This is a genomic window from Clostridioides sp. ES-W-0016-02 (assembly GCF_020641035.1).
In the GTDB taxonomy this organism is placed as follows: Bacteria; Bacillota; Clostridia; order Peptostreptococcales; family Peptostreptococcaceae; genus Clostridioides.
The window spans coordinates 1,170,926-1,228,596 of sequence record NZ_CP061361.1 but is presented as its reverse complement, the minus strand read 5'-3'; the positions used below and the strand labels follow the sequence as shown (position 1 = coordinate 1,228,596).

Below are 57,671 nucleotides of genomic sequence, written 5' to 3'. Positions count from 1 at the left end.
TTTTAGGTCTTGCTTCTTTTAAATATTTCTCTAAATAAAGTTTTGTAATATCACAAAGAGGTATCACTCTTTGGCTTTTACAGCATGAACTACAATATATATAGTCAATATCCAAGTCAACATCGTCTACATTCATATCTACTAGCTCTGATACTTTTATACCTGTACCATATAATACTTCAAAAATAGCCTTGTCCCTAATTAATTTAGGTGTTGTTAACTTAGGAAAATTTAATAATCTTTCAATTTCTTCTTCTGTAAGTATATTTATATTTTCTTTTTTTACCTTAGGTTTTTTTATATCCTTTGCAGGATTATTTGTACATACATGATTTAAAAATAAATAATCATGAAAAGATTTTATAGATGATATCATCCTTGCTATTGTAGCTATTGATACATTATCTTTTTCCAACTTTATTAAATAACTTATAATATCATTTTCTACTATATCTACTAGTTTAATGCTTTTTTGATTTATATATTCCATATATTTTTTTATATCCATAAAGTATGATGCCACTGTGTTCTCTGATAATTTTTTTTTATCTTTTATGTAATCTATATATCCCTCTATAATATCCATTATAAACTCCTTTATTTAACTAGGAACTTAATAATACCAATACTTACAGTATTTAATATTAATTGCAACCCCAATGATAGTGCTATTATAATTATAATATTTAGTATGTACCTCTTAATTAAAAACTGCATATTTCTTCTATTTTTCTTTTTAAATTCATAAACCATCTCTTTAAAATAGCTTAAACTAATTAATGTTAATATGATTGCACATGGAATAATAATCAAATTTTTAAATAATATTATCAAAATCATTTTTGCACTCTTAAATTTTAATGCCAATATAAAACTATTTATTGTATATCCAATTGACATTCCCTTTAATACAAAAATTACTAATACTGCTGGAATTGTTACTACAAATAGACTTAATAGAGCTATCGAGCCCATAAAGATTGTATCTGACTTTAAATTTTGTAGAACGGTATCTTTTACATTTATATTCAGATTATAATACTCTACAGCAGGATTTATATTGTTTAATATATTATCATTAGAACCTGGTAATATTTTATTTATATAGGACCCAATAACAATAGACATCATAAACAACAATCCTATAATAATTATTTGTCTATTTAATTCTCTAAAATCATTTTTTCTATATGTTTTTCTCAATTTTATTCCCCCTTGTCCTTTATAAAATAATATGCTGTAGGACAAGGGGTTATTCATTTTTATAAATATTAATTTTTAAACATATCTTTTACTAATAATAATCCAATAGAAGTTTTTGCATCTTCAACATCATTTTTTAATACCATATTATAGGCTTCTTCAAGTTCAACTTCGTAAACATCTAAAAATTCATCTGCATCTAGATTATTTTCTCCTGGAGTAAGACCTGTTGCCAAATATACAAACATTATCTCATTAGAAAAACCTGCTGAAGTGAAAAATTTATGTATTAGCTTAATATTTTTTGCACTATAACCAGTTTCTTCTTTTAGCTCCCTCTCAGCACATTCTTTAGGACTTTCATTTTTTTCTAGCTTACCAGCTGGAATTTCAAAAATTGGTTTTTCTATAGGTTTTCTAAATTGCTTCACTAATACAACTTTATTATCATCTGTAATTGCAACTATTCCTACTGCACCACCAACTTCTACTAATTCCCTCTTTTGATATCCTTGTCCTGGAATTTCAACAGTATCGACCTTTAAAGTAATTACCTTACCTGTATAAACTCTATCACTACTAATAGTTTTTTCTTCTAATACCATCTTAAACCTCCATTAAGTAATATGCTGCTGTACTTGCAGCTTTGAAAAATGCCTCATCTTGCTCATAATTTCTTCCCATACTTTTTACTTTTAGATTAAAATAGTCTAAATCCTCTTTCGTTTTATTATTATCTATATAAATTATATTATGCTTTTTATCTAAACCACTAGTTTTAACTTGTTCTTTTATAAATTTTAATTTTTCATCATCATATATAGTTATTGGTATATCTATATTTACATTTACAATTTCTTCAAATACAGTCATACTGTGATGTGAAATACCTTGATGCCTTTCTCGTTTGTCAGCAAAACTAATTCTTGGAATTGCTATTGCTTGTCCTCCAAGCTTTATTACAGCATCAAGAATTGGACCTTGTTCAATTCCTGTAAATCCATATTTAGTACCTGTACCAGCAATTCCTGGTCCCATACTTACAAATACTACATCGGCTTTTAATATTTCTTTTGCTGTAATCAATGCAGTGTATATATTTATACACTCATAGTCTCCCCCAAATGCATTTCCTATAGTTATTGTACTATCTATTAATTTTTTTTCTTTTAAAGTATCTACATTTTTACTTAAATAAATTGGAAGAGATGCTCCATCAGTCATTATATATACTAGTTTCTTATTAGGGTTATTTCTTTTAAATGAAGCTACAAATGGAGTTAACATACTATGAAGAGTTCCTACTACAACAGGAAGGCCTTCTAACTCTGTAAAATCATCAAATTTATCATGATAAATGCTTTCTTGTTCCTCAACAGCGTCTACCTTTATTTGAAGTGGTGTATATCTAAGTTTCATTATATGACCACCTTCAATTAAACTAGATTCCAAATTATTTAAATTAGTTATTACAAAATGGTATCCACCAGTTCCTAGACTTAGTTCTACTGCTGTTGTATTTAAAACTACTTCATCCCCTATATCTACTACTCCAGACAGTTTTGGATAATTGTATGCTCTTTGTATTTCTCCATTTATATTTACTCTTATATCATCCAACGTTTCAGTTTGACTTACAATTGACTCAACAATCCCCACTCTTTTGCTTATCATAATGCTACCTTCCCAACTTATCTATAAAATTTAATAATTTATTTTTTTCTATTATTTTAGTCAATGAGTATTTTTCGGTAAATATATGCATAATAACTACAAATATTAACCATCCCAGTCTGATATTAAATGGATATCCAAAAGAAATTAGAATTCCAATAGACATTCCAAGAACATTTGAACCAGTATCTCCCATCATTGCTCTTGCCTTTAAATCATAATTAAAGTATGCAAGTACATTTGGAACTATAAGCAGTGGAAGAACTTGAACAAATCCTGTCAATGTTAAAAATACAATCACCATTATAAATAAATATGCTTTTATTGCTCTTCCTGGTCTTAAATCTAAAAGATTCATTAAATTGGTTGATAGAGCTATTATTAATGTATTTACTATTATATCTATTATGTCTTTTGATATAGACACAGAAACTATAAGTCCTACAAATCCACCAAACAACGCCTTAAAGCCTCCAGTTGTAAGACTTCCTTTAAATAAACTTTTAAAGTGACCTTTTAGACCACTTACATTTCTATTTCCAATAATATCGTCTAGTATTCCTGCAAAAAACATGGATATCATACCAAACATAAACATAAATATATATGCTAAATCTCTATATTCTGTAGTAAAAAATGCAAGTATTATTCCATTAATCACAAGCATAGGTAAAAATACAATTCCCATACTTACTGGTATCATATCTTTTTTGTAGTTTGGTCTAAGTATATTTCCATTTATCAATAAATTTTTAAATAGTGGTATTGCAGCATAGGTTCCAAATAATCCTGTTAATAATAAAATGGTATAAAGTATATAATCTTTCACTAAGATACTACCTCCATTCTTTCTTTTTTTGTCCTAAAACCTTTTTTATATGATAATACTGCTTGCCTCTATGAATAAATCCTTTTAAATTTCTGCCAGTTTCATTATGAGTCATGTTTACTAATACTTCTTTAATTTTAAAACCATACTTTAGTATATCAATCGTCATTCCAACTTCAACACCATATCCAAAAGGTATTTCATCAAATTTTTCTAAAACTTCTCTTTTAAATATTCTTTGACCTGACAGAGTTGCATCTAGTTCAACTCCTGTCATCTCAAAAACAGAATTTTTAGCTAAACCTTTTACAAATCCCAGACCTCCTTTTTTCTTTGCAGGAGGAAACTTTGCTATAGTAACATCAGCTTCACCATTTAATATTGGTACAATTAATTTTTCAATTTCTTTAGCCGAACTACCTAGATCTCCATCCAAAAATCCTATAATATTTGCGCTTTTCATTGATACTTTAAGCCCATAGTTTAAAGCATATCCTTTACCTCTGTTTTTATCTAACTTAAAAAATTTAATTTTTTCATTCTTTAATTCAGATACAACCTTAGCAGTATTATCTGTTGAACCATCATCTACAACTACTATTTCATTTATTTCTTTAATTCCAACTATACTTTCTAATGTATAGTTTATTCTACTTTCTTCATTATAAGCTGGTATTATTATACTTATATAAGAATCCATTTTTTCTCTCCTTAAAATTATTTCTATTTTATAGATGGCAACAATGAAGTTGCAGTATCTAATCTACCAAAATTACCAACTATATTACCTTGTTGTAAAAGCATAGCTAGAGATACACTTCCTACACCTTCATCAATATTATCTATAGTTGCAACTTTATTTTTAGAATATAATTCTACATAAGAAGTTTTAACTCCTGTATTTTGAACTTCTACTAAATATTTATTTTCTGATTTTATTTTTGAAACTACAAATTTTTCTATTTTGTCAAATTGTTTTGTATTATCTTTTGCATCATTTCCACCAGCTATTACAACAGATTCATATTTTAGATATGTGTCACCAATAGAGTTAAATTTTATTACATCTAGTTCTTGAAGATATGTCAAAATGTCACTTGCATCTTCCTTTTTCAAGGTATCAATTATATAATTAACTGCATCATTTGTATTTTTAATTTCTGTACCTAATTTACTTGAGATTTCTTTTAATTTTTCTGGATTTGTTATATTTTCTTTTAACACTATGTTAAATGCAACACTACCATTAGATTTGTTTATTATATCTTCTATATTTTTTGTATAATCATCATTTTCATTAGCTGATATTATTCCTATACTTTTTCCACTTAATGAACCAATTAAAACCTTGTCCACATTTTTATTTATAAAATTAATTGCTTCTTCATAATCTTTATTTACCTTTGCTAAATCTACATCAAGTTTATCATTTTTTTCTTTTAAAATATTAAATTTATCATCCAAGTCATTTATTATATTTGCTTGCTGCTCGCTTAATTGTTGATTATTATTTAAATTAAATCCTACTAACATGCCTATACCCAAAGCTATAAATATAGCCCCAATAGTGACTATATAATATTTCATATTAATATGCATATTTATCCTCCTAAAATTTACATCTGTAATAATACCTTAAATTTCAATTGCATTAACTGTATAAATTGTTGAACTCCTGGTGACAATGATGCAACTACCAACACAGGAAATAATGCTGTTGCTATTAACGCCCATATGTACTTTATCTTTAGCTTACTTCTATATAACAAGTTAACTCCTTTAGCATCTATAAGCTTAGAACCTATCTTTAGTCTAACTAAAAAAGTACTTGCCATTCCCTTTCTTCCTTTTTCAAGGAAATCAATCATATTTGAATGTGTCCCCACTGCTACTATTAACTCTGCTTTATACTCATACGCAATAAGCATAGCTATATCTTCACTAGTTCCTGGTGCAGGAAATACAACTGCATCCAAACCTAGTTCTTGAACTCTCTTAAGACCTGGTGCTCTACCATCTGTATAAGCATGTACTACTATTTCACTAGCTTTTTTTAAAGCTTCATCGCTTACACTATCCATATCTCCCACAATTACATCTGGAGTATATCCAAACTCAATTAAAGCATCTGCGCCTCCATCAACACCAACTAGAACAGGTTTTACCTCTTCTATGTATGAAAGCATTGTACTTAAATCCTCTTTATAGTCCTGACCTCTTACAACTATTAATACATGCTTATTTGCATAATTAGTTTGTACTTTTGGAATTTCTACTTCACCAAGTATAAATCCTTTTTCTTTTTTAGCATAATCTATAGTATTGTCTATAAATCTATCTAATTCTACGGCTAAGTTTTCATAAGCAGCCTTTATTTGATATGAAACTTCATACTTATCTAAAACTTCACCTGCACCTAAAAATTCTCCTTCTCTATATATCTTTCCATCTATAACTTCTATAGTCTGTCCTTCTTTTAATTCTTCAAATAATTCTTCTCCAATATTATCAATTATCAAGATATTATTCTCAGTCAATATTCCTGGACCTTTATTAGGATATCTACCACTTATAGAAGGAGCCGCATTTATGACAAGTTTTATTTTGGCTTCTACCAAAGAGTTTGCAGCAACTTCATCTATGTCTATATGATTTATAACTGCTATTTCCCCACTTTCAACTCTTTTAGCAAGCTTTTTAGTTTTTCGATCTACTTTTATAGGGGCCTCGACTCTCATTTTTAAACCTCCACTATCATTATTAAAATCACATTATATTATAGCATTACTTAAGAATAAAATAAATGTTTTAAGTTGGTCTTACATCTTTAATCATTATAACACTATATTTTATGATTTTTTTATTTAATACTTTTTGTAATATACTTTAAAAATTAATGTTTCGACTTGTTAAAGTATATTTTTATATTAAAAAACAAATCAACATTAATCTACAACTGACAAAGGTACATAATATGGCCATATTATAATAAAATTATATTAAATAAATAATAAAGAAAAAATAAAGCTTTTATTATATATTAAAACAGCAAAACGGTATAACCCTATTGGTTATACCGTTTTGCTGTTTGTAATGCATATTTATTGCCAATACCTTCATTAAAAGGTCTTACTTTTTCTGTCTATTTATTTAACCATACTATGTTCTAATCTTAATTTATCAGCAATCATTGCTATAAATTCTGAATTAGTTGGTTTTCCTTTAGTATTGTGTACCGTATATCCAAATAATTGATTTATTGTGTCAACTTTGCCTCTACTCCATGCAACTTCTATGGCATGTCTTATTGCTCTCTCAACTCTACTTGGTGTTGTATTGAATTTTTTAGCTATACTTGGATATAACTCTTTTGTTACTGCACCTAAAAGTTCAACATTATCAATGACCATTTTTATAGCTTCTCTTAGATATAAATACCCTTTTATATGAGCTGGTACTCCTATTTCGTGTATTATATTTGTGATTTCTGTTTCTATATTACCTACATTTTTAACGAAATCACTTCTTGTCATTTGAGTTTCTTGAACTGGTCTAGGCTTTGGCTCTACTTGAGTAACTCTATTAGAAACTAGTTCTCTAATTCTGTTTATAAACACAACAAAATCAAACGGCTTTACTATGTAGTAATCTGCTCCTAGATTTATTGCGCTTTGAGTTATCTTATCTTGACCTACTGCTGATAGTACTATTATTTTTGGCATTTTAGGTATATCCATAGTATTTAATTTTTCAATTACACCTAATCCATCCAGATGTGGCATTATTACGTCTAATATTAATAAATCTGGTTGTGTCTTTTTTACTAAATCTAATGCTTCAATCCCATCTTTAGCTATGCCTAATATATCGATATCATCCTCATTAGACAAATACTCTTTTAATACCTGACAAAAATCCTTATTGTCATCTGCTAAAACTATTTTGATTTTTTCCACTAAAAATCCCCCCATTAAAAAACATCTTCTTATTACAGAAAACTAAACTTTTTACACAAATTGTTCCTAATTATCTACTCTAAAGCATATTCGACACTTCAAAATTATATTCCTCCTAGATAAGTGATAAAATAATAAATTTTTTTAATGCCTCACCTACAATTTTATCATTTCATCTATAAAAATACCATATCCTTTTTTCGGATTATCTCTAAAAACATGAGTTATTGCACCAATAATTTTATTATTTTGTATTATTGGAGCCCCACTCATCCCTTGTACAATCCCCCCTGTGTATTCCAATAACTTATCATCTACAACTTTTATTACCATATCTCTATAATTTCCTTTATCATATACTATACTTTCTATTTTTATATCATAGCTTGTTATATTTTTGTTTTTGTCTTCAAAAAGAATTATTGCATCCCCTATTTTTACATCTTGAGGTCTTCCAACTTCGATTAATTGTAATTCTTTATTTGCTAAATTAAATTCTTTATTTTGTTTTTCTGTAATATTACCACTTATACCTAATTTTGAGTTATTCGAAAAATTTCCCATCAGATTACTATCATTAAAATCACCTTTTATTCTGCCTACTTTTTCATTACTAGCTTTTAATATTTTTAGTTTTTCTGGTTTATATATATACCCTTGCTTAATCTTTAATAGTTCATTAGTGTCCGAATCTTTTATAGCATGACCAATTGCTTTAAATTTTTCCATATTAGGGTCATAAAAAGTCATAGTTCCAATTCCAGATATCTTATCTCTCACCCATAATCCAAGTTTATAATTACCATTTTCTTTTTTAGTTTCTATTGTCTCTGTTTTATATTTATTTTTTCTTTCAAAAGTCACTTCTACTTTACTTTTTTTAGCTTCATTTAAAATTTTTGATACATCCTGACTATCTTTTATTTTTTTATTATCTATTTTTACTATATTGTCGCCAATCTGTATGCCTCCAATATAATCTACATCCTCTTCCTCATATCCTAAAACCAATACACCATCTGTATTTGCTTTCACTCCAATTATATTTCCAAGTGGATATACATATTTTTTATCATGATTCTTAATTGTAAAAGTTTCTATTGGGGTCTCCTTATTCATATTACAATTTTTATTTTGAAAAATTATAACCATCATAAAAATCGATACAGCTCCTAATATTATCCAAATATTTTTGAAATTCTTATTTATTTTGTTCATATATTCATCTACTCCTATGCTGTATTATTATGTATTTATAATTCCTTTTTCGTAAAAATTTATTCATTTAAAAACCTCGTTGTATATCTTACTAAGTGCTTTTTATCCTATAATATGGTAGTATTATATTGTGGTAAAAAGTTTGAAGGGCGGTAATATTTTGAAATTAAATGTAAGAATTGCAGATATAAATAATTGGCATGATTTAGTTAATTTGTCTGTAGATAAAAATCAATTAGATTATATAGAAAGCAATGCACTTTCTATTGCTGAGTCTAAGTTTATAACAGCTTGGATACCTGTTGGAATATATGATGACAATATACTGATAGGATTTGCTATGTACGGTCGCCTAGAAGATGACAGAGTTTGGCTTGATAGATTCATGATTGACTCAAAGTATCAAGGTAAAGGATATGGAAAAGCATCCTTAGATTTCCTTATAAATCATCTTAAAAATGAATATAATTGCAATGAGTTATACCTTAGTATATTCGATAACAACAAAATGGCTATTGGACTTTACAAAAGCTTTGGATTTGAGTTTAATGGAGAACTTGACTATGGTGGAGAAAAGGTCATGGTATTAAAATCTAATTGATATTAATAAAAATATATATCTATCAAGGAGGTGAAATCATTATATAAATATATTTATATAATGATAAATAAAATGACTCAAAATGTAATTTTAAAATTTGTTGAAGCAAATGATTTAGAAAATCTTGAAAATGTAAAGATTTTATTCACTGAATACTCAAATTCATTGAATATAGATTTATGTTTCCAGGACTTTAATAATGAATTAAAAACACTTCCAGGAAAGTATAAAAAACCTTCAGGCTCATTAATACTAGCATTTGTTGATGAAAATTTAGCAGGTTGTGTTGCATTAAAAAAACTTGAAGATGATGTATGTGAATTAAAAAGGTTATATGTAAGAGATAAATTTAGAGGACTTAAAATAGGAAAAATATTATTAGAAGAAATCGTAAAAGAAGCCAAAAAGATTGGATATACATATATGAGACTAGATACTCTTCCAAGCATGAAAAGCGCTCAAGGTTTATACGAAAAAATTGGTTTTTATGATATAAATCCTTATACTTATAATCCAATTGAAGGGGCTAGATATATGGAGCTAAAATTATAAATAAAAAAATAGAGTATAAATAAAATTATAGATGTTTTATTTATACTCTATTTTATTGATTAAATTATTTTAAATATATTTATTTCTCTAAATCTTCCAAACCAACACTTATATCTTCAGTTATATCTTTTATATATTCTATTCCATTATTGTATGTAAGCTTTGCTTTGATATAAATTATATCATTAATATCCTTTTTAGGAAAATTAGCCTCATAATTTACTTGCTCTCTATCTATATTATCATCTTTACTACCATTTGATAATTTAGCAGACTTAGCTTTATATACAGTATCACCTTTACCTTCATTTACAATAATATCTACATTTTCTAACTTTATATCATCATAAACTTTATTTTTTGATTTTTCACTTTCATGATTAAATAAATTGCTGTTTTCCAATATTTCAATAAAGTATTCCTTATTGTCCCTTATTCCATAATTAAATACAGGTGGTTCAGGCATATAATCAGACTTAGTCAATTTTTGAACATCTGAACTTTCAGATATTGTACCACTTGTAACTACTTTATAATCATATTCACTACCTGTAGTTATTTTTATTTCACAAGTATATGATAATTCCCCATGCTTTGTCATCTCAGTCTCATTCCATTTATCACTATCTGCTTTATACATAAAGATTACTTTTCCATCCTTGCCAAGTTTGCTCAATTGTGTATCTACATCAATTACACATTCGTCTTTTTCTAATTTTTTAACTTTTAAATCAATACTTTTTGTTATATAACTTTTTGACATTTCTTCATTAATTATATTGCTAATATCTGACTTAGTATTCATAATTTCTTGTGATAAATAATCTAATTTATCATTAGAAGTGTCAAGATTATTCTTGATACTATTAATAGTTAATAAAATATACCCTAATACTATAATAACTATGATTATAAAAATTAAGTGCATAGTATTTTTTTTATTCATTTAATACCCCCCCACTACTACTTTAATACATAATATTATACTCAAAAACTTAAATTTTTTACAGTTACAAGTCTATACAAGATTTATTTAAATTATAATTTTTATTTATTTTTGATATCCAGATAAAATATTTTAAAATATTTTCATCATAAAAAATAGATGTAAAGTATCTAGATTAAATATTCTCTACATCTATTTAAAATAAGCTCTTTCACTAACACTTTTTAGCCATTTCAATAATTTCGCTTGCATGTTCTATAGTTTTTTCTGTTATATTATTACCTGCTATAAGTCTTGCAATTTCATTTTTTCTTTGAGATTGATTTAATTTCTTAACATTTGTAAATGTTCTATTATTTGAAGTATCTTTTTCTATACAATAATGGGTATCTGCATTTGCAGCAATTTGAGGTAAATGAGTTATACATATTATTTGTTTTTTCTTTGCTATATCACTCAATTTCTCACCAACAATTTGTGCAGCTATGCCACTTATCCCTGTATCTATTTCATCAAATACTAAAGTATCTATATCATCTATATCAGCTAATATAGTCTTAAATGCCAACATAAATCTAGACATTTCACCACCTGATGCAACTTTATATATAGGTTTGATATCTTCTCCTAAATTAAAAGATATCATAAATTCAATATCATCTATTCCATTTAAAGTAAATGAACTTTCTTCAAAATTGACTTTGAACATTACATTTTTCATATTTAGACTCTTTAATTCATCAAGAAGTACTTCCTCTAATTGAATTGCCACTTTATTTCTTGCTTTAGTCAGTTTGCTAGCTTTTACTTTTAGCTCTTCTTCTATTTTTATTAATTGATTTTTTAATTGTTCAACTCTTTCATCTCTATTTAATATCTCATCTAGTCTATCTTTTGTCTTTTCATAATATTCAAATATAGCTTCTATACTATCTCCATATTTTCTTCTTAAGTTATTAATCTCATCAATTCTAAGTTCAATCTGTTCTAATTCATAAGGTTCAAAATCTATATTATCTTTGTAATTTCTTATATCACTAGATATATCTTGTAGTTCATACATTATTCTTTCTATAGTTTCACTATATTCACTTAAAACACTGTCATATTTAGATATATCATTAAGCTCTTTAGATGCAATACCTATCAAGTCAATAACATTATATTCACCATTATGTAATTTACTGTAACTTAAGTTTAAATTATTATATATCTTTTCACTATTTCTATAGACATCTCTTTGTTTTAATAAATCTTCATATTCATTTTTATTTAAATTTGCAGCCTCAATTTCATTTATTTGAAACCTTAATAAATCTATTTCTCGTTGAATCTGCATATCATCTTTATTTTCTGTTAAAGAGTTCAAAGCTCTCTTTACTTCGCTGTATTTGTAATAAATTTTTCTATAATCATCTTTAAACTTATCTAGTTCATTTTCTCCAAATAAGTCTAAAAATTTTAAGTGTGTATCCTTATTGAATAAAGCTTGATTTTGATGTTGACCATGTATATCTATAAGTGTAGATGCAATTTCCTTTAGAAAAGATACTTTAACAGTCCTTCCATTTACTCTAGCAGTACTTTTCCCATCTGAATATATCAATCTAGTTATAACCAATAAATTATCATCTTCTATACTTATATCATTTTCATCTAATATCTTTTTTAGATACACGTTATCTGAGAAAAATATAGCTTCAACAAGTCCCTTATCTGTACCTTTTCTTAGAAAAGACCTGTCATATTTCTCACCTAGACAAAGTCCAAGCGCATCTATTATTATAGATTTTCCTGAACCAGTTTCTCCCGTAAGTATATTTAAGTTTTTATCAATACCCAGCCTTAGTTCTTCAACTAAGGCACAATTTTTCATATATAATTCGAGGATCAAGTCTAAGCCCCCTTTTATTCTATTTATCTAAATTATGAGAAGCCTCAACGACTTCCACTATTTTTTTGTCATACATATCACTATCAAATTCATATCCTTCATTTCCATTCTTTAAATGAATTAGATATTCTATATTTCCTTCTGGACCCTTAATTGGAGAAAAATCTAATCCTAAAATTTCAAATCCATTTTGCACTGAAAAATCAGAAATCATTTTTATAACTTCTATATGTGTAGATTTTTCTCTAACTACACCTTTTTTACCTACCTTTTCTCTTCCTGCTTCAAATTGAGGTTTTATCAAGGCTACAATTTCTCCATTATTAATAACTAATTCTTTTGCTTTTGGAAGTACTAGTTTCAATGATATAAAAGATACATCAATTGATGCAAAATCTGCAAATTGCTTTGTATCTTCTATTGTTACATTCCTTATGTTTGTTCTTTCCATACACACAACTCTATCATCTTGTCTCAATTTCCACGCAAGCTGACCATAACCAACATCTATGGAAAATACTTTTATAGCTCCATTTTTTAGCATACAGTCTGTAAAACCACCCGTAGATGCTCCTATATCCATACATACTTTTCCATCAATAGTTAAGTCGAAGTTCTTCATTGCTTTTTCAAGCTTTAATCCACCCCTACTAACATATGGTATTGGGTTTCCTTTTACTTCTATAGCACAATCCTCTTTTACTTCTGTACCTGCCTTATCACATCTTTGATTATCAACAAAAACTAATCCAGCCATTATTGCTTTTTTAGCTCTTTCTCTACTTTCAAAATGCCCTTGCTCTACTAACAATAAATCTATTCTTTTCTTCATAAAATTACCTTTCTGTTAAAAGCTACTTTAATATTGACTAAAGTAGCTTGAAGTAACACACTCGATATTTATTCTAAGTGACAAATTTTAAATTTTATATTAAATCTAATCCATATTATTTATATTAACTCTCTTACTTTATCAGCAATGCACTTTGGCGATAATCCTACAAAATTATATAGTTCATCTGCATTGCCATGTTTTATAAACTCTTCTGGTATTGCTATATTAAGTATATTTACTTTATATCCATTATCTATAATAAATTTACTTATTCTACTTCCAAATCCGCCAGTAATAACATTATCTTCTACTGTAACTACATTTTTATGATTCTTAAATAAAGTATGCAACATATCTTCATCCATAGGCTTTAAAAATCTAGCATTAACTATTGTTGGATTTATACCTTCTTCTAACAATATTTCTTTAGCTTCTAGAGCATGTTTCACCATATTCCCAATAGAAAGTATGACTGTATCTTGTCCATCATCTAATATCTCATATTTTCCTAACTTAATTTCTTTGTATTCTCCTTTATTTAGGTAATAACTATTTCCTCTTGGATATCTAATTGCCAATGGAGAATCCAATTTTAATGATAAATCCATCATAAGTTCCATTTCTCTTGTATCTTTTGGAGCCATCACTACAATATTTGGAATAGAATTTAAGTAACTTAAATCAAACATACCATGATGAGTTTCACCATCATTTCCAACTAGACCAGCTCTATCTATAAGAAAAGTAACTGGTTTTTTTGTTATACATACATCATGAATAACTTGGTCATATGCTCTTTGTAAAAATGATGAATATACAGCAAAATAAGGCTTCATACCATTTTTTGCAAGACCTGCCGCAAACCCTGTTGCATGTTGTTCAGCTATACCAACATCATAATATCTTTTTGGGTAAGCACTTTCAAATAAGTTTAATCCTGTTCCAGATGGCATTGCAGCTGTTATAGCTACTATTTCTTCGTTTTTGCTAGCCATCTCAACCAATTTTTCACCAACACTAACCGACATAGACTTAACTTTAGAAGATGTTACACCTGTCTTTATATCAAACTTTGATACTCCATGATATTTATCAGGTTGTTCCTCTGCAAATTTATATCCTTTTCCTTTTTTTGTAATAACATGTAAAAGCACAGGGCCTTTTTTATGTTTAGCTTTTCTAAGTGTTTCTATTAATTCTTTAGTATTATGACCATCTATAGGACCATAATATTTTATACCTAATGAATCAAAAAATGAACAATCTTGAGGAGAAAAACTATATATTAATTTGTCCTTAAATCTATGTGCAGTCTTAGATAAAATTTCACCTGTTGATGTAACATTTAAAATCTTATCAACTTCATCTGTCATTTTAACAACTGTTGAATTTCTTATAATACTTGATAGATATTTAGACATTCCGCCAACATTTTTATCTATAGACATCTCATTATCATTAAGAATTACTATCATATTAGTATTTATATATCCCAATTGATTTAAAGCTTCAAGTGCCATACCTCCAGTTATAGAACCATCTCCAATTACAGATATAACACTATAGCTTTCTTTTTTTATATCTCTAGCACAGGCAATACCTGTTGCCACAGAAATAGATGTACTGCTATGTCCTGTGTCGAAAATATCATGAGGACTTTCACTCTCCTTTGGAAAACCACTTAGTCCGTTGAATTGTCTTAAAGATACAAAACAATCTTTTCTTCCAGTAACCATTTTGTGAACATAAGACTGATGTCCTACATCCCATACAAATTTATCTTTAGGGCTGTCAAACACTTTATGAAGTGCTAATGTTAACTCAACTACACCTAAGTTAGAAGCTAAGTGTCCTCCTGTCTTGGAAACAGATTTTACTAAAAACTTTCTTATATCCTTTGCAAGTAAATCCATTTCTTCTATGCTCATATTTTTTATATCTTTTGGAGAATTTACTTTATCTAAATATTTATACATATTATCCTCACCTTTTATTTTGTAAATTTTAAATTTACATCAATATTAAAGCTGTTACTATACCAAGTAAAGCTCCAAACCAAACCTCTAGTGGTGTGTGACCTATTAATTCTTTTAATTTCTTCTGCTCTATATGCTTTCCATGTTGAAGGTCTGCTACCATCTGATTCAATATAGTAGCTTGTTTCCCAACAGCACGTCTAACACCTGCTGCATCATACATTATAATCAGTGCAAGCACAGTAATTATAGCAAAATCAGTAGAATTAAACCCTTTTTCAATGCCTACCACTGTAGCTAAACTTGTAACAAAAGAACTATGAGAACTAGGCATACCTCCTGAAATGAGTATTCTTGAAAACTCAATTCTCTTTCCCTTCCCAGTAAATATCTTTATAAATTGTGCTAAGAAACAAGCAATAAGACTTATTCCCAAAGCCCCATTGTTAAAAATCTCCGAAAAAAAGTTCATTTTTCCCTCCTCGATTTTAGCTGTATATTTTAATATTCTCTATCTATTATATATTCAGCCAATCCCTTTAAAAAATCTACATTGTCAGATAATTTTTCTATACTCTTCTTTGCCTCATCTATTAAATTATGTGCAATTTCTTTAGATTTATCTAATCCTAAAAGAGATGGATATGTTGATTTATGATTCTCTATATCACTGCCAACTTTTTTCCCTAATTTTATTTCATCTCCCACTATATCTAGTATATCATCTACTATCTGGAATGATAATCCGATATTTTTTGCATATTTAGTTATTTCTTCCATTTGTTCTGAATTTGCTCCACCTATAGTTGCTCCTGCTCTCATACATCCAACCATCATTGCAGCAGTTTTATTCATATGTATATAATCTAATTTTTCTTTTTCAATTTGTTTATTTTCACTTTCTACATCTACCACTTGCCCACCTATCATTCCATATATTCCAGCACCTTTAGCAATTTCATTTATAGCTTTTAGATATTTTTCTGGATTTTCTTTATTTATTGAACCTGCAAGCATAACTTCAAAAGCATAGTTCAGTAAAGCATCTCCTGCTAAAATTCCCATTGCCTCTCCATATACTTTATGGTTTGTTGGTCTTCCTCTTCTTAAATCATCATTGTCAAGAGCTGGTAAGTCATCATGTATAAGTGAGTATGTATGTATCATTTCAATTGCAATAGCAAAAGGTATAGCTTCTTCTTCATTTCCTCCAACTACCTTACAGGCTTCTAGTGTAAGTATTGGTCTTAATCTCTTACCTCCAGCGCTCAAGCTGTAGTTCATAGCCTCAATAACAGTTTTTTGATAACCTTCTTCTTTTGGCATATATTCTTTAAGTATATCTTCTATAAAACTTGCTTTTTCTTTTAAATGTTGTTTAAATTCCACTTTTATTCCTCCTCTATTCTAAAATCCTCTTCTATTCCTAATTGATTAAATTTACTTATTTTTAATTTTGCATCATCCAAAAGCTTATTACAATGTTTATAAAGACTAATTCCTTCTTCATATAAGCTTAAAGATTCATCTAAGCTAGCATTTTTAGATTCTAACTCATTTAAAATGCTCTCCAATCTTTTGTAAGCTTCTTCATAGGTTAAGTTCATATTATACCTCTTTATTTTCAATTTTATCTATTATACATTCTAAATTTCCATCTTTTAATACTATATCTATGTTATCTTCAGTTTTCAATCTTTTTATACTATTTATTACTTTTCCGTTTTTTTGAACTATACTATAACCTCTGTCCATAGTGGCTAATGGACTTAGGTTATGAAGTAATGCTCCAACCTTTATTAATTTTTCATCTTCTAATTTTAAATTATTTTCTATTCCAAAAATTATTTTATCATATATTTTATCCAATTGTATAACTTTATCTTTTATTATGTAAGAATCTAAATAGTTATTTATTTTATTAAACACTGATTCTAACTTGTATTGGTCTAATTCAACTTGGTTTATAAGAGACTTGTTAAGTCTGCTTTTTATATTCCCAAGTTTATATTTTATGTCATCTAATGATGGAGTTGCAATCTCAGCTGCTGCTGATGGTGTTGGTGCTCTCATATCAGACACAAAATCACAAATAGTAAAATCAGTTTCATGACCAACTGCTGATATTATTGGAATTTGAGAGTTAAAAACTTCTCTTGCTACCATTTCATCATTAAAAGACCAAAGTTCTTCTATTGAACCCCCACCTCTACCAACTATAATTGTATCCACATTCTTCATATGATTAAAAAATCTAATTGCTTCACATATTTCTTCTGCTGACCTATCTCCTTGAACAGTTACTGGATAAAGCTTTATATTGACCTTTGGATATCTTCTTTTTATTACATTTATTATATCTCTTATAACAGCTCCTGTTGGAGATGTTATAACTCCAATTGAATTTGGCATTCTAGGGATAGATATTTTGTATTTGGAATCAAACAAACCTTCTTTATTAAGTTTTTCTTTTAATTTGTTAAATTCTATGTGTAAATTCCCAATTCCCTCTATTTCAATTTCATTAATATATAATTGATATGCACCATCTCTTTCATAAACTGATATATATCCACTAGCTACAACCTTTACTCCATTGTCTAATTTTAGATTACGATTAAAATTACTTTTAAAAATTACACAGTTTAGCTTTGAAGTTTCATCCTTTAACGATAAATAAACATTTCCACTGCTATGTATTTTAAAATTAGAAATTTCTCCCTTAACTTTAAGATTAGAAAGTATTGGGTCATTTATTAAAATTCTTTTAATATATGAATTTGCTTCACTTATATCTAAAGCTCTTAGTTTCATATTTTTTCTCCTAAAAAGTTATTCAATCCTATTATAGCACACCCAACAGCATTATCAGTTGAATATTGTGGCTCTGTAAAATGAGCTTTTATACAATTTTTACTTAGTTTTAAACTTAATTCTTTGAGGATATACTTACTTGCAGAAACTCCACCTGCAAAAACTACTTCTTCTACATTGTAAGCTTCACATAAATATATTAAAGATTTAAACATGTTTCTAACTACTGAATCCAGTACTAATTTAGATATATATTCTTTTTTATTTTTACTAATATTATCTCTATTGTCATCTATAATTTTATTCACCTGATTTTCTAATCCAGATAAATTCATATATCCCTCTCTTACAGAAGTTTTTAGACCACTTTCTATTTTAAGATTACAATTTAAAGCATTTTCATCTAGATATTTTCCTGAAGGAAATTTATATCCTAGCTTGACACCTATTCTATCTATAAGTTGCCCAAAGCTAATATCTTTACTTCCTCCAATTATATCTATATTATATCCAAAATTATTGTATAACTTACTTTTATCATCTTTTTTAGTATTTATTTTAGCTATTGCATCTAAGTTTTTTTTATTGCTTATTTTAGTTATTACATCTAAATCTTTGTTATTTGCATCATAATTATTATCATGCTTAGTTATTAAAAGTATCTCTGTAGTGCCACCTGACATATGAACAGAAATAAATTTGTTATTATTTTTTAATTTACTATTTAATAAACTAGCCTCAATATGATTTTCCTGATGAGTCGTTTCATAAAATTTACATCCATGTATACTTGATAATAACTTTCCAAAATTGTACCCAACATTAAATACAGGCATGTATGAATTTTCAACTGGTCTAGGCTTAATAGATGAACAAACTCCCTCTATGACAAATTTGTCCCCAAATGATTTTATCCTATCACTAAGTAATCCTAAATTATTTATGTGTTGAAACACAGCTTCACTTTGTCTCAATCCTTTTGAATTTTCCTTTACTTCTAGCATTATTTTTTCATTAAAAATAACTTTTTTATCTAAAGAGATAGCTGCTATAGAAGTAGTATAGCAGCTAGTATCAATTCCAATTATTATATTATTGTTCAATTTCATCAACAACACTTCCTAATATTCCATTTATAAATTTAGGAGATTTATCATCACAATATATCTTTGCAAGTTCCACAGCTTCATTTATTGATACTTTATTAGGAGTCTCTAAATAAACTATTTCACACACGGATAATCTAAGTATAGACACATCTACCTTTGGCATTCTATCTACTGTCCAATTTTTAGCATGCTTATTTATTAATTCATCTATCTCATCATGATTCTCTCTTAGTGCTTTACATACTGTATTTATATATTCTCTATCTACTATATCTTCAAGTTTAGTATCTTCTAATTTTAATTTTGCATTATTTGAGTACTTAAGTGTAAGTTCTTCATATCTATTTATAATATGTTCTGAATTATCTTTTAAGAAAGAATCCACTTTATAGTCTAAACCTTCAAACTCCTCTTTATTAATATTTATTTGGTATATAAGTTTCATTATATATTCCCTTGTTGTACTTTTTTGTGCCCTATCTTTTTTCATCAATTAAAATTCTCCTTTAAGTTTAATTATCTATATAAAATCAAATGCCAACAAAAAACCCTCTGACTTTTCAGAGGGCTAATATTAATTTTTCTTAGTTGCTTTTACTTCTTCTTTATCAACTTTATCTTTCTTAAAGCTGATTCCTTGAATGTGTATATTTACTTGAGAAACCTTCAGTCCTGTCATTGTCTCAACAGTATTTTTTACATTTTCTTGAACTTTAAAAGCTGTATCTGGTATTGACATGCCATATTTTATCATAACCATTACGTCTAAATTAACATCCTCTTCTTCTATTTGTATCTTTACTCCATTATTTTTTAACAACTTATCTGTTAATGTTGCTGTAGTTTCTATGCCCTCAACTTCTAATGCTGCTAAACCAGCTATTGTAGCTATTACATCATTAGATATTTTTACTTGTCCAAATTTATTATCTTCCATATTAAAACTTACCTCCTGATTTTAAGGAACTATTTTTATAAGTATAATAATACCAAATACAACTCTACTTTGCAAGAAAATAACCTCAGTTAATTCTGAGGTTTATATTTTACTTAGTATTATTATTTGTAAGTTTAATATTTTCATACTTTACATTAGCCTGTTCTGCAACCAAATCAAATATTTTTGCTGCATCTTTCTTATCTAATTTAGCTTCATTTACAACAACATTGACTTTGCTATCACTTATATAAACTAATGCTTCTTCATATCCCTTTGTACTCAAAAGATTTTCTATTTGAAGCTCCTTTTCTTGAGTTTTAACTATATTTAATTTCATATTAGAAGCTTCTTTTCTAGATTCCTCTGTTGTAGATGGATTATTTATCATTTCATTTAAATCCTGAACTAATTCATTTCTTTGTTTTTCTCTGTTCATTTTCATATCTAAAATATAAGATGCTTTTTTCATATTCTTTTCAGATGATAATTGAGCTTTTATTTCTTTACTTGTTTCAGTTACTTTTTCCTTAACCTTACTAGCCTTACTATCAACTATATCAATGTCAGCACTCTCTTTGCTATTTTGTTTATCTGTAGCATCTGAGTCTTCTTTATTGCTACTATCACTATCATCAGTAGTATTCTTCTGTAATTGAGCTTCTTCATATGCTTTAAATTCTTTTGATGTTTCTAGTAAAGATTTCTTACTAAGTTGATAATTTACTGTTCCTACTATTACTAACATTGCAGTTAAAGTTATTATTACAAATCCTCTTCCCTTATAATTAAACTTCATTCATTTATCCCCCCGGTTATATGTATTTATTTAGAATATATTTCTACTTGATGACCTGCTACTTGTAATGATGTTTGAACTGCACTATAAAGTGTTTCTTTGACATTTGGATTACTAGCTCCACTTGCTACTACTATCACTCCTTTTATCTTTGGCTCTGTAGTTTTTATAACTACAGGGTCACTTGAATTTGAAGTTATCATTGTTTTATTTTCACTTGAAGTTGTAACTGTTCTTTCTCCACCTTGTGCATCTTTCTCCTCTGTTGTTTCTGTTGTTTGGTTTGAGTTAAAAGCAGGTTGTATTTCTTCACTTGACTCAAATGTAATCATTACATCAACATCTCCTGCTCCATCAATTTTAGATAGTATTGTTGTTAATTTTGATTCTAAATCGTCTTTTTCATGTTCCTTAGCAACTTGTTTTTCAGTCTTTTTGTCAGCATCTGTTTTTCCAACTTTTTCATCAGTTTTGCTACTTGGAAAACAAGATAATAGTACTAATGATACCACACATATTCCAGCTATAGTTATTAGTGAATATACCTTTCTCTTATCTTTGTCGTTTAAGTTTTTAAACATTCTTCCAACTCCTATTTATCAATTTGTATAGTTTCTATAGAAACATCAAGCACTTTTATTAGGTCATTTTTTAGTTTGTCTTCATTTAGATTCAGTCCATACTCTGTACCTTTTTTAAAAACTTGTTTAGAATTTTCTTTGTCATTAGAGTTTATGCTATCTTCATCTCCTTTAGTACTATTATTTTCATTTTCTTCATCACTATTGCTCTTTGACATATTATTTTTTTCTTTTATTTTTATATTATTTATATTTGCACCATTAAGCTCTATATCTTCTAAATCATAACCATATTCATCAAGCTTTAGCTTAAGCACTTCTTTCAAACCATCTTCATAGCCCTTAGATAAGCTAGTATTTCCAGTCTCTTCTGCTAAAGCATTTGTACTATCTACATATTCCTTATTGTAATTTCCCATAGATTTTAAAATTCTATCTTCTAAGCTCATGTCTTTTGAAAAAAATCCTACCACTGGAGTTATTACAATAAATACGAATATAAAATTTAACACCAAGTTCACATACGGCTTTATCTTGGAACTAGGTAAAATCATATCAACTATATTTACTATAAATGCTCCTATTAAAATACTAACTATCCATGCCTTTATGCCCTCTAACATAGCATCCTCCTCTCTAAAATATTTAGATTAAAAGTAATTACTCTTTATTAATCTATACATTATCCTTGACTTACAACACTTATCGAGGTCAAAATAGCTACAGTCACAAAGAACATTATTGTTATAGCAATTACTGATGCTAACATTATTATCATTAGATTTGCAACTTCATTTAAAAAATTTGATATTCCATCTTCTCCAACAGGCTCTACAATTATTGCTGCCAATTTATATACCACTATGACGGATAAAATTTTTATCACTGGAAGCAAACAAATCCCAATGAGTAAGATAAGCCCTATTCCACCAAATATATTTTTTATAAGTTGAGATGAAGATAGTAAAATATCCACAGAATCTGATACAAATCCACCAACAACTGGTATAAAGTTACCTATAGCAAACTTCGCAGTTTTTACACTGAATTTATCAAAACTAGTTACATATAAGCCTTGTATAGATACAAGTCCTAAATATACAGTAAACATAGCCCCAATAGAAACATAATTTATTTGTTTGACAAAAGAAAAAAATCTTTTTAGCCTTATGTTTTTTGATAAATTGTTTATTATTAGAATTCCAAATGCAACAGTTACTGATACAAATAAAAATTTCTTGAAAAATACATTTATAAATGTCACTCCTCCTATAAAAATAGGATTCAAAGTAGTAGATGTTATTGGAAATCCAATTAAAAGTAAAAATGTTATTAGTATTGGCATTATAACTTGCATAAGACCTACAGTATGGTCTATTGCATCATAACAAATTTGTAGTACATCTTTAAATCCAATTAAAGTGAGCGATACCATTGTAATAAATATTATATACGTTGCTATTTGACTAACTGCACCTGATGAAAAAGAATTCTCTAAACTTTTTAAAATAGATGACAATAAAGCTAATACTAAAATTACTGCTACTACCTTTAAACTTGCTTTAAACTCATCAAACATCAATATCTTCAGTCCATCTTTATTAAATAAATCTAAAATATTTTTTTCTCCACTAATTAGGTCTTTTACAAACGATTTTAAATTAACATCATTAATAACTATTTCTTTATTTATATAATCTTGAATTTCATTTATATCTAACTTGTCTAACTGACCATCAATATATTTATCTATGCTACTCTTAGCTTCACCATATTCTTTATCTTCGCTACTTGGAACCTCATTAGCAAATATTATAATGGCAAAGATATTTACAAAAAAGAAAGTCAATACAAATCCCATAATCATTGGTAAAAATCTTTTTTTCATAAGCAACCATGCCTCTCTTCACTCTATAAACCTCAATACAACAAAATATCCTTTAAATAACAACTAATATATCTATAGCTATCTACCTTAATATAAATAACTATGGAATTATATTCACCACCATTTCTACAATGGATAAAAGTATAGGGAAAGACATTGACATAACTATTATTTTTCCTCCAAACTCTAGTTTTGAAGCAATGTTTCCTTCCCCACAATCTTTACAAAGTTGTATTGCAAATTCCATTAAATATGCTATTCCTATTAATTTTATTATTAAAGATATATACATAGTTGGAATATTAGCTTTATTAGCTAAATCTTGTATACTATCTATTATAAAATTTAGCTTAAACATAACTGATAATAATATTGTTACTCCAGTTATTATTGCTATGAAATTTGCTATTTCTGGTCTATCTTTTTTTATTACTAAACAGAGTGTAGTTGAAATGATTGCAATTCCTATTAATTGCATTATTTCCAAATTACTCCCTCCTCTTTAGTAAAGTTGAAACATTGTTCTTACAGTATTGAATAAATCACTTATTTCTGTTATTACCATCCCCAACACGATTATTACACCTGCCAAAGTAGTAAGCCCTGCCCAATCTTTTCTGTCTGTTTTTTCCAATATCATATTTAATACTGATATTAGAATACCTACACCTGCAACCTTTAATATCAATGATATCTCCATAATAAACCTCCCCATATTAAATCAATATAATACATATACCTATGCCTATAAAGGTTACTAATTTTTTATATAGCAACCCTTTTTTACTTATGTCTTCTTTTGTTTCATAGGTTTGTTTTTTCAGATTTTCTATAGATAAATCTATCATTCTTTGTTGGGACTCTATATCACTTTTTCCCAATGTAAGAATTAGATTTTTTAATTCCTCAATTTCTTTACTTCCAAGATAAGTTTCTTTAACTAAAATTTCAGTATTCTCTGATATTATTTCTTCTAAAGTTTTGCTTTGTTCATTGTGAAGTTCTTCTGAAATTTGATAGAAAAAATTCCAAAAACAAAAGTCTTTATTGCATCCTATCCTTCTAAAAATTTCTTCTAATGTATAAAGCCCAAAAGATAAATCCATCCTTAATATTTCTAAAACTCTTATTAAATCATTTAGTTGTTTGTGTCTTCGTGTATAGGTTTTGTATATATGTTCACCTATCAAATAACTACTTCCTATTAGGAGTGCTATAATAATTATCTTAATTTGCAAAGTACCATCTCTTTTCTTCTAAATCATAAATTTTTTCAATTGTCCCTGCACCTTTCTTAGCAGAAAGAATTATAACTTTTTTAAACAATTCTTTGTCTAAGAGTCTGTTTAACTCTTTTCTATTTTGTATATCTTCCATTGAATCTCCATGTACAGTAGTTATTAATCCAATACCTCCATTTAATGCTGTATATAATGCCTTTATTTCTTTCTCACTTCCAATTTCATCTGTCACAATAACATTTGGCGACATTGACCTTAAAAGCATTGTAATACCCAACTCTTTTGGGCAAGTTTCTATTATATCAGTCCTTATTCCAACATCCATCTGTGGAGCACCTAAGTAAGCTCCTGCTATCTCATTACGTTCATCTACTAGTGCTACCTTCAATCCTTTAAATCCATATTCTTCATTACCATTACTTAAATTTCTTACTATATCTCTAATTAAAGTTGTCTTTCCACATTGAGGTGGCGATATTATCAAAGTATTATTAATTTGATTTTTACCTTTTATGATATGACTTAAAATCTTATTTGAACATCCTATGACTTCTCTTGATACTCTTATATTTAAAGATGATATGTGTTTTATATTTTTGACTTGTCCATCTTCTACTATTACTTTTCCAACTAACCCTACTCTATGGCCTCCTCTCAAAGTTATAAACCCTTTTTTTATATCATCCATAAATGAATGTATTGAGTATTTACATATTATTTGAAAAGTTTGCTCTATATCTTCCCTTGTCACTATATATGAATTGTGCTGATTTAAATCAAGTTCCATAGTTTTTTGATTATAAAAATAATCTTTAGAGTTTGCATTTAGTATCAATGGTTTTTGTGAACGTAATCTAATTTCTTCTATGTTTAGATTATTGTCTGAGATTTTTTCTACCTTCTCTCTTATGTTTGTAGAAAGAGAGTTTATTATTTCATCTGAAAGTTTATTCATTTCTTGTCCTCCTCCTTTGTTTATATAATTCTATTTATAAAGGACAAGGAATATTACCAAAACCTATATAATTTTTTTAATAATATTTATCTATAAAAAAATGAATCCTATTGTTTAGGATTCACTTAATAAGTAAATTATTATAAAAATAAAAACTAAGACCACTCTCAAGTATAGAGTTATCTTAGTTTTTTATTATCTACATTTCTTTTATTAGCCCTTTTTTATAGGCCATTAAAAGCAATTTTAAGTCTTCTATTTCTTCTTGTATTTTTACACCCTCATCAGTATCTCTCACCATTTTTCTCTTTGCCTTATGCTCTACTACAACAGTTGTCGATAAGATATCGCTTTCATTTGCAATAGCCTCTTCAGCAGAATTAAAGGGTTCATGTGATACTAGTTGTAAAGTTCTTGAATTATATATCAAAGTGTATCCAGCTATACCAGTAGTTTTTTGATAGGCTCTAGAAAAACCACCATCTATAACAAGAATTTTTCCATTAGCTTTTATTGGACTCTCTCCATTTTTACTTTCTACAGGAACATGCCCATTTATTATATGTGATTCATCAAGTTCTAAATCAAATTCTTCAAATATTCTTTCACAAGCAACATCACTTTCTCTAAGCTTAAAATATGGATTCTTATTTTCTTTATGAGTCTCTTTTTCTGCTATAAAATATCTTTCAAATGTAGTCATATCGTCTTTTCCAAATAATGATGAACATTTTCCAGTCCACAAATACCACATAATATCCATACCATATAATTTTTCTTCTGCTTTATCTTTAAAGAAAAAACCTTCTCTTGCTAGAGATTCCATCTTATCCATAAGGATTTTACCTTTATACTCTTTTCCCATTATATTCATAGACATAAAGCTTCCATCTTCATTCAATGGGACACATCCATGAATTAATAAATTTGAGTTTGCCTTTAAATATATACTTCCTTTAGAAAATAAAAATGAAACATGCTTTTGTAATTTTTCGCTACCTCTAAATGAAGACACTAATTTTTCAATAACATTTTTTTCTTCAATACTCAATTTATATGGGTCTTTTTTGTCTATTGTAGGCAAATAAGTATCTTTTAGTTTATATGTTTTTCCTTTTAAAGTAATTATTCCTTCTTCATAATTTATCATGTTAAGCAAAAGCCTATGCTCCATTTCAAACTCAGGTCTTCTCTTTATCACTTCACCTTCAAGTTTAAATTGAATTATACTTATTGCCTTATGCATTTTTGCCATTAAAGACTTTTCTGTTGTTGTCACACTTTGGTCATTAATCTTAGGAATAAATTCTTTACATGGGTCATCTTTATACATTTCTATTGCAAAAGTAGCTAAAGGTAATAGATTTATCCCATATATATCTTCTACGATATCTAGGTTTGCATATCTAGCCGAAATTCTAAGTGCATTTGCTATACAAGTTTTTTCACCTGATGCTGCACCCATCCATAGTATGTCATGATTTCCCCATTGAATATCTACACAATGATGTTCAATAAGCTTATCTACAATTATATCTGGTCTTGGACCTCTATCATAAATATCACCTATTACATGTAGTCTGTCAACAACTAACTTTTGTATAACCGTGGAAATTGCAATTATAAACTCTTTAGCTATACCTATATCAACTATTGTCTCAACTATACTTTTATAGTATTCTTCTTTATGTTCACTTTTAATATGTTCATGTAAAAGTTCTTCTATTATGTATTTAAAATTTTCTGGTAAAAGTTTTCTAACTTTTGACCTAGTGTATTTGCTGGAAGCATACTTACAAAGTTCTATAAGTCTATAGATATTTATTCTATAAAAATCATCTATATTTTCCTCTTGTTTAATTATTAAGTCTAGTTTTTGTTCAGGATAGTATACAAGAGTTGCTAGCATCTTTTTTTCACTATCTCTTATTGTATTTGAAAATAATTCTTCTATTTTTCTCTTTATTACACCAGAACCATTTTTTAAAACATGTACAAATGGCTCATATTCGCCATGTACATCTGTTATAAAATGTTCAGTTCCCTTTGGAAGATTTAATATAGCCTCTAAATTTATTATTTCTGTACTTGCTTTCGATATGCTTGGATATTGTTTTGATAATAACTTTAAATATTTAAGTTTACTATTTAAATATTCATCTGATATTTTACACAGATTTTTCATAATTCGTCCTCCAAAATTATATTAAGTTATATTCTTTTTTTAATTATACCATACTTAATATGATTTTTTCGAGATAAAATGTACACTAATTATATTCCTAATAAAAGTGACATCCCTATCAAATCAGTATAAACACCATTGTAATAACATTCTTTCTTTAATATACTTTCTACTTCAAATCCGACTCTTTTGTATAATTCTATAGCATTATGATTTTCTTCATTAGTAACAAGAGTTATTTTCTTAGTTATTCCATTTGATTTACACCATTCTATAAGGTCTAACATAAGTCTTTTACCTAATCCAGCTCCCCAGTATTTTTCTTTAACAACAATTCCTAAAACTCCAACATGCTTTCCTTTTGCTTTTTGATTGGAATCAATTGTAGCAATACCAGCTATCTCTCTATCTATAAATGCAATTAATTTTATTGAGTTATCAGATGCTTTTGCTGACTCTATAGAATTTTCTTGGTCTTCTAAAGATATTTTATATTCATCTTTCCCAAATGAAAGAAAATGAGTTTCCCCACCTACTTCATTATAAAAATCTATAATAGCTTGGGCATCTTCTTTTACGCCTTCTCTAATAGATACTTCTATACCATTCTTTAAAGTTATTTCTGACATAAATTTACCTCCTAACAAGTTTTTTATCTAATAAACATAATACTATTATTTTACATCTATTACAATATTTTTCATGTATTAATAACAATATAAGGTTATACTAAAATAAAAATTTAATAATATTTTAATATAACCTTATATATATTTATTTATATTCAATTTTTTGATAATATTCCTCTGCTAGTTAAATAGTATTTACAATATAATTTAAACAACTTTCTTTAAATCTTCTCCATAAACTTTTCTGTTATAAGACTTCATTATAAAGTATAGTGGTACTCCAACTGCTAATGCTCCTAATCCCATAACTAATTGGTGCATAGACGCCTGGAATAATAACCATGTACCAACACACACTGCAATTAAAGGAATTACTGCTCCAAATGGAGTTCTAAAAGTCCCTACTAATTCTGGTCTTTTCTTTCTAAATACTAACACTGATAGAGAAGTAGGTATATATTGTATAAATCTAGCAACTGCACTTATTGCTGCTAATTCAGCAAAACTTCCAGACAAAGCTATTGGTATAGTAATTATCATAGTTGCTATTATTGCTACATATGGTGTACCATTTTTATCTTTCCTTGCAAACATTCTTGGTAACATTTTGTCATCAGCTAAAGCTACACAGCTTCTTGGATTTACAAAAGCACCACACATACAAATTCCACCAACAGAAACTAATGTCCCAAAAGTAACTAATCCTGCACCCATATTTCCAAAACATATTCTCGCCGCATCTGCAACAGGAGTAGCTGTACTGGATAATTTATCTCCTAAAATACCAACACACACAACTTGATTTAATATATATATTATTGATGCAATTACTATTACACTTATAATTGCTATAGGTATATTTTTTTGAGGATTCTCCATATCTTCTGCTGCTACTGCTATAGATTCAAACCCTGTAAATGAATAAAACATTAAAAGTGCTGCTGCTCCAAATTCTGTAACTCCTGCTCCTGGTGGTACCATCGTTGAATTAGTAAAATTAGCTCCTTTTATAAAAAATACACCTATTACTATAAATAATACTAATGGAATTAGCTTACCTACTGTTATAACATTTTGTACAATTTTTGATAAAGATACTCCTAATAAATTTATAATTGTAAGTCCAACTATCATAGCTACTATTATAATTTTTTGTATATGTGGGTCACCTGCAGGAGCCCATACTGCTGATAAAGATGTAGGAAAACCTACTATTAACGCTCCCCAAGAAATACATCCTATTACCCATTTCATAAGACCTACTTCAAATCCAAAAAAATCTCCAAATGCTTCTTTGGTGTACACATATGCAGCACCATTTTTATTAAATTTACCTGCCACTTCAGCAAAACAAAACGCCATAGATAAAACTAATAGCATATCAAACATATATACAAATATACTCGCAACACCAAATGCCTTCATTGCGTTTCCTGGTAATAGGAAAACTCCTGCTCCTACAACCGCATTAATACCTAAAAGTATAATACTTATTAATCCCATTTTATTTTTTTCGTTCATGTTTAATCCCCCCAAGGTATATTATAAAGTTGAACAAATATTTACGAAATATTTAAATAACTTTTCCATTTTATTACAATAATCTACCATCATTTCTGGATGCCACTGTATTCCTACTACAAAATTTTCATCCTCTTTTTCAATAGCTTCTATTATACCATCTTTTGAGTATGCTATGGCTTTTAATCCTTCACCAAGTTGTTTAATACTTTGATGATGATAACTATTTGTAAGTAATTGTTTTCCTAAAATACCTTCTAAAATACTCCCGTCTTGAACATCTACCTTATGAGTAGCTACATGTCTTTTAGAAGATTGTGTATGTTTTATGTAACTTCCTTTAACAAGACTATTATCTTGATATAAAGTTCCACCTAGGCTTACATTTAATATTTGTAGCCCTCTGCATATACCTAGTATTGGCTTTTTAAGTTCTAAAGCTATACTTATAGCAATTAAATCAAATTCATCTACTTCGGGATATATAAACGTTGTTTCTTCTCTTGTTTCTTCACCATATAATTGAGGATTAACATCCCATCCTCCAGATATTAAAACTCCATCAACCATCTCAATCTGTCTCTTTATAACTTCTCTATCTGTATTTACTGGAATAATAACTGGGCTACCTCCTCCCTTCAATACTGCGTTTATATAATCATTATTTACATAGGATCTTTCAAGCCCAGGAAACATTCCATTTTCCATTATTATCAGATTTCCTAAAATACCTATTATTGGTTTCATAATTAAACTCCTAACTAGTTGATTGTTTTATGTACTTATTTTTTATTTATATAATTCTCTAATGCTAGAGAAAGTTGGTCTGGACAAGATGTTGGTTTTGTTTTACACTCTATTCCTTTTAGTTTTTGAATTACATTTTCTATATTCATACCTTCAACCAATACTTTTAATCCTTTTAAATTTCCATCACATCCACCAACAAAATTTACATTTGTAACTTTGTCATCTTTTACCTCAAATTCAATTTCTGTAGCACAAGTCCCTGTTGTTTTGTATTTCATAATTAAACCTCCCAATTATTTTGTTGTCTTATCTATATAGTTAGCAATATATATGCCAAAATTTATACTTTACGTTTATTTATTATTTATCAAGTATTCACAATGCTTCCATCAAATATTTTTTTATTTTTAGATATAAATACAAATTTTTTTGCAAATAAAAATAGGTAATGGGTTATTTACTTATAACCTATTACCTATCTAAACCTATTGTCTAAACCTATTTATATTTAATTTATTTTTATATGCTTTTAATATATAGTATTAAATGTTAATTTGAGCATAAGATGGTTTAACTTTTATATATATCTTTCCAAGTTCTAAGATATTTCTATTTAGAATCTTTTACTTTAATATACCTAATTCATATTATTGTAAAACTTTATACCTTCTTGTGTTATTTGACTTCCACATCTTCCAGATTTAGATGATATGTATCCACACTCACTCAAATAAGACAATACTTTTCTTACTTTACTTTCAGATATTTCAATACCCTCCTCTGTAAGTTTTTCTATTATAAAACCTCTTCCAACTCCAGAAGTTAAATCTTTTCTTTCATATAGTATTCTAAGTATATACTCAAATTCTTTTTTTGTATAACTAACCCCATCATCAAAGCTACTAATATATTCTGTCTTTATATAAGGTGGAAGGTCATCTTTAAAAACCATACTTTCACACATTAAACTTACATAAGAAGCAACATTTTGCAACTCTCTTATATTTCCTGGCCAATTGTATTTTTCTAAAATAACCTCAACTTCAGGAGAAATTTTTATGTCCTTTTCCAAAAAGAAATTCATGAGAGTTATTATATCTTCTTTTCTCTCCCTCAATGATGGTATGTCTATTGGTAGTACATTCAATCTATAATACAAATCTTCTCTAAATTTACCTTCTCTAATCATTTTAGGTAAATTTTTATTTGTCGCAGCTATAATTCTAACATCTATATTTATAACATTGTGGGAGCCTATAGGCATAACTTGTTTTTCTTGAAGTACTCTAAGTAATTTTGTCTGTAATAATGGAGGCATATCTCCAATCTCATCTAAAAATATAGTTCCATTGTTTGCAAGTTCAAATAGACCTTTTTTCCCTTCTCTTAATGCTCCTGTAAAAGAGCCTTTTTCATAGCCAAATAACTGACTTTCTAATAAGCTATCTGGAACTGCAGCGCAATTAACTGCTATAAAAGGCTGATTACTTCTATTAGAGTTATTGTGAATTGATTGGGATAATAATTCTTTACCAGTTCCACTCTCTCCTATTATTAAAACAGAAAGGTCTGATTTAGATATTTTTTTAGCTAACTCTATACACTTTGTCATCCTCTTATTCTTAGTTTTTATATCTTTGAATGTGTACTTTGCTATTTGACCTTGCTCTCTTAATTTATTGGTAAGATTTTGTTCTAATTTTTTTATATAGGTTATTTCTTGTAAATTGTAGTATATACCAGCTTTATTACCCATAGAAAATATATTTTTTTTATTTACATTTATATATTTCTTATTTGTAAATACAACTTCATCAGCAATTTCTTTATCTTCAAGTAAAATATCCAAATCTTTAGAGATAATATCTTTTATGTTTTTTCCTCGTATATTTCTGTCTATACCTAAAATTTTTAATACTTCTTTATTAAATGTATTTACAACACCATCTATTGAAGTAAATATTATTCCATCCTTTGACAAATTTAATATAACATCTTGTTCTTCTATTTTTAGAAATAATTGTCTATAATTGTCTTTGACACCATTATCTAAGCTTATTAGACGTTCAGAATATACCATCAGATTTTTTCTTATTTCCTTCACATCAATTTTAAGCCCATTTATTATCTCTATAAAAGTAGATATATCAATGTATCTATTTCCTAAATCAATTACCTTATTTATATAATTTGGTACTTTTTGGGTTACTCCAGGTGTTATGGCTATATCTATATTTTCATAGGTTTGTCCTTCAATATATGGAGTAAGCTTTAAATTTTTTACTCCTATCTTATAAAACAGACTTATTGTTTCTAAAGTAGTTTCTTTTGTGTCATTTACAACTAATACTTCTGTTCCATATGGTATTGAAAACAATCCATATATTTCTTTTTCTTTAAGAGTTCTTCTCACAACTATAATTTTACTATCTTGTACTAAATGCTTTCTCATGCTATTTAATCTGTCATCATTCATTACTAAAACAAAATCACCTTGTATTTTATCATCATCTTTTAAATTTTCTAAATAATAATGATTTATATCAAGATAATTTTCTAAAACTAATCGTATATTTTCTTCCAAGAAAGATGATAGTTTAGTTATCTTATCTGTTACTATAGCTATTGACTGCTTCATATTTATACCTCATATCTATATAATATACAATTATTTGTACACTACTTTATTTCTTCCAAGCTGTTTTGCTTTATATAGATTTTTATCAGCTTCTTCTAATATATTTTTACTATCAGAGACATGGGCTATACCTGCACTTATAGTTACAGTCACATCTTCACCCCATTTTTTATTTTCAATTGCATTTCTTATATTGTCAATTATATCAAACACTTCTTCACCAGATTTATCTCTTATCAATACAGAAAACTCTTCTCCACCATATCTAAATACTTTATCTTCTTGCTCAAGCATAACACAAATAGTATTTACTATACCCTTTATGACAACGTCTCCAAATTTATGTCCATAATTATCATTTATAAGTTTAAAATTATCTATATCTATCATTACAAGTGCAAAGTTATCATCTTTTTCTCTGTACTTATTATACATAATATCAAAACTTTTCCTATTATAAACATTTGTAAGTCCATCATGTAAATTTTGTGCTTTAAAGTACTTCAATCTATTATATAAAAAAGTAGAACCTAATGTAATAATTAAAATTACACTAAATAATATTTTATAAGACTTAATTTCTTTTTTACTTTTTTCAAAAAACTCACTTTCACGTGATACCTTATCAATTATATAAAAACTAATTTCCGAATCTCTTATACTTTTGCTCTCTTTATATTCATTTATTAATATCTTCTGGTACTTATTTACAGAGTTTACATTCCCTTGTTTCTCATATATATTCAATATTTCATTTAAGGTTTTTATTTTCTCTTGAGTTAACTTTCTTTTAGTAGATATCTCTAGGCTTTTTTTATAGTTATCTATTGCAGAATCATAGTTTTTACTTTTATATTCCAAATTTCCCATTGCCATATAGTAATACATACCTTTATCTAATATATGAATTGATTTATCATATTTTATAAGATAATCAGCTCTTTCTAAAAGAGTCTTTGCCTTTGATATCTCATTTTTTCCTACATGTGCATTTGCCTGCATTATAGAAGCCATTATTTCAAAATCATTGTAATCATCTATGTTTACAAACTTTTTATAGTCTTTTACATTGCTACATGTTTCAATGGCTTTATCATATTCTCCCAACTCTACATATATTTCTGCTAAATTTATAAGAGCATATAATCTAACCATTCCATTTTTTTCATCTTCATCAACATCTATCTTAAAAGAATCCTTTATTAATTTTTCTCCTGTTTCATATCCACCTACCTTTAAAAGTATGCTCGCCAAATCAACATCTAGTCTTGCTTTTTCATAATTATCCCCTAATTTCTCAGCTAATTTTATAGACTTTACAGTTAAATCTACTGCGCTAGAATAATTATTATCCATTATGTACACTGATGCTAGTCTTTTCTCTATACCAAATCTACATTCATCAGATAATTTTACATCTGATGTTCTCATCTTTTCTAACGAATCAATAATTATCTTCGTTCCATCTGGGACATATGAAATAGTCTTTAACATATCCCAAACTTCATTATATACTTTATTGTATTTTTTTTCTGGGATAGATTCAAAAGAAGTTTTGACCATTTTTTTTGCTTCATCATACTTCTTATCCGACACAAGACTTTCAGACATATATTTTCCCTTATTTATAATTTCTCTTTCTTTAAGTCCATTTTGATCATACCCTATAAACAAAATAATACTAATAAGTATTATAGCTATAAAAATTATCTTTTTGGGTAAACTTTTCTTTGGTAGTCTAAAATTCAAAATTTTAGCCCTCCTTCTGTATATTGTAGAATGAAAAATTGCATATATATAACCTCTCAATAATTTATGATACAATATATCAAAATGATTTACAACATGTGCTAGAATTAAAATTTAATAAAAAAGTCCCCTAAATTAGACATTTATTCTAATTTAGGGGACTTTTAATTTAGTTAATATAAATTTATAAGGTCAAAAACAAGTGCTTGTTTTTTAATGTTATTTTTAATATTTGTCATTTATTTATACATATTTTTTTAGTACAATTGTAGCATTATGCCCACCAAAACCTAAAGAATTTGATAGTGCATATCTAATATCTTTTTCTTTACCTTTATTTGGAACATAATCTAAATCTAAATCTTCGCCAACTTCTTGTATATTTATAGTTGGAGGTACAAAATTATCTTCTATACTCATTGCACAAACAACTGCTTCTATTGCACCTGATGCTCCTAATAAATGACCAGTCATAGATTTTGTCGATGATACACATAAATTATATGCATTTTCTCCAAATACAGTTTTTATAGCCATAGTTTCATATAGGTCATTATAATAAGTTGAAGTTCCATGAGCATTTATATAATCTACTTCTTCTAGTGGAACATTTCCATCTTTTAAAGCCATATTCATAGACCTAGCTGCTCCTTCTCCATTTTCAGCTGGAGTTGTCATATGATATGCATCAGCAGTTAAACCATATCCTACTACTTCTGCATATATTTTTGCACCCCTTGCTAAAGCATGTTCTAAGTCTTCTAATATAACAATACCTGCTCCTTCTCCCATTACAAATCCATCTCTGTCCTTGTCAAATGGGCGTGATGCAGTTTTAGGGTCATCATTTCTAGTTGACATAGCCTTCATATTACAGAATCCAGCAAATGCAAGTCCTGTTACAGCAGCTTCAGAGCCTCCTGCTACCATAATATCTGCATCTCCTCTTTGTATAACCTTAAAGGCATCACCTATTGAATGAGTTCCTGATGCACAAGCTGTACATACATTAGTATTAGGTCCTTTTGCTCCTAAAAATATTGAAACTTGACCTGCTGCCATGTTTCCTATCATCATAGGTACAAATAGTGAACTTACTCTTTTGTTTCCTTTTTCTAAAAGAATTTTATGTTGAGTTTCTATTGCTTCAACCCCACCTATACCAGAGCCTATTATAACTCCAACACGTTCTCTATCAACTTTATCTAAATCAAGATTTGCATCTTCAACTGCTAATTTTGCAGAAACTATTGCAAATTGAGCAAATTTATCTAATCTCTTTAATTCTTTTTTGCTTATATATTCCTCTGGATGAAAATTCTTAACTTCTCCTGCTATTTGAGTTTGATATGTGCTAGCATCAAAATTAGTTATTTTATCTATACCAGATACTCCAGATTTTATATTGTTCCAGAACTCTTCTTTTCCTGTTCCCAATGGTGTAACACATCCAAGTCCCGTTATTACTACTCTTTTATTCATCTGATACCTCCACTTTTTTAAAGCTCGACTATTTGTTAGCTTCTATATAGTTAACTATGTCCCCTATAGATTTGAAGTTTTCTGCTTCTGTATCTGGTATTTCTATACCAAATTCATCTTCAAGTGCCATTATTATTTCTACTGCATCTAATGAATCTGCTTCTAAATCTTTCATTAATGATGTTTCCATAGTTATTTCTTTATCTTCTACTCCTAATTGTTCTATTATTATTTCTACAACTTTATTAAACATTGTGTTCCTCCTAAGATTTTTTATTTTAATTTTTATTTTAAATAGATTTCTCTACTTTTTAAAGTATTATTTTTTATTATTGCATTACCATTCCACCATCTACATTTAACACTTGTCCTGTTATATAACTTGACATATCACTAACTAAAAATGCTACAGCATTGGCTACATCTTCTGGTTTACCATAAGATTTTTTTGGTATATTTGATAGTGTTGATTCTTTTACCTCATCACTTAGTACTTTAGTCATATCTGTTTCTATAAATCCTGGTGCCACTGCATTTATATTTATATTTCTTGATGCTAATTCTCTTGCAGAAGATTTTGTAAATCCAATCACGCCAGCTTTTGATGCACAGTAATTAGTTTGACCTGCATTTCCCATGATTCCAACTACTGAAGTCATATTTATTATTCTACCATATTTCTTTTTCATCATAGGTTTAATAACTGCTTTTGTACAATTAAATACACCTTTTAAATTTATATCTATAACTCTATCAAAATCTTCTTCTTTCATTCTCATAAGTAATGCATCTTTAGTTATACCTGCATTATTAACTAATATATCAATTTTTCCAAACTCTTTTATAATAGAGTCCATCATTTGATTTACTTCATCAGATTTAGATACATCACATTTTATAGAAGTACATTTTACACCCATACCTTCTATTTCACTTTTAGTTTTTAGGGCTTCATCCTCTTTAGAAGTATAATTGATTACTATATCAGCTCCAAGAGATGCTAGTTTCTTTGCTATTTCTCTCCCTATACCTCTAGAGCCACCAGTAACAATTGCTACTTGTCCTGTAAGATTTATCATTATATCTCTCCATTTCCATAATCTTGTACAAATTCATTTAAAGAATCTATACCATCTATATTGTAAATATTCACACTTGCTTTTTTATTAGAGGCTATCTTCTTAATAAATGCTTTTAAAGTTTTTCCTGGTCCCATTTCTATAAAAGTATCATACCCATCATTTAATAATCTTTCTATAGAATCTTCCCAAAGTACAGAAGAACTTACTTGTTTTATAAGCAAGTCTTTACCTTCATTTTCATAGTAATCTGCATTTACATTTGCTACTACATCAACTTTAGGCTTAGTTATATTAACTTTGTCTAATTCACTAGCTAGTTTTACTCCAGCTTCTCTTAACATTGATGAGTGGAAAGGCCCACTTACATTTAATTTAACAGCTCTTTTTGCTCCTGCCTCTTTACATTTTACCATTGCTTCTTCTATCTTTTCATTTTCACCAGATATAACTATCTGACCAGGAGAATTGTAATTTGCTACTTCTACAATCCCTCCTTGTATGTCTTTTACAACACTTCCTAATATTTCTCTATCTAAACCTAAAATCGCTGCCATGGCTCCAACCCCTGTTGGGACTGTTTCCTGCATAAATTTACCTCTTTTTTTAACTAGGCATACAGCATCTTTAAAATCAATTGCATCTGCTGCAACTAATGCACTATATTCTCCTAAAGATAAACCTAAACATGCATCATATTTTAAATCTATTTTTGATTGTATCGCTTTTAGTACAGCTACACTATGTGTAACCATAGCTGGTTGAGTATTTTCAGTTTTAGAAAGTTCTTCTTCACTACCCTCAAACATAAGCTTTTTTAAATCTATATTTAAGGCACTACAAGCCTCGTCTATCACATTTTTGGCAACCTCGTTATTTTCATATAAATCCTTAGCCATCCCTACATACTGGGCTCCTTGACCAGGAAATACTAGTGCAACTTTTCCCATCATGCTCCTCCTGATTTACAGTTCTATGCCTGGCATAATCTCTTTTGCTTGATTTACCATAGTTTCTATAATTTCTTTACAAGGTGTTATTTTTTTTACCATAGCAGCACTTTGACCTGCCATAAATGAACCTTTTTCTATATCTCCATCTACTGTTGCAAATCTTAAAGCACCTGTACCTTTTTGGTCTAATTCTTCAGGAGTAGCTCCATTTTGTTCCATCTTTAAGAATTCTTTTGATAATTTATTTTTTAATGTTCTTACTGGATGACCTGTGCTTCTTCCTGTAACAATTGCATCTCTATCTTTTGCTTTTAACACTAATTCTTTGTAGTTTAAATGTACAGAACACTCTTCACTACAAATAAATCTAGTTCCTACTTGAACTGCATTCGCACCCAGTGCAAATGAAGCAACAATACCTCTACCATCTACAATACCTCCTGCTGCTATTACAGGTATATTAACAGCATCAGCAACTTGTGGAACTAAAACCATAGTAGTAAGTTCTCCTATGTGTCCTCCACCTTCTGTCCCTTCAGCAATTACTGCTGTAGCTCCTAACTTTTCCATTCTTTGCGCTAAAGCTATTGTTGGTACTACAGGTATAACTTTTGTTCCAGCTTCTTTTAATCTGTCCATATACTTTGCAGGATTTCCAGCACCAGTAGTAATAACTTGAACCTTCTCTTCTATAATTAAATCTATTATATCATCTACAAATGGTGACATAAGCATTACATTTACACCAAAAGGTTTATCTGTTAATTCTTTACATTTAACAATTTCTTCCTTTATAGCTTCTTTTGGTGCATTTCCTGCTGCTATTATTCCAAGTCCACCTGCATTAGATACAGCACTTGCTAATGATGCAGTAGCTACCCATGCCATTCCCCCTTGGATAACTGGGTATTTTATATTTAACAGTTTGCAAATTTTATTCATATCATTCTCCTTCACTTAAAATCAAAAGTAAACTTTTTATTGTAAATTAACTTTAATTTTTAGATAAAGCTAATTTTGTTAATTAAAGAATTTTAGATGTTTTGTACTATAAAGTCCACTTAACAACTGAAGCTCCCCAAGTTAAACCTCCACCAAAGCCAACTAAAACTACATTATCACCTTTTTTGATTTTTCCTTCTTTATATGCTTCATCTAGCGCAACAGGTATAGATGCAGCAGACATATTTCCATACTTATTTATATTTACATAAACCTTATTCATATCAAGCCCTAATCTCTTAGAAGAAGCTTGTATTATTCTTATATTAGCTTGATGTGGTATTAGATAGTCTATATCAGTTGTATTTAAATTTGCTTTTTCAAGAGCTGTTAAAGATGTTTCTGCCATCTTTCTAACTGCAAACTTAAATACATCGCTACCTGCCATCTCTATTGTATGTAGATTAGCTTCTACAGTATCTTTACTTGCTCTAAGTCTTGAACCTCCAGCAGGTATCTTTAAACAATCTTTTCCCCTACCATCAGAACCCATATGTGTAGATAGGATTCCGCCTTCACTTACAGGTCCAATAACAGCTGCTCCAGCACCATCTCCAAATAATACTGCTGTTGACCTATCATTGTAGTTTAGAAACTTTGAGCAAGTTTCTGCTCCTATTACAAGTACATTTTTATAACAACCAGTTTCCACAAATTGCTTTGCAATAGTTACTCCATATACAAATCCAGAACAAGCTGCTGATATATCAAATGCAGTAGCATTCACTGCTCCTATTGCTTCTTGTACTATACATGCAGTTGAAGGCAAAGACATATCAGGAGTAATTGTTGCCAAAATAATCAACTCTATGTCCTCTACATTTAACTTTGCACACTCTATAGCTTTTAAAGCAGCCTTAGATGCTAGGTCAGAAGTCGCTTCATTATCTTCTACAAATCTTCTTTCCTTAATACCAGTTCTAGTGCTTATCCACTCATCTGATGTATCCATTATTTTTTCGAAGTGAAAATTATCATATGATTTCTCAGGTAGATAACTTCCCACACCTAATATTCCAGCCTTTGTATTCATTATATATTAAACCTCCAAAACGAGTTTATTCATCTTCGTTATTTTTATTTTCTTCATTATATTTACTTATAAATTGATTGATATCCTCAACAACTTTTCCTTTTGTAAATTTTATACCTTGATTTATAGCATTTTTTATAGCTTTAGCATCAGAGCTACCATGAGCCTTTATAACTCCTCCATTTAATCCTAGAAGTGGAGCTCCACCATACTCAGAATAATCTATAAAACTCTTTAATTTTTTTAAATCATCTTTTATAAGTAATGCTCCTATTTTGCTTTTTGTACTAGCCATAAAAGTTTCCTTTATAAGACTCATAACTGAAAGGGCTACCCCTTCAGCAGATTTAAGTAATATATTACCTGTAAATCCATCACAAATAATTATATCTGTATATGCATTTATAACCTCTCTAGCTTCTACATTCCCTATAAAATTTAAATCTAATTTTTTAATTTCCTCATATGATTTTTTAACTAAATCATTGCCTTTACCTTCTTCTAGTCCAACATTTGCTAGTGCCACTTTAGGATTTTCAAGTCCCAACACTTTTCTTGAGTAAATATTACTCATAGCTGCAAATTCAACTAGATTCTTAGATTTACAATCTGCATTCGCACCACAGTCTGCTATAAGTGTCATTCCTCGCTTTACATTTGGTATTGCTGAGCATAAGCAAGGTCTATCAATTCCTTTTATTCTACCGACTACAAATAATCCACCAGCAAGTAAAGCTCCTGTGTTTCCAGCTGATATTATAGCATCTGCCTTACCTTCTTTTACGAGGTTTAATGCTACTACCATAGATGAATCTTTTTTGCTTCTTATAGCCTTAACTGGTTTATCTTCATTTCCTATAATCTCAGTAGTATGAACTATTTCTAGTTTATTTTTATCAAATTCATAATTTGAAAATTCCTTTTCTAATAAATCTTTATCTCCTGTGATTATTAAATCTACTTGATATTCTTTTATAGCATTTACTGCGCCTTCTACATTAGATTTTGGTGCATTATCTCCACCCATTCCATCTATTACTATTTTCATGATTTTCCTCCTAATCTAACTCTTCAAAGATAAACTTCCCTCTAAATATTTGCTCTTGGGCTTTATTGTTGATAACAACTTTTACATAATGCTTTTTGTCTATATTTCTATACACTTCTGCTTTTGCTATAAGTCTGTCTTGTTGTTCTATCAACTTAAAACATTTTACATTTGCAACTCTCATAATAACTTTAGGTGCATCTATTATAGCCATTGCTAATGAATCTGCTAGAGAAAATATATACGTATCTTTCAAAGTATTAGTTTTAGAGTAAATCATGTCCTCTGTAACTTCTAACATAGATATACCTAATTGCCCTACAGATAAATCAATGATTTCGCCTGTAATTTCCTTTACTCCTAAAGTCTTTACTTTTGAACTCTGAGTTTCTGCTATTGATTTGACTCTTTCTCTTAGCTCTGGTATGTTTAGACTCATTCTATCTAATCTTATTGTCTGTATACTAACATTAAACAAACTTGATAATTCTTCATCAGTATAAAAAGGATCAGTCTTTAGCATATCTATAAGCTCTTGTTGTCTTTGGGCTTTACTCTTCTTTTTCATGTTCCCTCCAAATTTTATAGCTGTAATTAGTACCAGCTACTAATAGTAGTATATAGTAACACACAAAAATTTTCAATACTTATATTATTATTTTTCTAATTTTTAATATGCATAAAATCCATTTATTTCTCTAGTAAATCATCTTTTTTATATGTACAAAAAAACATGTAGAGTACACTCTACATGTTTTTTAGAAGCTATTACTTAGATACAACTTCTTTACCTTTATAATATCCACAGTCTGGACACACTCTATGTGGTAATTTTGGCTCATGACATTGTGGGCAACTTACAAATCCTGTTGCTTCCATCTTTGAGTTAGCTGCTCTTCTCATTTTTGTGTTTGATTTAGACGTTTTACGCTTTGGTACTGCCATTTACGCCACCTCCTTAGTCAAAATTTAATTAAATAAATCTTTTAATTTAGCAAAACGAGGATCTATGTATTCCTCATCGTTTGTAATTTCACTGCAAGAACATTCTTCTTTATTTAAGTTTGCTCCGCATCCTTGACAAAGACCTTTACAGTTTTCACTACAAAGAACTTTATGAGGCACATTAAAATCTAATGTCTGTTCTATTATATCAATAAGGTCGATTTCTTCACCATCGAATATAAAAGGATCAAACTCCTCAAATTCATCTTCATCATAATCTTCTTCTTTTACTAAAAAACCTTGTATAGAATACTCTAATGGTATTTCTACTTCTTTAAGACATCTTGAACAATTGTCAACAATTGTAAAATTAACATCTATATCTAGATACAAACCTTTATTAGTCTTTGATACTTTACCTTTTAAATTTACAGGTGATACTAATTTGTAAATCTCATCACAATAACTAATAGTATCAATTTTTTCACAAAAATTCAAGTCTATTTTGTCAGTTTCTTTTCTATTTATTTTTTCTATGCTAACTTTCATTAAGTTCACCTCAACATATCACCAAATTTATTATACAAATCTAGCATTTGTTTGTCAAGTATTTTTACTTGATAGGCATAAGTTTAATTAAATTATTTTACTAATCTTAATGTATCTCTAGCTATCATTAATTCTTCGTTAGTTGGTATTAAAAGCATTTTTACTTTAGAGTCATCAGTAGATATTACTGTTTCTTTTCCTCTAACATCATTAGCTTCCTTATCTAGTTTCATTCCTAAGAACTCCATATTAGAAGCTATGTCTGCTCTTATAGCCTTTCCATTTTCACCTACACCAGCAGTAAATACTACAACATCTAATCCATTCATTTCAGCAGCATAAGCACCTATATACTTTTGTACTTTTTTAACATAAGCTTCTAATGTTGCTTGAGCTCTTTCATCTCCATTTTTAGCTGCATCTTCTATATCTCTGAAATCACTAGAAATTCCAGTCATTCCATATACTCCAGATTCCTTGTTCATTAATTTATCTAATCCATCAGCATCTAAACCTTCTTTTCTCATTAAGAAAGGTAGTATAGCAGGGTCTATATCTCCACATCTAGTTCCCATTATTAATCCTTCTAATGGAGTGAATCCCATAGATGTATCTATACATCTTCCACCATCAACAGCAGCTATAGAAGCACCATTTCCTAAGTGACAAGTTACTATTTTTAAGTCTTTTATATCTTTTCCTAACATCTCTGCTGCTTTTTGAGATACATAGTTATGAGAAGTTCCATGGAACCCATATCTTCTTACTCCATATTTAGTATATAATTCATGAGGTAAACCATATAAGTATGAAGATTTAGGCATTGTTTGATGGAAAGCAGTATCAAATACTCCTACCATTGGTACACCTGGAAGTATAGCCTTACAAGCATCAATTCCCATTATGTTTGCTGGATTATGAAGTGGAGCTAAATCTATACATTCTTTTAAAGCTTCTTCTACTTCTGGAGTTATTACTACTGAAGTTGCAAATTTTTCTCCAGCATGAACAACTCTATGCCCTACTGCATCTATTTCTTTCATTTCTTTAACTGCACCAAATTCTGGGTGAGCAACAGCTTCTAATACTAATGCTATTGCATCTTTATGGTCTTTCATTGGTTGTTCAACAATGTATTTATCATCTCTTCCTGCTTTTTCATGTTTAAGTATAGAACCTTCGATTCCTATTCTTTCAACTAATCCTATACATAAAACTTCTTCATTACTCATATCTATTAATTGATATTTTAATGAAGAACTCCCACAGTTTAATACTAATATTTTCATTATTATTTCCTCCTTAGATTTTTATAAATGATATGTAATCAATTTTGATTCATAATAAATGTCTAAAAACTTATATTTTATTATTTTGTCATAGATATATTATTGTATACATTAAACGATTTTCATAAATAATATATCACCTTTTAATATAAAAGTATATACTTTTTTTTATATTATATCATATTTCTACTACGGCAAATTGTGTGTTTTAATAACAATTTATTAACAAATTAACTTAATGTAGATTATTCTTTCCCATTTGCTATAATAATATAATATAAAGGCTTAATAAAGTTATTTTAATAACACTTAACTGATTTCTTATTATGTAGTATTTCTACATTTTAACAAATTTTTTTATGTTTTTTAGCTAGGTAATTAAAAATTTAAATTTTATACATATTATAATAAATTACAATATAGATAAAATAAACAAAGGAAAAAGGAGCATTTTATGAATATACTTGGATTAATAGTTGAATATAACCCATTTCATAATGGACATATCTATCATTTATCTAAATCTATAGAAAAAACAAATGCAACACATACAGTGGCAATCATGAGTGGAAACTTTCTTCAAAGAGGTGAGCCCGCTTTATTTGATAAATATACTAGAGCAAAAATTGCTGTCGAAAATGGTGTAGACTTAGTTATAGAATTACCAACTATGTTTGCTTGCCAAAGTGCCGAAATTTTTTCTCATGGTGCCATCACAATTTTAAATTCTCTAAACTGCATAAGTTCTGTATGTTTTGGTAGTGAAGAGGGAAACACAGATATTCTTTATAGTATTGCAGAGATTTTAGCAAATGAGCCAAAAGAATTTAAATTACTTTTAAAAAAATATTTAGATGATGGTATGTTATTTCCAGTGGCTAGAGCTAATTCACTTTTTGATTATATACACCAATATGAAAACAACGACTTATCTCAAAAAACTACAAAAGAACAATTATTAAAAATATTAAATTCATCAAATAATATACTTGGTATAGAATATATAAAAAATCTTATCAATTTAAACAGCAATATAAAGCCATTTACTATTTCCAGAGTTCAGTCAGAGTACAACTCTAAAGAAATTAATAATAGTATTTGCTCTGCTACTGCTATAAGAACTTCACTTAAGGAAAATTGTAATATCTCTCAATTAAAAAAAGTTATTCCAGAAAAAACTTATAGTATATTAAACGAAAAAATAGATAATAAATTTTTTCCTATGTTTGATGAATTATTTTTTGATACTTTAAAGACAATCATACTTAGGGACATATCCAATTTAAAGGATTATTTTGAAGTAAATGAAGGTATAGAAAATAAAATTTACAAAGATATTTTTACATCTAATTCTTTATACGAATTACAATTATCAATTAAATCTAAGAGATATACTTTAACTAAAATCAAGAGAACTTTAAATAATATATTGTTAGGCATAAAAAAAAGCGATATTCACCTTGTAAAAGATATAGATATTGTTCCTTATATAAGAATACTTGCTTTTAATGACAAAGGTAGAGAAGTTCTAAAAGAGATAAAAAATAAATCTAACATAGACATAATAAATAAATTTTCAAATATATCATTTTCATTAGATGATGCTATTTTTAAAACACTTATAAGTTATGATATAAAATCTACAAATATATACAACTCAGTATATTATAGAAATAATCAAGGTTTAGTAAAAGGTCCTATGGACTTTTACACTCGTCCAATATATGTAAAATAAGTTTTTTAAATAACCTTATCAATTTTAAATAACCTCATTAAATTAATAAGATGTATTTATAATTACAAATATTTTTTATAAATAAAATACGCTTCACATGTGTATTCATATTTTTAGGATGGTAACACCAACTTAACTTAAATAATATTTCATATTTCTAAAGTTAAATAAACATTGCCATCCTAAAATCTTTATAAATAATATTAATATTTACAAATACTATTAACATTAAAAAGTAAATTTAAGTTATTAAATTTAAACCTGTTTTTTATAACTTTTATGTTTAAAAATAACATTTATATATTTAATATATTTTTCCTGGATTTAAAATATTTTTAGGGTCAAAAGCTATTTTTATATTTTTAATTAACATCATATAGGCATCTGATTTTGATTCATGTAAATACTCTTTTTTTGCATATCCTATACCATGTTCACCTGAGACTTGACCATTAAGTTCTCTAGATTTTTTATACATACAGTCAAAAGCTTCTTTTAATCTTACTTTCCAAGTATGTTCATCCATACTATCTTTTAATATATATATGTGTAGATTTCCATCACCTGCATGACCAAAACTTTTTATTCTTATTTTTAACTCATCTTGAAGCTCATGAGTATATCTTATAAACTCTGCTACCTTGTCTCTTGGTACAACGACATCACATTCATCCATTTCTGTTGTAGATGCCTTTATAGCTTCTAAGAAAGCGCCTCTGGCTGACCATATAGAATCATTTCTTTCTTGCGTATCTGATATAAATACATCTAATGCTCCATTTTCTAAACACAGATTAGCAACTTTTTCATATTCTTTTTCAATTTCTTCAATACTATTTCCATCAAACGTAAGTAGAAGATAAGCATCTGATGTATTATCTGGAAACTTTTTACCTAAAAATTCTTCCGCAGCCAATATTACATCTCTCTCCATAAATTCTATGGCTGTTGGTATTGATTTCGATTTTATTATTTTAGGAACAGTCTCTATTGCCATTGATAAATTAGGAAAAGGTATAAGTAAACTTACACTTTTCTTTGGTAAAGGAAGCAATTTTAATATCGCTTTTGTAACTATTCCTAAAGTTCCTTCTGAACCTATTAATAAATCTTTTATACTATATCCAGAACTATTTTTAACTACTTTTCCCCCTATATTTATAACTTCTCCATTTGGTAATACTACTTCAAGACCTCTAACATAATCTCTTGTAACACCATATTTTACTGCTCTCATTCCACCTGCATTAGTATTTATATTACCTGCTATTGTAGCACTCTTCTCACCTGGGTCAGGTGGATAAAATAAGTCTCTCTCTTGAACATATTGACCTATTGTCATAAGCAAAACTCCTGGTTCTACTGTCAATGTTAGATTTTCATAATCAACCTCAAGTATTTTATTCATTTTACATAGATTAATCATTATTCCACCATTTATGGCAACAGCAGCTCCTACAAGACCAGTTCCTTGTCCTCTTGGCGTAACTGGTATATTGTTTTCATATGCATATTTCATTATTTTAGATACTTGCTCGGTTTCAATCACATTTACTAAAACCTCAGGATATTTTTCTATTCCTCCAAGTTCATCATGTGAAAAATCTTCATTTATATCACTTCCAACTACTACATTTTCATCTCCACAAATATCTATTAAAAAATCTATATCTTTTTTATCAATTGATTTATACATCTCTATCCCCCTATTCAGCTGCTGATGCCACATATATTTGCTTATCATTTTTTTTATTTTCTATTTTTTTTATCAATTTAGGAATAATATCATAAATATCTCCTATTAAAGCTAAGTGTGCTACATCAAGTATAGGTGCCTTATCATCTTTATTTATAGCTACTATATAATCAGCTCCTTGCATTCCTGCAACAAATTGAACAGCTCCAGATACACCACAAGTTATTATTAATTTAGGCTTGACAGTTCTACCACTAAGACCTATTTGTTTTTTAGCATCTATCCAACCCGCTTCTATAATCGGTCTTGTTCCTGCTACTTGAGCATTTAACTTGTCAGCTAATTTATATATCATATCCATATCTTCCTGTTTCTTTATTGCTCTACTTGCAACTACTATTACTTCTGCTTCTTCAAGACCAACTTCTTTATTTTTTTCTTTTACACTCAGTACTTTAATCTTAGATTTTAATTCTTTTTTTTCTATTTCACATAAAGTTATTTTTCCTGTAGCATTTTCTACCTTTTCTGGAGCTGAAAATATTTTATATCTTACAGTGGCAAATTGAGGTCTATTATTGGGTGTATTTATGTGAGCCATTATATTTCCACCAAATGCTGGTCTTATCTGGTCTAAATCAGTGTTTGATTGCACATCAAGTATTGTACAATCTGCTGTAAGCCCTGTTTTAAATCTAGCAGCAAGCCTTGGAGCTAATGACCTACCTAATGTAGTTCCACCAACCAACATTATTGTTGGTTTTATTTTATTTATAAAGTTTTCTATTGCCTTTGCATATGGTTCTATCCTAAATTCTTTAAATTCATCTTCATCGTATACAAATACTTCATCAATACCATAGGAGATAAGATTCTTACATTTATCTTTTATATCTTTTCCTACAAATACACAATATACAGGTTGCTTTATTTTTGATGCCATTTTGCGAGCTTTTCCTATAAGTTCATATGTTACAGGATGTATATTTCCATTATGATGTTCTACATATACTGCCACTCCCTTCCATTCATCCTTATTTATTTTTGCTTTATTACTTTCTATAAATTCAAATGCACCTTTGGGTCCACTTTTGACACACAATTTGCACATCTTACAGCCAGCACTTATTTCTACCTTACCTGATTTTTCTTCTATAGCACCAAAAGGACAAATTTCTAGTACTCTTTTTAAATCAGTTATTTTATCTTGATTTACAACTATTTTTGACATTTCTTCTTCCCCCTTAGACTAATTTTAATTCCTCTAATTTATTTATAAGCACAGAACTTAACTCTTCTGGATTTCCTCTCATAATATTTTTATCTGTATTTGGCTTAGGAGGAAATATTCTTACAACTTGAGTAGGGGAACCATTTAATCCATAATTATCTTCGTCCTTATCTTCAAAATCATCTAAACTGTACACAGGTATTTTTCTTTCTTTAGTTTCTAACTTTAACTTAAATGAAGGCAATCTTGGTTGAAAAATATCTTTTTCTACTGTTATCAAACAAGGATACTCAATTTCACATACTTGTAAATCATTTGGCATATCTATTTCAACAACTATGCTTTTCTCTTTGATTTCAATTAATTTTGTAACATTAGTTACATGAGGTATATCTAAAAACTCGGCTACTTCAGGTCCAACCTGCGCTGTATCACCATCAGTAGTTTGTTTTCCACAAATTATTAAGTCTACTCTACCCATTTTTTTAATACCTTGCGATATAGTGTAAGAAGTTGCCAAGACATCTGCCCCTCCAAATCTTCTATCGCTTATTAAAGCTCCTTCATCTGCCCCCATCATAAAACTCTCTTCTATTACCTTCTTTGCTTGCGGAGGACCCATAGTAAGTACTTTTAAATTAGCTTTTATGTCGTTTTTTATTCTAAGTGCTGTTTCTAAAGCATATAAATCATAAGGATTCATTTTTGAATCTACTCCATCTCTTTTCAATACACCTGTGGATTCATCAACCTCTACTGTGGTTGTTCCAGGTACTTGTTTAATACATGTCAAAATTTCCATAAACTACACCCCTTTTTTATTTAACTATCACTGATACTCCATCAGGTATAACTGTAACTTTACTATCTTCACCGACTATATTAGTAGCCATCTCTAAAGCATCCTTAAAATTAAATGCATGTTTCATATGCATTTTATTTATCATTTCAGGACTACACTTATCTGTTACCATTATTACAGTATACTTAGATAGTATTCTTGCTAATATTTGAAATTCCCATTGGTCTGGAATTGTATCACATCTGTCAACACTTCTAATTTTTTCTAAAAGTTGTTTTGGAGAATCTGCATTTGCTACATTTTCATAAAAGGATTGACCTCCATGACCATCATTACATGCTGCAATCATTATTATTACTCCACCTTCTTTACAGGTAGCCTCTGCTGCTGTCATCCCCTTAACTGATTGATAAATATTTTGGTCTAATGGGTATCCACCATTTGTACTCACTACAATATCTGACTTTATGGAATTTACTTTTGAGAGTTCTGTTACAAATTCACAACCTCGGGTATGTGCTTTTTCGACATCACCAGCAAATGATGCTATTACTTTTTTCTCTTTATCTATTACAACATTCAATATAAATGCTAGTTTAGCAACCTTAGCTGCATATACCATATCTTCATGAATAGGATTATTTTTTAATTTTCCAGTTCTCGAATTGTCACTATCTATAAAATCACTACAATGGTTATACATTATAGTCTTTGCAGAGGCTATTCCTGGAAGTACACTTTTTCTTCCTCCTGAGAAACCTGCAAAAAAGTGTGGTTCTATAAAACCTTCTGCGATTAAAAGTTCTGCATCATATGCAAGTTTATTTATATATAAATCCCCACCTGAAGGTAATACACCGACCTTGCACATAGCTTCATCATCAGTAGATATATGCATGATTATTTCTTCATTATCTACAATTTCTTCTCCCATCTTATAAACTAATTCTTCTCTTGTACTTGGCCTATGAAAACCAGTTGCTACTATAATCTTCACATCAATTTTAGGATTAGCTTTCCTAATTCTTCTTAAAAGAATTGGCATAGTTACTTTACTTGGAACAGGTCTTGTATGGTCACTTGTAATTATGACTACATTCTTTTTTCCTTTAACTAACTCTTCCAATGATAAAGAGCCTATTGGATTATTCATAGATTCTTCAACTATTTCTTCTTGTGTCTTATGTTCTACATAATTATCCGATTTTGATTCCAAGACACCAAGAAAACGTTTGTTAGGTATTTCTAAAATCATTCCTTGCTTTGAATAAGGTACTTTTAACTTTACCATCTTTAATCTCCCATTATAATAAACTATAAAATTGGTATGTGGTCATACCAGTTTTACATTTATATAATAGTACCATTATCTTCTATTTGCAAGAATAATTTATTTTATAACAAATTTTTAATTTTCATTTTTTCTGTAGTTTTTACTTATAAATCTCATATGCTCTTTCGCTTTTTCATGTGCAAGTTCAGTATTGTTTTCTATAACTGCCTTATATATAGCTTCATGTTGCTTAAGCAAGATAGTTTCATTTAAAGGTTCTGCAATTATCTTCTCTCTTGCATCCTCTATAAATCCATCAAACAATTTTGAGGCTGTTATAAAAAGACTTTGAATTAAATAATTTTTACTTATTGTAGCCAATTTGCTGTGAAATTTTTGATCTAATAAAACCAAAATTTGATTATTATCTTTTTTATTGGTTTCTATTCTCATTTCATCTATTATACTTTTTAATTCTATAGATTCAGAAGAAGTTATTCTCTTTGAAGCAAGTTTTGCAATCTCAATTTCTAAAATTATTCTAAGCTCTAGTATGTCTTCAAGTGTACCATTATTCAGTTTAAAAATCATAGATAAAGGTTCTATTAAAGTTTTTTCTATATTTGTGCATATAAAATTACCCTCACCTTGTTTACTTTCTATCACACCCATAGTTTCTAAAACCCTGATAGCTTCTCTAATAGAGGTTCTACTTACATTCATTTGTTCAGATAATTCTCTTTCAGATAGTAGTTTATCACCCTTTTTTAACTCTCCATTTAATATTTTATATTGAATTTGCTCAATTACTTGTTCATAAACTTTTTTACTAGCTATACTATTAAACATTTTTTCCTCCCATGTAGTAGTCGTTGTTATAATATATATCTATTATATATCTTAAGCCATTACATTCATATATTTTTGTTACTTTTAATATAATATCTTATAACTCAAATTTACAGGTGATATTATGAAAAAAAATAAAATTATTGGTTTTTTCGCTCCAGCTATCATAGTTGGGGTTCTAGTTTTAGGCATTATCTTATACCCAAATGAAGCTATAAAATCTGCAAGAGAGGGTTTTTCCATATGGTCTAATGTTCTAGTCCCATCGCTACTCCCTTTTATAATTGGTGCAAACCTAATTGTTGATTTAAAAATAGTAGATATTATAGGGTTTATTATTAATCCCATAACTAGACTTGTGTTTAATGTATCAGGAAAAAGTGCTTTAGCTTTTGCAATATCAGCAGTATCTGGTTATCCAGTGGGAGCAAGTCTAGCTTCTGAATTTAGAAGCAATAAACAGATTTCTAAGCATGAAGCCCAAAGACTGGTATCTTTTTGTTCTACATCAGGACCTTTATTTATAATAGGCTCAGTTGGTACAGGTATGTTTCAAAATTCAAATTTAGGTTACTTGATGATTTTATGCCATTACTTGGGAACTATATTGGTTGGTCTTTTTTTCAGAAATTATGGAAATGAAAATCTTCCAAAGACAAAATTAGATTTAAAAACAAACATAAAAAACATAATTAATATTAGAAGTTCTAGTGGTAATGGTTTTTTTGTTCTATTTGGAAATGCTGTCTTTAATGGAGTAAATACATTACTTACAGTTGGTGGATTTGTAATTGTTTTTTCGGTAGTATTTAAAATACTATCACTATTTAATGTAATCTCTTTAATAGCATCAGTTATATATTTACCACTTTCACTTTTAGGTGTCAATAAGGAGCTCTGTCAAGCATTTGTAAGCGGTCTATTTGAAATCACAATTGGTTGTAATAAGGTATCTAGTATAACAAGTGCCCCAGAAATCCTAAGAGCATCTTTGGCTAGTTTTCTGATAGGATTTAGCGGATTGTCCATACTAGCTCAATGTTGTACATTTTTATCAAAAACAGATATAGACTTAAAATTATACATATTAAGTAAGTTTGCACATGGACTTTTAGCAGGTTTATTTATTTTTATACTTTATCCTATTGCAAACTCTACTGTATTAGTTTCTAGCTTTGCTGATACATATAATGTTATATATAATAACTTAATTTGGTTCTATTATCTTAGCTATTATGACACTATTCTTCAAATTGTAATAATAATCTACTTAATTTCAGCTTTATTTGTTGCTAAAAAACACATGAGAAATTTATCTACAAGTGGAAAATTAATTAGATATAAAAATACTTTTTTTATAAAAAACTTATTTCGAAAAAAATAAAATGTATAAAAATTAACTAAATGCTTCCATTTTCTAATTATATTTGTCATAATCTTAATAACCTTTTTAATTACTTTATCAGCATAGTTATTTCATCACAATTTTGATAATTTTTTATAACAATATTTTTCAAAAATTCTCCTTAATCACATATAGCACACTTATATAAAGTAATTGGTATATTTTTCCAATATATAATATTTCATTTATATTATATAATAAATACCGACCTAAACTTATCAAATCAAACTAAGAGGAGTGGTTGAAAATGGCAACAAGACCTATAGAAATAGACGAATATAAAAAGATAATGGAACTACTACATACGGGCTTTATTTATAGTGAAAATGGCGTTGAAAAAAGATTTAGAAAGAATCCTAAGGTTGCATTAGCACTAATGTTAGAAGCTAATTTAGGTCTAAGAATATCAGATATTTTAAGATTAAAAATAGGTAATTTTAAAGGTAATATGTTGGAAATAAATGAAAAAAAGACAGGTAAACTACAGTATAGACCTGTTAACAAAAATATAATTGAATCTATAAATGAACATGCAAGAAAGTATAATCTTAAATCAGATGACTACTTAGTAAATATAAAGACAAAAGCTATCCAGAAACAATTGAGAATAATTTGTAAATACTTAAATTTGTATAACATAAGCACACATAGCTTTAGAAAGCTCTATGCTACTACTCAATTTGAAAAGAGTAACAATAACTTAGAATTAGTTAAGGAACTCTTAAACCATAGCTCTGTAGCCACTACACAGCGATATATAAGGGTAACTCAGCAAGCTATTAACGAGGCGAGTGAAAATTTTTTTATTGAATAAGTAAAATGTTATAATCTATCTATTTTTCTATTATCTTATTAAGTCACCAGCTGTTAAAAAGGTGAAGAAAAACAAAATAAACTTTTTGTTTTTCTTCACCTTTAAATTTTTACAGTCATTACATAGATATTTTAATCTACTTTTAATAGTTTTTTAACTGACTTACTATATTCATTTCTCTTTACATCTTCTAAGAACCTATCAATTTCATGTTCTGATTTTGCATTTATAAAAATAGCAAATTCTTCTTCATCTATAATATTATAGCTATCTACATATTTATCTAAACATTTTAAAATTCCATCTTTATTATATTCACTAAATCTAACTACTGCACTACATTCATCTTCTATAAGCCCACTCAAATCCAATTTACCTTTTGAAAAAGACTTTATATTTGAACTCCTATTATCTATTATATCTATGATATCAGCATAAACAGCACTTCCTGTTGCACCTCTTCCAGCACCCTTACCTACAAAAGAAAGTTCTCCTACAGAATCTCCCACTATAATTACTACATTAAACTCATTATCTATTTTAGACAGCATATTATCATTATCCACCAATGCAGGTCTAACAAATCCACTTACTTCTCCCAATTCATATTTACTTCTAGCAACTAATTTTATCTTACAATTTAATTTCTTAGCATATTCTATATCCTTTTCATCTATTGAAGTTATTCCTTCTAATAACAAATCTTTCCAATACACTATTTTCCCATAAGATAAAGTAGATAATATAGATAGTTTTCTAGCACTATCATATCCTAATACATCTGCATCTGGATTAACTTCTGCAAATCCTAGTTCTTGTGCTTGTTTTAAAGCTACATCATATGGTAAATTTTCATCATACATCTTTGATAATATAAAGTTGCATGTTCCATTTAAAATAGCATTTATACTTTTTATATTATTACCTTCTAATGATTCTATTAATGGCTTTAAAACTGGAATACCACCTGCTACTGATGCTTCAAATTTAATGCTAACATCATTTAAGTTAGCCAGCTCTATAAGGTCACTACCTCTTTCAGCTAATAAATCTTTATTTGCTGTTACTACATGTATTTTTTTATTTAGAGCTCTTGTTACATAATCAAGAGCTGGATTTAGTCCTCCAATTACTTCAACTAATATATCAACATCTTTGTTAAATATATCTTCTATATCTGTTGTTACCTTATCAAAATATCTCTTTGATTTATGTTTCTCTTTATTTTTAACTAAAATTCCAGCTATTTCTATTTCTCTTTTTAAAGTATTATTCTCTATTAAATCTATTAATCCACTTCCTACTGTTCCATACCCTAGTATTCCTATCTTCACTGTTACATACCCCCATCACTTTTGATTATATTAATTTATTTATATATATAAATATGCCAATTAAAAAAGCTTGAGTATAAACTCAAGCCATATGACGGGTTTATACTCATCTTTCAGCGTAATTGCTGCAGGATTTAGCACCAATGTATATTAAAATATACTGGTTGCCGGGCTTCATAGGGCCAGTCCCTCTGCCTCTCTTGATAAGATTGCTAATTTAAATTTATTGTTAATAGTATAATACAATTTTTCCCAATTGTCACTATATTTTTTAACTTATTTCTTCTAAAATAATCTAATTAATTATCTAACTGCTCTTTTAGTTGGTTTACCTTTTTTTGTAACATTGTTATTTTTTACCTTAGCTTTTGCCTGTTCATGACCTGGAAAAAGTATCTTGGGCTCATCAATATTTCTCTTGTAAATAGTAAACTTAAAACCAATAGCTTGAACAAACTCTGCTCTTAAAGCTTCACATACTGCATTAGCAGTTTCTTTAGCATCAAGACCTGCATTTTCTAGTATAGTAACCTTTACTAGTTCTCTAACTCTTAGCATATCCTCTAATTGCTCTAAAAAGCTTTCTGTAACGCCTTCCTTACCAATTTGTGTAGTAGGCTTTAAAGTATTTGCTAAAGATCTTAAATATGCTCTTTGCTTTCCTTTTAACATATTATCACCTCTATAATTCTATATCAAAATTAATTGTAAAATTCAAATTCCAATTCGTAAATTCTAACTACATCCCCATCTTCAATTCCCATCTCTCTAAGCCTATCAAATACACCTTGACTTTCCATAGCTTTTTGGAAATATTGAAGTGATTCCATATCATCAAAATTTACAGAATACATTATTCTTCTAAGTGCCTTACCTGTAACTACATATACACCATCTTCAACATCTATGTTCAATCCTTCTTCTGTTCCAATATCAAGTTCTGGTCTATACATTTCTTCTTCTGAAACTAATTCCACATCTTCTACTTCTTTTAACATTTTAGAAACGTAGGCAATTACATCATCTATTCCTTGACGAGTTGCTGCAGACATCTTAAATACTGTATATCCTCTACCTTCTAATTCGTCCTTAAATTTTTCAAATTGGCTTTCATCTTCCAATATATCAAATTTATTTGCAACTACAACCTGAGGTCTTGTTGAAAGCTTCTCATTATATAATTTAAGTTCATCATTTATTTTGTCAAAATCCTCAATTGGGTCTCTACCTTCCAGTCCAGATATATCTACAATATGTATCAATACCTTAGTTCTCTCAACATGTCTTAAGAATTCATGACCTAATCCTATACCTTCAGAAGCACCCTCTATAATTCCAGGTATATCAGCAAGTACAAAACTATCTCCAAACTTAGTTTGAACAACACCTAAATTTGGTGTCAATGTTGTAAAATGATAGTTTGCAATTTTGGGCTTAGCTTTGGTTACAACTGATAAAAATGTTGACTTACCTACATTTGGAAATCCTAAAAGACCTACATCTGCTATCATTTTAAGTTCAAGAGTTATCCATCTTTCTTCTCCATCTGTACCAGACTTTGCAAAAGCTGGAGCTTGTCTTACTGCATTTGCAAAGTGTTGATTACCTTTACCACCTATACCACCTTTTGCAACTACTGCTGTATCTCCTTCTTTCTTTAAATCTGCTAGTA

60 protein-coding genes and 1 riboswitch (2 of these 61 running past the window's edge) are annotated in these 57,671 nt (G+C 28.4%); of the genes, 5 read left to right on the top strand and 55 right to left on the bottom strand.

The features are described 5' to 3' along the window. The 10 genes from IC758_RS06015 to IC758_RS05970 form a co-directional block, all read right to left on the bottom strand. Positions 1 to 586, bottom strand: partial view of a tyrosine-type recombinase/integrase gene (locus IC758_RS06015; RefSeq protein WP_227434142.1) — the 5' portion only. Its footprint begins 329 nt before the window's first position; 586 of the gene's 915 nt are visible here — the first part of the coding sequence; its start codon is at positions 584 to 586; the stop codon falls past the left edge of the window. An 11-nt stretch (positions 587 to 597) separates the two neighbouring features. Next, the gene (locus tag IC758_RS06010; protein WP_227434141.1) at positions 598 to 1,203 is read right to left on the bottom strand and encodes a stage II sporulation protein M; all 606 of its coding nucleotides are present in this window, start codon (positions 1,201 to 1,203) and stop codon (positions 598 to 600) included. A gap of 68 nt (positions 1,204 to 1,271) precedes the next feature. Further along, positions 1,272 to 1,808 carry an NUDIX hydrolase gene (locus tag IC758_RS06005; protein WP_227434140.1) on the bottom strand — a complete coding sequence of 179 codons (537 nt, stop codon included), beginning with the start codon at positions 1,806 to 1,808 and terminating at the stop codon, positions 1,272 to 1,274. Position 1,809: 1 nt separating this feature from the next. Then, positions 1,810 to 2,877, bottom strand: coding sequence for a DUF3866 family protein (locus tag IC758_RS06000; protein WP_227434139.1), 1,068 nt, complete (start codon positions 2,875 to 2,877; stop codon positions 1,810 to 1,812). 4 nt (positions 2,878 to 2,881) lie between these two features. Further along, positions 2,882 to 3,706, bottom strand: a complete 825-nt coding sequence (locus tag IC758_RS05995; RefSeq protein WP_227434138.1) for a glycosyl transferase — start codon at positions 3,704 to 3,706, stop codon at positions 2,882 to 2,884. 7 nt (positions 3,707 to 3,713) lie between these two features. Further along, positions 3,714 to 4,406 (bottom strand): glycosyltransferase family 2 protein, encoded by a 693-nt coding sequence (locus IC758_RS05990; RefSeq protein WP_227434137.1) that lies wholly within the window; start codon positions 4,404 to 4,406, stop codon positions 3,714 to 3,716. 23 nt (positions 4,407 to 4,429) lie between these two features. Then, the gene (locus IC758_RS05985) at positions 4,430 to 5,305 is read right to left on the bottom strand and encodes a copper transporter (protein ID WP_227434136.1); all 876 of its coding nucleotides are present in this window, start codon (positions 5,303 to 5,305) and stop codon (positions 4,430 to 4,432) included. A gap of 17 nt (positions 5,306 to 5,322) precedes the next feature. Further along, a complete protein-coding gene (gene steA, locus IC758_RS05980; RefSeq protein ID WP_227434135.1) occupies positions 5,323 to 6,444 on the bottom strand; it encodes a putative cytokinetic ring protein SteA in 1,122 nt (373 codons plus the stop codon). A 408-nt stretch (positions 6,445 to 6,852) separates the two neighbouring features. Then, the gene (gene spo0A, locus IC758_RS05975; protein ID WP_003424711.1) at positions 6,853 to 7,677 is read right to left on the bottom strand and encodes a sporulation transcription factor Spo0A; all 825 of its coding nucleotides are present in this window, start codon (positions 7,675 to 7,677) and stop codon (positions 6,853 to 6,855) included. Between the two features lie 141 nt (positions 7,678 to 7,818). Further along, complete coding sequence (locus IC758_RS05970) at positions 7,819 to 8,880, bottom strand: SpoIVB peptidase S55 domain-containing protein (RefSeq protein WP_227434134.1); 1,062 nt, start codon at positions 8,878 to 8,880, stop codon at positions 7,819 to 7,821. Positions 8,881 to 9,040: 160 nt separating this feature from the next. On the opposite strand from IC758_RS05970, the gene IC758_RS05965 reads away from it, so the two are divergent. Continuing rightward, complete coding sequence (locus IC758_RS05965) at positions 9,041 to 9,481, top strand: GNAT family N-acetyltransferase (protein ID WP_227434133.1); 441 nt, start codon at positions 9,041 to 9,043, stop codon at positions 9,479 to 9,481. Between the two features lie 72 nt (positions 9,482 to 9,553). After that, positions 9,554 to 10,033 (top strand): GNAT family N-acetyltransferase, encoded by a 480-nt coding sequence (locus IC758_RS05960; protein ID WP_227434132.1) that lies wholly within the window; start codon positions 9,554 to 9,556, stop codon positions 10,031 to 10,033. Between the two features lie 79 nt (positions 10,034 to 10,112). Here the strand turns inward: IC758_RS05960 and IC758_RS05955 are convergent, their stop codons facing one another. The 37 genes from IC758_RS05955 to IC758_RS05775 all read right to left on the bottom strand — a co-directional run bounded on the left by IC758_RS05955 (position 10,113) and on the right by IC758_RS05775 (position 44,860). Continuing rightward, positions 10,113 to 10,979, bottom strand: a complete 867-nt coding sequence (locus tag IC758_RS05955; RefSeq protein WP_227434131.1) for a hypothetical protein — start codon at positions 10,977 to 10,979, stop codon at positions 10,113 to 10,115. Positions 10,980 to 11,193: 214 nt separating this feature from the next. Beyond that, entirely contained in the window at positions 11,194 to 12,855 is a 1,662-nt protein-coding gene (gene recN, locus IC758_RS05950; RefSeq protein ID WP_255630985.1) for a DNA repair protein RecN, read from the bottom strand. Positions 12,856 to 12,892: 37 nt separating this feature from the next. Beyond that, positions 12,893 to 13,705, bottom strand: coding sequence for a TlyA family RNA methyltransferase (locus IC758_RS05945; protein ID WP_227434129.1), 813 nt, complete (start codon positions 13,703 to 13,705; stop codon positions 12,893 to 12,895). Between the two features lie 119 nt (positions 13,706 to 13,824). Beyond that, positions 13,825 to 15,684, bottom strand: a complete 1,860-nt coding sequence (gene dxs / locus IC758_RS05940) for a 1-deoxy-D-xylulose-5-phosphate synthase (protein ID WP_227434128.1) — start codon at positions 15,682 to 15,684, stop codon at positions 13,825 to 13,827. Positions 15,685 to 15,718: 34 nt separating this feature from the next. Further along, positions 15,719 to 16,156, bottom strand: coding sequence for a divergent PAP2 family protein (locus IC758_RS05935; protein WP_227434127.1), 438 nt, complete (start codon positions 16,154 to 16,156; stop codon positions 15,719 to 15,721). 29 nt (positions 16,157 to 16,185) lie between these two features. Then, a complete protein-coding gene (locus IC758_RS05930; protein WP_227434126.1) occupies positions 16,186 to 17,073 on the bottom strand; it encodes a polyprenyl synthetase family protein in 888 nt (295 codons plus the stop codon). A gap of 2 nt (positions 17,074 to 17,075) precedes the next feature. Then, positions 17,076 to 17,291 (bottom strand): exodeoxyribonuclease VII small subunit, encoded by a 216-nt coding sequence (xseB, locus tag IC758_RS05925; protein ID WP_227434125.1) that lies wholly within the window; start codon positions 17,289 to 17,291, stop codon positions 17,076 to 17,078. A gap of 1 nt (position 17,292) precedes the next feature. Then, on the bottom strand, positions 17,293 to 18,498 hold the full coding sequence (gene xseA, locus IC758_RS05920) for an exodeoxyribonuclease VII large subunit (protein WP_227434124.1): 1,206 nt from the start codon (positions 18,496 to 18,498) through the stop codon (positions 17,293 to 17,295). After that, the gene (locus IC758_RS05915; protein WP_227434123.1) at positions 18,495 to 19,607 is read right to left on the bottom strand and encodes an O-sialoglycoprotein endopeptidase; all 1,113 of its coding nucleotides are present in this window, start codon (positions 19,605 to 19,607) and stop codon (positions 18,495 to 18,497) included. Before IC758_RS05915 ends, xseA begins: the two co-directional genes overlap by 4 nt. Beyond that, positions 19,591 to 20,097, bottom strand: a complete 507-nt coding sequence (gene nusB / locus IC758_RS05910) for a transcription antitermination factor NusB (RefSeq protein ID WP_227434122.1) — start codon at positions 20,095 to 20,097, stop codon at positions 19,591 to 19,593. The genes IC758_RS05915 and nusB overlap by 17 nt, the downstream gene beginning before the upstream one ends. Positions 20,098 to 20,181: 84 nt before the next feature. Further along, positions 20,182 to 20,544 (bottom strand): Asp23/Gls24 family envelope stress response protein, encoded by a 363-nt coding sequence (locus tag IC758_RS05905; protein WP_227434121.1) that lies wholly within the window; start codon positions 20,542 to 20,544, stop codon positions 20,182 to 20,184. Between the two features lie 109 nt (positions 20,545 to 20,653). Continuing rightward, positions 20,654 to 21,343: a SpoIIIAH-like family protein gene (locus IC758_RS05900; RefSeq protein WP_227434120.1), complete on the bottom strand. Its 690-nt coding sequence runs from the start codon at positions 21,341 to 21,343 to the stop codon at positions 20,654 to 20,656. 26 nt (positions 21,344 to 21,369) lie between these two features. Then, positions 21,370 to 21,924 (bottom strand): stage III sporulation protein AG, encoded by a 555-nt coding sequence (locus IC758_RS05895; protein ID WP_227434119.1) that lies wholly within the window; start codon positions 21,922 to 21,924, stop codon positions 21,370 to 21,372. 11 nt (positions 21,925 to 21,935) lie between these two features. Then, positions 21,936 to 22,547: a stage III sporulation protein AF gene (locus tag IC758_RS05890; protein WP_227434118.1), complete on the bottom strand. Its 612-nt coding sequence runs from the start codon at positions 22,545 to 22,547 to the stop codon at positions 21,936 to 21,938. Positions 22,548 to 22,606: 59 nt separating this feature from the next. Continuing rightward, positions 22,607 to 23,812, bottom strand: a complete 1,206-nt coding sequence (gene spoIIIAE / locus IC758_RS05885) for a stage III sporulation protein AE (protein ID WP_227434117.1) — start codon at positions 23,810 to 23,812, stop codon at positions 22,607 to 22,609. A gap of 100 nt (positions 23,813 to 23,912) precedes the next feature. Continuing rightward, a complete protein-coding gene (gene spoIIIAD, locus IC758_RS05880; RefSeq protein WP_227434329.1) occupies positions 23,913 to 24,290 on the bottom strand; it encodes a stage III sporulation protein AD in 378 nt (125 codons plus the stop codon). 24 nt (positions 24,291 to 24,314) lie between these two features. After that, entirely contained in the window at positions 24,315 to 24,512 is a 198-nt protein-coding gene (spoIIIAC, locus tag IC758_RS05875) for a stage III sporulation protein AC (RefSeq protein ID WP_009888937.1), read from the bottom strand. Positions 24,513 to 24,528: 16 nt separating this feature from the next. After that, positions 24,529 to 25,050 carry a stage III sporulation protein AB gene (locus IC758_RS05870; protein ID WP_227434116.1) on the bottom strand — a complete coding sequence of 174 codons (522 nt, stop codon included), beginning with the start codon at positions 25,048 to 25,050 and terminating at the stop codon, positions 24,529 to 24,531. Further along, positions 25,040 to 26,008 (bottom strand): stage III sporulation protein AA, encoded by a 969-nt coding sequence (gene spoIIIAA, locus IC758_RS05865; protein ID WP_227434115.1) that lies wholly within the window; start codon positions 26,006 to 26,008, stop codon positions 25,040 to 25,042. Before spoIIIAA ends, IC758_RS05870 begins: the two co-directional genes overlap by 11 nt. A 199-nt stretch (positions 26,009 to 26,207) precedes the next feature. Beyond that, on the bottom strand, positions 26,208 to 28,193 hold the full coding sequence (locus tag IC758_RS05860) for a fructose-1,6-bisphosphatase (RefSeq protein WP_227434114.1): 1,986 nt from the start codon (positions 28,191 to 28,193) through the stop codon (positions 26,208 to 26,210). Positions 28,194 to 28,282: 89 nt separating this feature from the next. Continuing rightward, positions 28,283 to 28,822: a GNAT family N-acetyltransferase gene (locus IC758_RS05855; protein ID WP_227434113.1), complete on the bottom strand. Its 540-nt coding sequence runs from the start codon at positions 28,820 to 28,822 to the stop codon at positions 28,283 to 28,285. A gap of 207 nt (positions 28,823 to 29,029) precedes the next feature. Continuing rightward, positions 29,030 to 30,343, bottom strand: a complete 1,314-nt coding sequence (locus IC758_RS05850; RefSeq protein WP_227434112.1) for an APC family permease — start codon at positions 30,341 to 30,343, stop codon at positions 29,030 to 29,032. A gap of 21 nt (positions 30,344 to 30,364) precedes the next feature. Further along, positions 30,365 to 31,090, bottom strand: coding sequence for a gamma-glutamyl-gamma-aminobutyrate hydrolase family protein (locus tag IC758_RS05845; protein WP_227434111.1), 726 nt, complete (start codon positions 31,088 to 31,090; stop codon positions 30,365 to 30,367). Between the two features lie 35 nt (positions 31,091 to 31,125). Then, positions 31,126 to 31,371, bottom strand: a complete 246-nt coding sequence (locus IC758_RS05840; RefSeq protein ID WP_227434110.1) for a TIGR03905 family TSCPD domain-containing protein — start codon at positions 31,369 to 31,371, stop codon at positions 31,126 to 31,128. Positions 31,372 to 31,730: 359 nt separating this feature from the next. Then, positions 31,731 to 33,731, bottom strand: a complete 2,001-nt coding sequence (locus IC758_RS05835; protein WP_227434109.1) for a sigma 54-interacting transcriptional regulator — start codon at positions 33,729 to 33,731, stop codon at positions 31,731 to 31,733. Positions 33,732 to 33,761: 30 nt separating this feature from the next. Next, the gene (locus IC758_RS05830; protein ID WP_227434108.1) at positions 33,762 to 35,480 is read right to left on the bottom strand and encodes a tetratricopeptide repeat-containing diguanylate cyclase; all 1,719 of its coding nucleotides are present in this window, start codon (positions 35,478 to 35,480) and stop codon (positions 33,762 to 33,764) included. A 243-nt stretch (positions 35,481 to 35,723) separates the two neighbouring features. Further along, positions 35,724 to 36,962 (bottom strand): beta-ketoacyl-ACP synthase II, encoded by a 1,239-nt coding sequence (fabF, locus tag IC758_RS05825; protein WP_227434107.1) that lies wholly within the window; start codon positions 36,960 to 36,962, stop codon positions 35,724 to 35,726. A 28-nt stretch (positions 36,963 to 36,990) separates the two neighbouring features. Then, entirely contained in the window at positions 36,991 to 37,215 is a 225-nt protein-coding gene (gene acpP / locus IC758_RS05820; protein ID WP_227434106.1) for an acyl carrier protein, read from the bottom strand. A gap of 76 nt (positions 37,216 to 37,291) precedes the next feature. Then, positions 37,292 to 38,041, bottom strand: coding sequence for a 3-oxoacyl-[acyl-carrier-protein] reductase (gene fabG / locus IC758_RS05815; RefSeq protein WP_227434105.1), 750 nt, complete (start codon positions 38,039 to 38,041; stop codon positions 37,292 to 37,294). Beyond that, positions 38,041 to 38,991 carry an ACP S-malonyltransferase gene (gene fabD, locus IC758_RS05810; RefSeq protein WP_227434104.1) on the bottom strand — a complete coding sequence of 317 codons (951 nt, stop codon included), beginning with the start codon at positions 38,989 to 38,991 and terminating at the stop codon, positions 38,041 to 38,043. The genes fabG and fabD overlap by 1 nt, the downstream gene beginning before the upstream one ends. Positions 38,992 to 39,006: 15 nt before the next feature. Beyond that, complete coding sequence (gene fabK, locus IC758_RS05805) at positions 39,007 to 39,936, bottom strand: enoyl-[acyl-carrier-protein] reductase FabK (RefSeq protein WP_227434103.1); 930 nt, start codon at positions 39,934 to 39,936, stop codon at positions 39,007 to 39,009. Positions 39,937 to 40,042: 106 nt separating this feature from the next. Further along, positions 40,043 to 41,029 (bottom strand): beta-ketoacyl-ACP synthase III, encoded by a 987-nt coding sequence (locus IC758_RS05800; protein ID WP_227434102.1) that lies wholly within the window; start codon positions 41,027 to 41,029, stop codon positions 40,043 to 40,045. Between the two features lie 25 nt (positions 41,030 to 41,054). Continuing rightward, positions 41,055 to 42,077 carry a phosphate acyltransferase PlsX gene (gene plsX, locus IC758_RS05795; protein ID WP_227434101.1) on the bottom strand — a complete coding sequence of 341 codons (1,023 nt, stop codon included), beginning with the start codon at positions 42,075 to 42,077 and terminating at the stop codon, positions 41,055 to 41,057. Between the two features lie 10 nt (positions 42,078 to 42,087). Then, the gene (fapR, locus tag IC758_RS05790; protein ID WP_227434100.1) at positions 42,088 to 42,645 is read right to left on the bottom strand and encodes a transcription factor FapR; all 558 of its coding nucleotides are present in this window, start codon (positions 42,643 to 42,645) and stop codon (positions 42,088 to 42,090) included. A 200-nt stretch (positions 42,646 to 42,845) separates the two neighbouring features. Further along, positions 42,846 to 43,022, bottom strand: coding sequence for a 50S ribosomal protein L32 (gene rpmF, locus IC758_RS05785; RefSeq protein ID WP_003419113.1), 177 nt, complete (start codon positions 43,020 to 43,022; stop codon positions 42,846 to 42,848). Positions 43,023 to 43,046: 24 nt separating this feature from the next. Next, on the bottom strand, positions 43,047 to 43,571 hold the full coding sequence (locus IC758_RS05780; RefSeq protein WP_227434099.1) for a YceD family protein: 525 nt from the start codon (positions 43,569 to 43,571) through the stop codon (positions 43,047 to 43,049). 92 nt (positions 43,572 to 43,663) lie between these two features. Further along, positions 43,664 to 44,860, bottom strand: coding sequence for an acetate/propionate family kinase (locus tag IC758_RS05775; RefSeq protein WP_227434098.1), 1,197 nt, complete (start codon positions 44,858 to 44,860; stop codon positions 43,664 to 43,666). 454 nt (positions 44,861 to 45,314) lie between these two features. Between IC758_RS05775 and IC758_RS05770 the strand changes: the two genes are divergently transcribed. Continuing rightward, a complete protein-coding gene (locus IC758_RS05770) occupies positions 45,315 to 46,595 on the top strand; it encodes a nucleotidyltransferase (protein WP_227434097.1) in 1,281 nt (426 codons plus the stop codon). A 304-nt stretch (positions 46,596 to 46,899) separates the two neighbouring features. Here IC758_RS05770 and IC758_RS05765 read toward each other — a convergent pair whose 3' ends face one another. From IC758_RS05765 to IC758_RS05745, 5 genes are all read right to left on the bottom strand, one after another. Beyond that, positions 46,900 to 48,291 (bottom strand): FAD-binding oxidoreductase, encoded by a 1,392-nt coding sequence (locus IC758_RS05765; RefSeq protein ID WP_227834665.1) that lies wholly within the window; start codon positions 48,289 to 48,291, stop codon positions 46,900 to 46,902. Positions 48,292 to 48,301: 10 nt separating this feature from the next. Further along, complete coding sequence (locus IC758_RS05760; protein ID WP_227434095.1) at positions 48,302 to 49,522, bottom strand: FAD-binding protein; 1,221 nt, start codon at positions 49,520 to 49,522, stop codon at positions 48,302 to 48,304. A gap of 13 nt (positions 49,523 to 49,535) precedes the next feature. Beyond that, positions 49,536 to 50,324 (bottom strand): electron transfer flavoprotein subunit beta/FixA family protein, encoded by a 789-nt coding sequence (locus tag IC758_RS05755; RefSeq protein WP_227434094.1) that lies wholly within the window; start codon positions 50,322 to 50,324, stop codon positions 49,536 to 49,538. A gap of 16 nt (positions 50,325 to 50,340) precedes the next feature. After that, complete coding sequence (larA, locus tag IC758_RS05750) at positions 50,341 to 51,615, bottom strand: nickel-dependent lactate racemase (RefSeq protein ID WP_227434093.1); 1,275 nt, start codon at positions 51,613 to 51,615, stop codon at positions 50,341 to 50,343. Positions 51,616 to 51,732: 117 nt separating this feature from the next. Beyond that, positions 51,733 to 52,446: a FadR/GntR family transcriptional regulator gene (locus IC758_RS05745; RefSeq protein WP_227434092.1), complete on the bottom strand. Its 714-nt coding sequence runs from the start codon at positions 52,444 to 52,446 to the stop codon at positions 51,733 to 51,735. A gap of 124 nt (positions 52,447 to 52,570) precedes the next feature. Here IC758_RS05745 and IC758_RS05740 point away from each other — a divergent pair, with 124 nt between their 5' ends. Both IC758_RS05740 and IC758_RS05735 read left to right on the top strand, forming a co-directional pair. Next, the gene (locus IC758_RS05740; protein WP_227434091.1) at positions 52,571 to 53,830 is read left to right on the top strand and encodes a sporulation integral membrane protein YlbJ; all 1,260 of its coding nucleotides are present in this window, start codon (positions 52,571 to 52,573) and stop codon (positions 53,828 to 53,830) included. Positions 53,831 to 54,098: 268 nt separating this feature from the next. Then, a complete protein-coding gene (locus IC758_RS05735; protein WP_227434090.1) occupies positions 54,099 to 54,665 on the top strand; it encodes a tyrosine-type recombinase/integrase in 567 nt (188 codons plus the stop codon). 131 nt (positions 54,666 to 54,796) lie between these two features. Here IC758_RS05735 and IC758_RS05730 read toward each other — a convergent pair whose 3' ends face one another. The 3 genes from IC758_RS05730 to obgE all read right to left on the bottom strand — a co-directional run. Beyond that, positions 54,797 to 55,999 carry a homoserine dehydrogenase gene (locus IC758_RS05730; protein ID WP_227434089.1) on the bottom strand — a complete coding sequence of 401 codons (1,203 nt, stop codon included), beginning with the start codon at positions 55,997 to 55,999 and terminating at the stop codon, positions 54,797 to 54,799. A gap of 103 nt (positions 56,000 to 56,102) precedes the next feature. Further along, a riboswitch (SAM riboswitch) is annotated at positions 56,103 to 56,209 on the bottom strand. A 93-nt stretch (positions 56,210 to 56,302) separates the two neighbouring features. Next, complete coding sequence (locus IC758_RS05725) at positions 56,303 to 56,671, bottom strand: YhbY family RNA-binding protein (RefSeq protein ID WP_227434088.1); 369 nt, start codon at positions 56,669 to 56,671, stop codon at positions 56,303 to 56,305. 29 nt (positions 56,672 to 56,700) lie between these two features. Next, positions 56,701 to 57,671, bottom strand: partial view of a GTPase ObgE gene (gene obgE, locus IC758_RS05720; protein ID WP_227434087.1) — the 3' portion only. Its footprint extends 307 nt past the window's final position; the window shows 971 of its 1,278 coding nt (coding positions 308–1,278); the start codon falls outside the window, past its right edge; the stop codon is at positions 56,701 to 56,703.

What these genes read in the sequence shown, in the direction of transcription:
- plsX (WP_227434101.1), bottom strand. Translation starts at nt 42,077, where the DNA reads ATGAAAATAGTAATAGATGGAATGGGTGGAGATAATGCACCAAAATCT.
- IC758_RS05905 (WP_227434121.1), bottom strand. Translation starts at nt 20,544, where the DNA reads ATGGAAGATAATAAATTTGGACAAGTAAAAATATCTAATGATGTAATA.
- IC758_RS06000 (WP_227434139.1), bottom strand. Translation starts at nt 2,877, where the DNA reads ATGATAAGCAAAAGAGTGGGGATTGTTGAGTCAATTGTAAGTCAAACT.
- fabD (WP_227434104.1), bottom strand. Translation starts at nt 38,991, where the DNA reads ATGGGAAAAGTTGCACTAGTATTTCCTGGTCAAGGAGCCCAGTATGTA.
- IC758_RS05740 (WP_227434091.1), top strand. Translation starts at nt 52,571, where the DNA reads ATGAAAAAAAATAAAATTATTGGTTTTTTCGCTCCAGCTATCATAGTT.
- spoIIIAC (WP_009888937.1), bottom strand. Translation starts at nt 24,512, where the DNA reads ATGGAGATATCATTGATATTAAAGGTTGCAGGTGTAGGTATTCTAATA.
- IC758_RS05855 (WP_227434113.1), bottom strand. Translation starts at nt 28,822, where the DNA reads ATGTCAGAAATAACTTTAAAGAATGGTATAGAAGTATCTATTAGAGAA.
- IC758_RS05755 (WP_227434094.1), bottom strand. Translation starts at nt 50,324, where the DNA reads ATGGAAATTTTGACATGTATTAAACAAGTACCTGGAACAACCACAGTA.
- IC758_RS05765 (WP_227834665.1), bottom strand. Translation starts at nt 48,291, where the DNA reads ATGTATAAATCAATTGATAAAAAAGATATAGATTTTTTAATAGATATT.
- xseA (WP_227434124.1), bottom strand. Translation starts at nt 18,498, where the DNA reads ATGAAACTAAGAGCTTTAGATATAAGTGAAGCAAATTCATATATTAAA.
- fapR (WP_227434100.1), bottom strand. Translation starts at nt 42,645, where the DNA reads ATGAAAAAGAAGAGTAAAGCCCAAAGACAACAAGAGCTTATAGATATG.
- IC758_RS05835 (WP_227434109.1), bottom strand. Translation starts at nt 33,731, where the DNA reads ATGAAGCAGTCAATAGCTATAGTAACAGATAAGATAACTAAACTATCA.
- steA (WP_227434135.1), bottom strand. Translation starts at nt 6,444, where the DNA reads ATGAGAGTCGAGGCCCCTATAAAAGTAGATCGAAAAACTAAAAAGCTT.
- spoIIIAA (WP_227434115.1), bottom strand. Translation starts at nt 26,008, where the DNA reads ATGAATAAACTTTCAGATGAAATAATAAACTCTCTTTCTACAAACATA.
- IC758_RS05735 (WP_227434090.1), top strand. Translation starts at nt 54,099, where the DNA reads ATGGCAACAAGACCTATAGAAATAGACGAATATAAAAAGATAATGGAA.
- fabK (WP_227434103.1), bottom strand. Translation starts at nt 39,936, where the DNA reads ATGAATAAAATTTGCAAACTGTTAAATATAAAATACCCAGTTATCCAA.
- IC758_RS05770 (WP_227434097.1), top strand. Translation starts at nt 45,315, where the DNA reads ATGAATATACTTGGATTAATAGTTGAATATAACCCATTTCATAATGGA.
- xseB (WP_227434125.1), bottom strand. Translation starts at nt 17,291, where the DNA reads ATGAACTTAACCTATGAAGAAGCTTACAAAAGATTGGAGAGCATTTTA.
- IC758_RS05745 (WP_227434092.1), bottom strand. Translation starts at nt 52,446, where the DNA reads ATGTTTAATAGTATAGCTAGTAAAAAAGTTTATGAACAAGTAATTGAG.
- IC758_RS05850 (WP_227434112.1), bottom strand. Translation starts at nt 30,343, where the DNA reads ATGAACGAAAAAAATAAAATGGGATTAATAAGTATTATACTTTTAGGT.
- dxs (WP_227434128.1), bottom strand. Translation starts at nt 15,684, where the DNA reads ATGTATAAATATTTAGATAAAGTAAATTCTCCAAAAGATATAAAAAAT.
- IC758_RS05775 (WP_227434098.1), bottom strand. Translation starts at nt 44,860, where the DNA reads ATGAAAATATTAGTATTAAACTGTGGGAGTTCTTCATTAAAATATCAA.
- IC758_RS05955 (WP_227434131.1), bottom strand. Translation starts at nt 10,979, where the DNA reads ATGAATAAAAAAAATACTATGCACTTAATTTTTATAATCATAGTTATT.
- IC758_RS05895 (WP_227434119.1), bottom strand. Translation starts at nt 21,924, where the DNA reads ATGTTTAAAAACTTAAACGACAAAGATAAGAGAAAGGTATATTCACTA.
- IC758_RS05845 (WP_227434111.1), bottom strand. Translation starts at nt 31,090, where the DNA reads ATGAAACCAATAATAGGTATTTTAGGAAATCTGATAATAATGGAAAAT.
- IC758_RS05990 (WP_227434137.1), bottom strand. Translation starts at nt 4,406, where the DNA reads ATGGATTCTTATATAAGTATAATAATACCAGCTTATAATGAAGAAAGT.
- IC758_RS06005 (WP_227434140.1), bottom strand. Translation starts at nt 1,808, where the DNA reads ATGGTATTAGAAGAAAAAACTATTAGTAGTGATAGAGTTTATACAGGT.
- fabF (WP_227434107.1), bottom strand. Translation starts at nt 36,962, where the DNA reads ATGAATAAAAGAGTAGTAATAACGGGACTTGGATGTGTTACACCATTG.
- spo0A (WP_003424711.1), bottom strand. Translation starts at nt 7,677, where the DNA reads ATGGGGGGATTTTTAGTGGAAAAAATCAAAATAGTTTTAGCAGATGAC.
- spoIIIAE (WP_227434117.1), bottom strand. Translation starts at nt 23,812, where the DNA reads ATGAAAAAAAGATTTTTACCAATGATTATGGGATTTGTATTGACTTTC.
- IC758_RS05760 (WP_227434095.1), bottom strand. Translation starts at nt 49,522, where the DNA reads ATGTCAAAAATAGTTGTAAATCAAGATAAAATAACTGATTTAAAAAGA.
- IC758_RS05860 (WP_227434114.1), bottom strand. Translation starts at nt 28,193, where the DNA reads ATGAAAAATCTGTGTAAAATATCAGATGAATATTTAAATAGTAAACTT.
- spoIIIAD (WP_227434329.1), bottom strand. Translation starts at nt 24,290, where the DNA reads ATGCAATTAATAGGAATTGCAATCATTTCAACTACACTCTGTTTAGTA.
- IC758_RS05800 (WP_227434102.1), bottom strand. Translation starts at nt 41,029, where the DNA reads ATGAATACAAAGGCTGGAATATTAGGTGTGGGAAGTTATCTACCTGAG.
- nusB (WP_227434122.1), bottom strand. Translation starts at nt 20,097, where the DNA reads ATGAAAAAAGATAGGGCACAAAAAAGTACAACAAGGGAATATATAATG.
- IC758_RS05970 (WP_227434134.1), bottom strand. Translation starts at nt 8,880, where the DNA reads ATGAACAAAATAAATAAGAATTTCAAAAATATTTGGATAATATTAGGA.
- IC758_RS05945 (WP_227434129.1), bottom strand. Translation starts at nt 13,705, where the DNA reads ATGAAGAAAAGAATAGATTTATTGTTAGTAGAGCAAGGGCATTTTGAA.
- IC758_RS05960 (WP_227434132.1), top strand. Translation starts at nt 9,554, where the DNA reads ATGACTCAAAATGTAATTTTAAAATTTGTTGAAGCAAATGATTTAGAA.
- IC758_RS05900 (WP_227434120.1), bottom strand. Translation starts at nt 21,343, where the DNA reads ATGAAGTTTAATTATAAGGGAAGAGGATTTGTAATAATAACTTTAACT.
- IC758_RS05890 (WP_227434118.1), bottom strand. Translation starts at nt 22,547, where the DNA reads ATGTTAGAGGGCATAAAGGCATGGATAGTTAGTATTTTAATAGGAGCA.
- IC758_RS05840 (WP_227434110.1), bottom strand. Translation starts at nt 31,371, where the DNA reads ATGAAATACAAAACAACAGGGACTTGTGCTACAGAAATTGAATTTGAG.
- larA (WP_227434093.1), bottom strand. Translation starts at nt 51,615, where the DNA reads ATGGTAAAGTTAAAAGTACCTTATTCAAAGCAAGGAATGATTTTAGAA.
- IC758_RS05915 (WP_227434123.1), bottom strand. Translation starts at nt 19,607, where the DNA reads ATGAAATTGAACAATAATATAATAATTGGAATTGATACTAGCTGCTAT.
- rpmF (WP_003419113.1), bottom strand. Translation starts at nt 43,022, where the DNA reads ATGGCAGTACCAAAGCGTAAAACGTCTAAATCAAACACAAAAATGAGA.
- IC758_RS05935 (WP_227434127.1), bottom strand. Translation starts at nt 16,156, where the DNA reads ATGAACTTTTTTTCGGAGATTTTTAACAATGGGGCTTTGGGAATAAGT.
- fabG (WP_227434105.1), bottom strand. Translation starts at nt 38,041, where the DNA reads ATGATAAATCTTACAGGACAAGTAGCAATTGTTACTGGTGGCTCTAGA.
- IC758_RS05780 (WP_227434099.1), bottom strand. Translation starts at nt 43,571, where the DNA reads ATGAAAGTTAGCATAGAAAAAATAAATAGAAAAGAAACTGACAAAATA.
- IC758_RS05725 (WP_227434088.1), bottom strand. Translation starts at nt 56,671, where the DNA reads ATGTTAAAAGGAAAGCAAAGAGCATATTTAAGATCTTTAGCAAATACT.
- recN (WP_255630985.1), bottom strand. Translation starts at nt 12,855, where the DNA reads ATGAAAAATTGTGCCTTAGTTGAAGAACTAAGGCTGGGTATTGATAAA.
- acpP (WP_227434106.1), bottom strand. Translation starts at nt 37,215, where the DNA reads ATGTTTAATAAAGTTGTAGAAATAATAATAGAACAATTAGGAGTAGAA.
- IC758_RS05985 (WP_227434136.1), bottom strand. Translation starts at nt 5,305, where the DNA reads ATGCATATTAATATGAAATATTATATAGTCACTATTGGGGCTATATTT.